The organism is Pseudomonas sp. G5(2012) (genome assembly GCF_000408945.1).
Classification (GTDB): Bacteria; Pseudomonadota; Gammaproteobacteria; order Pseudomonadales; family Pseudomonadaceae; genus Aquipseudomonas; species Aquipseudomonas umsongensis.
This window is the reverse complement of sequence record NZ_APIO01000034.1, coordinates 55,673-111,736: the sequence shown is the minus strand read 5'-3', so window position 1 is coordinate 111,736 and position 56,064 is coordinate 55,673. Positions and strand designations below refer to the sequence as shown.

Here is a 56,064-nt window from a genome sequence, read left to right as displayed (position 1 = left end):
GTTGACGTCGAGTTTCTTGACCACGTCGCCTTCGTAATAGGTGGCGGGCACCGGTTTGCCAGAGGCCATCAACTCATCGACGTAGCCCTTGAGTTCCTGGAGCGTGAAGCCTGAAAACACTTGGGCGACCCATGGATAGCAGACCATGTCGTCGAGTTCACAGAGGCGGTAGTAGTAACTGAACAGGCTTTCCTTGTGGTCGGCGGTGTCCTTGAACGGCATCAGTTTCAGGGAGGGGTCGAGTTTGTCGCGGGTGATCAGGCCTTTGTTTTCCATGAACGGCAGCAACGACTCTTCGAGGTCGTAGCGGTAACTGGTGTTGTCCATGTCGAACACCGCGTAGTTACCTTTGTTGGCATTGGCCGCGATCATCGCATCCAGTGCCTTGGCCTGATCGGCGGGCCAGTGTTTCAGATCCGTGGCGAACACCTGGCCGACGAGGCCAAGGCAAAGAGCTGCAGCCAGTAATTTCGGTGCGAACTTCATCCTCATATCTCCCTGATTGAAAGACATCGACGCTAACAAATACCTGTGACAGTCCTCATCCGTCAGCGACCGTCAACGTACCTTTCGCGCCAGTCACATTCTCAAAAGCGACATGCGCTTATTCCAAAAACGACACTTTCAAGACGTTTTTGATATTAAATCATTAGATTTCAAGCTGTTAGGCTTGCCGGTTCGCAACTGCCCCGGAAGGCAGTTCGCACCTGTCTAATGGGAGTTCCAATGAATCTGCCGCTGATTCTCAATCTGCTGGTGTTCCTCGCCCTGCTGCTGGGCCTGGCACAAACCCGCCACACAACATTTAGCCTGGCGAAAAAAGTCCTGCTTGCACTGGTGCTTGGCGTGGTGTTCGGTGTGGCGTTGCACACTGTCTACGGTGCCGGCAACCCGGTGTTGAAAGCCTCGATCGGCTGGTTCGATCTGGTGGGCAACGGCTACGTGCAACTGCTGCAAATGATCGTGATCCCGCTGGTGTTTGCTTCGATCCTCAGCGCCGTGGCCCGTCTGCACAATGCCTCGTCGTTGGGCAAAATCAGCTTCCTGACCATTGGCACGCTGCTGTTCACCACCGCCATCGCGGCGTTGATCGGTATCGGCCTGACCAACCTGTTCGGCCTGACCGCCGAGGGCCTGGTGGCCGGCACCCAGGAAATGGCGCGCCTGCAGACCATCCAGAGCGACTATGCCGGCAAGGTCGCCGACCTCAATGTGCCGCAGTTGCTGCTGTCGTTCATTCCGCAAAACCCGTTCGCCGACCTGGCGCGGGCCAAGCCGACGTCGATCATCAGCGTGGTGATCTTTGCCGCATTCCTCGGGGTTGCAGCGCTGCAACTGTTGAAGGATGACGTGGAAAAAGGTCGGAAAGTGATCAACGCCATCGACACCCTGCAAGCCTGGGTGATGCGTCTGGTGCGCCTGGTGATGAAGCTGACCCCATACGGTGTGTTGGCGCTGATGACCAAAGTGGTCGCTGGCTCCAACCTGCAAGACATCATCAAGCTCGGCAGTTTCGTGGTGGTGTCCTATATCGGCCTGGGCTTGATGTTTGTGGTGCATGGCGTGCTGGTGTCGGCCGCCGGGATCAACCCGTTGAGATTCTTCCGCAAGATCTGGCCGGTGCTGACGTTTGCTTTCACCAGCCGTTCGAGCGCTGCAACGATCCCGTTGAGCATCGAAGCGCAAACCAGCCGCCTGGGCATCCCGCAATCCATCGCCAGCTTCGCCGCCTCGTTCGGCGCGACCATTGGCCAGAACGGCTGCGCCGGCCTGTATCCGGCGATGTTGGCGGTGATGGTAGCGCCGACCGTTGGCATCAACCCGCTAGACCCGCTGTGGATCGCGACGCTGGTGGCGATTGTTACGTTGAGTTCGGCGGGTGTGGCTGGGGTTGGCGGGGGCGCGACGTTTGCCGCGTTGATCGTGCTGCCGGCGATGGGCTTGCCGGTGTCACTGGTGGCGCTGCTGATTTCGGTCGAGCCGTTGATTGATATGGGGCGCACGGCGTTGAACGTCAGCGGTTCGATCACGGCCGGGGCGATTACCAGCCAGGTGATGCAGCAGACGGATAAAGAATTGTTGGATGCGGATGAGCATTCTGAGTTGGCTCACGCTTAAGTCTTTCAGCGGCTGAGTGGGCCTCTTCGCGAGCAAGCCCGCTCCCACATTATTCCTGCGGTGTGCACAGCATTTGTGAACACCCGAGATCAAATGTGGGAGCGGGCTTGCTCGCGATGCTCTTAGGCTTTTTCCCAAACTTCGAAGTTGTATGCCGGCTTGTCATCCACAGCCGGGTTTTCGATGTTGGACACCAGCTTCCACTGCCCCGAATCAAACTCCGGAAACCACGCATCCCCTTCCGGGCTCAGTGCCACACGGGTCAAGTACAACCGATCTGCCTGCGCCAACCCCTGCGCATACAGCTGCGCCCCGCCGATCAGCATCAGCTCATCGACGCCCTGCTCTTTGGCCCACTCTTCAGCGCGAACCACGGCCGTCTCCAGTGAGGGGTAGACCTCCGCGCCTTCGAGTACCAGACCCGCCTGACGACTGACCACGATGTTCAAGCGACCTGGCAATGGGCGACCGAGGGAGTCCCAGGTCTTGCGCCCCATGATGATCGGCTTGCCCAGGGTGGTGGCCTTGAAGTATTTGAAGTCCCCCGGCAGGTGCCAGGGCATGCTGTTGTCGATGCCGATCACGCGGTTTTCACCGAGGGCTGCGATCAGGCTGAGGGGGAGTGATTTAGTCATGCCGGCGAGGATACCAGAGCCGCGCTTACCCGGATAAGCGCCACAGCGGTTATGCTCACAGTTCAATTAAGCGACGGGATGCCGCGTGACTGAACTGAATAATCTCTGGCTGACAGAAACCATCCGCCTGCGCGAAGAACACGCCGGCCCCCTGGAAGATCTGGAAGCCAATCGGCTGGCCCGCAGCGCCGGCGGCGATCTGCCGGCACGCATACAACGCCGCGCCCTGTGGCTGGCGGAACGCGATGGCTTGAGCGAGGCACTCAAACACTGGCTGCAGGGCGCTCGACTGGCGCTGATCGTATTGGCGGTGCTGGCCGTGGTCAGCGGCACCGGCTTGGCCTTTGCCGCGATGGGCGACGGCCTGCACCCGGTGAATGTGTTCTGGGCGCTGGGCAGTCTGCTCGGGATTAACCTGATCCTGCTGTTGAGCTGGGCCTTGGGCCTGGTGTTTGCTGGCGAACACGGCGCCAGCCTCGGCCGCTTGTGGTTGTGGCTAAGCGAAAAACTCGCCCGGGACGCCAAGGCCGCACAACTGGCGCCGGCCCTGCTGCTGTTGCTGCAACGCCAGAAACTCAATCGCTGGGCCATCGGTGTTGTGGTCAATGGCCTGTGGTTGTTGGCGATGCTCAGTGCTTTGGTGATTCTGCTGACGTTGATGGCAACCCGGCGCTACGGCTTCGTTTGGGAAACCACCATCCTCAGTGCCGACACATTCATTGCCATGACCCAGGCCCTGGGTGCGCTCCCAGCCTTGCTTGGTTTCAGTGTGCCGACTGAACAGATGATCCGCGCCAGTGGCGACGCCGCACTGAATATCGAAAGCGCCCGTCAGGCCTGGGCGGCTTGGCTGGTGGGCGTGCTGCTGGTCTACGGCGTCGTGCCGCGCCTGCTGCTTGCAGTGTTTTGCCTGTGGCGCTGGAAAACCGGCAAGTCTGCCTTACGCCTGGATTTGAACCTGCCCGGTTATGCGCAACTGCGCGAACGCCTGATGCCTACCAGTGAACGCCTGGGTGTCAGCGATGCCGCACCGGCTCAACTTCATCGAGTGGAAAGCGGCGTCAGCGAACAACAAAGCGATGGCGCGCTATTGGTCGCGATCGAACTGGACGACGACCGCCCGTGGCCGCCACAACTGCCCAAGAGCGTCAGCAATGCCGGCATCCTCGACAGCCGCGAATCGCGGCACAAACTCCTCGAACAACTGAGCCGCTTTCCGCCTGCTCGCCTGGCGATCGCTTGCGATCCACGGCGCTCGCCGGATCGCGGCAGCCTGGCACTGATTGCCGAACTGGCCCGCAGCGCCAGCGCGACCCGCATCTGGTTGCTGCAAGCGCCGCCGGGTAAAGCGCTGGATGCCGAACGCCTCGGCGATTGGCACGTGGCGCTGCAACAGCTTGAGCTGCCGTTCGCCGATTGCGCACCGATGAACTGGCTGGAGACGGGCCATGACTGACACCAGGAAGCAGCCTCTGAAACTCGCGGTCGTCGGCCACACCAACGTCGGTAAAACCTCATTGTTGCGCACCCTGACTCGCGATGTCGGTTTCGGCGAAGTGTCCCACCGTCCCAGCACCACGCGGCATGTCGAAGGTGCGAGGTTGTCGGTAGATGGCGAACCTTTGCTTGATCTCTATGACACGCCCGGACTGGAAGACGCCATCGCCCTGCTCGATTACCTCGAACGCCTGGAGCGCCCCGGCGAGCGGCTGGACGGCCCGGCACGGCTGGCACGTTTTCTTGAGGGCAGCGAAGCCCGGCAGCGCTTCGAACAGGAAGCCAAGGTGTTGCGCCAGTTGCTGGCGTCGGACGCCGGGCTCTATGTGATCGACGCCCGGGAACCGGTCCTTGCCAAATATCGCGATGAGCTGGAAGTGCTGGCCAGTTGTGGCAAACCGCTGCTGCCGGTGCTGAATTTTGTCAGCAGCACCAACCACCGCGAGCCGGCGTGGCGTGAAGCGCTGGCGCGTTTGGGTTTGCATGCGCTGGTGCGCTTCGACAGCGTCGCACCGCCGGAGGATGGCGAACGCCGGCTCTATGAAAGCCTCGCGCTGCTGTTGGAACATGCCCGTCCACAGCTTGAGCGGTTGATTGCCGATCAACAGGCACAACGCTTGGCGCGCCAGCAAAGTGCGGCGCGCTTGATTGCCGAATTGTTGATCGATTGCGCCGCCTGCCGGCGCAGCGTGGTCAGCGAGGCCGAACAGGAACAGCAAGCCATCAACGAATTGCGCAAAGCCGTTCGCCAGCGCGAACAACGCTGCGTCGAAGCCCTGCTCAAGCTCTATGCCTTCCGCCCACAGGACGCGGCGGCCAGCGACTTGCCGCTGCTTGATGGGCGCTGGGGCGACGACTTGTTCAACCCGGAAACCCTCAAGCAACTGGGCGTGCGGGTCGGCGGCGGGATCGCGGCCGGTGCAGCAGCCGGCGCCGGAGTCGACTTGCTGGTCGGCGGTATTACCCTCGGCGCGGCGGCTCTGGCCGGTGCGATTGCCGGCGGCGCCCTGCAAACCGTGCGCAGTTATGGCAGTCGGTTGCTGGGCAAGATCAAGGGCCAGCGTGAGCTGACGGTCGATGACAACGTGCTGCGGCTGTTGGCGCTGCGCCAACGGCAACTGCTGCAAGCGCTGGATGCCCGTGGGCATGCGGCGATGGACAGCATCCAGGTCGCCACGCCCCAGGACAAGACCTGGCGCGAGGGCACACTGCCGGAAGCGCTGAACAAGGCACGGGCGCACCCGCAGTGGTCGTCGCTCAATGCGCATCCAAAGTTGAATCAGGCGGAGCGTCAGGAGCAGATTGAGGAGTTGGCGCAGCAGCTTTGATGCGGTTGATCAGCGCCAGTTGAACTTCACATAGGTGGTGCTCAACACCATGACAAGCTGTTGGTCCACCGCATCCTGATTGCCGTCGTTATTCATGTCGTAATTGACCAGCCAGTCCAGCTTGCCGTCGTTATTGGTGTCGTAGGCCGAGGCGGTGTAAGCGATGCTTTGATCTGAAGGTTTGCCGACACCCTCATGAAAGTGCAGGCGTACGGTGTCTGGCGAGCCGTCCCTGGCAAAGTCCTCTGTAAATATCTTGAGATAACGCTCCCAGGTAGTTCCACGATTGAACCAATTGAGCCGCAGGAACGCGTCTGCAAACGATTTGAGTAACCGTTCGTCCTTAGTGTTTTCCTTACCGTCGTTATTCACATCGCCAACCTGAAAATCAACTTTGCCATCGGCAGTGATATCCAGTGCATATGCCTTGTGAACGAGCCGATCTTCGGCACCGTTAGTCTCTTCGAAGAAATGCAGGAGCACGGTGTCAGCCCTGCCGTTTGCGCTGCGGTCCTGGGCAGTGATTTTCAAATAACGCATGGGGATAGCTCAGATCAAAATAGGGTGATCAAGCTATCCCGTACCGCTGAAACCCTCTGCGCGAATAATCTCTACCTCGTGTAGGTTTTTTCAGCAGCACTTGTCGTTTCAAGCCACCTTGGGCAAAAGGCCCAGAGCCTTGCGCTTCAAAATATCGAGATCCAGAAGCGGTACGTTCATCTCCTTGGCCATCTCATCCCACTGCCGCATGCGCAAACTCACCGTGCACAGCGGGTCTTGTTCGAACGCCTCTGCCTCGGCAGCCGACATCACCCCACCCTGATACTCCAAGGTCCGGCGACTGGCTTCGCTCAAGCGCTCGTAGTACCCCGGCTCTTTCAGCGTCAGATACCGCTTGGCTTGCACGTGGTACTCCACCAGCCGCGCCATGCGCTCGCTGAAGCCGACGCTGCGCAAGTAATTGGCGCCCAGCCGTTCATGGCTGACCACGCCAAAGCCGCCCATATTCTCGGCGCCTTCGGCGCAGATGTGTCCGATGTCATGGAAAAAAGCGGCAAGCACCACTTCGTCATCGAAGCCCTCGGCCATCGCGCACTGCGCGGCCTGGGACATGTGCTCGATCTGCGACACCGGCTCGCCGATGTAGTCGGCATCGCCGAAGCGTTCGTAGAGGGCGAAAACCTTGGCGACTGCTTGTTCGTTGGGGCTCATCAGAAGTCTCGCGATGAAGTGGGATGAGTGCTGAATTGTAGACCGCCTTCGCGGGCAAGCCCGCTCCCACAGTGGACAAGGTGATGGACAAATTGTGTGCACACCAACGATCCCTGTGGGAGCGAGCCTGCTCGCGAAGATGCCCTTTCAGGCGGCGGAGATTTACTTGGCCGCCACCTTCTCGGACTTGCCGTCATAACGCTTGCGCCATTCGGTCAAAATCTCGTCGCGATTCTTCGAAGCCCAGGCAAAGTCGTTCTTGATCAAGCGCTGTTCATAGTCAGCTGGCAACTCGGTCTGCGGCTTGGCGATTCCCGGCTGTGCGAGTACGGCGAAGTTTTCTTTATAAAGCTCCATCGCCTCGGGGCTGGCCGAGAAGTCCGCGAGTTTCTTCGCGGCGTCTTCATGTTGGGTACCCTTGATCACGGCCGTGGCTTCGATCTCCCAGCCCAGGCCTTCCTTCGGCAGGATGATGTCCAGCGGCGCGCCCTGGCGCTTGAGCTGGACAGCCGGGTATTCAAAGGAAATACCGATCGGGAACTCCCCCGCCGCCGCCAGTTTGCAGGGCTTGGAACCGGAGTGAACGTACTGGCCGATGTTCTGGTGCAGGCCGTCCATGTAGGCCCAGCCCTGCTTCTCGCCGAAGGTTTGCAGCCAGGCGCTGACGTCAAGGAAACCGGTGCCGGAAGACGCCGGGTTGGGCATGACGATCTTGCCTTTGTACTCTGGCTTGGTCAGGTCTTGCCAGCTCACGGGCTTGCTCAGGCCCTGCTTTTCGGCTTCGACGGTGTTGAAGCAAATGGTCGCGGCCCACACGTCCATGCCGACCCAGGCTGGCGGGTTGGCGGCGTCGCGGTAGTTGCCGCCAATCTTGCCAAGGTCTTTGGGCGCGTAGCTTTGCAGCATGCCTTGCTGGTCGAGGATTGCCAGGCTCGATGCGGCCAAGCCCCATACGGCGTCAGCTTGTGGGCGGTCTTTTTCGGCGAGCAATTTGGCGGTGATGATGCCGGTGGAGTCGCGCACCCATTTGATCTCGACGTCCGGGTTGGCTTTTTCGAACGCCTGCTTGTAGGTCTTGAGTTGCTCGGCTTCGAGGGCGGTGTACACCGTCAACTCGGTTTTCGCCGCAAAGGCGTTCAGGCTGAAAGCGGTGAGGACAGCAGCGGCCAGGGCCATAGGCTTGAACATGATCTTTTCCTGTAGTTGAGTTGAGAGGGTGAATCAGTGACCAGGCGCGGTCTGCCGCCAGGCTTGCGAGCGACGCAGCAAACCGCGCGAAGCCCAGGCCAGCAGCAAGGACACACCCGCCGAGGTGAACAGAATCAGGGTCGACATCGCCGCCGCACCACCGACATTGCCGGCGTCGTCCATGTTCAGGACCGCGACCGCCGCGAGAATGGTGTCGGGGCTATAGAGGAAGATCGCTGCCGAGACGGTGGTCATGGCCGAGACGAACAGGTAGCGCACAATATCCAGCAGCGCCGGCAGGCAAATCGGCACGGTGACCCGCAAGTAATGCCGATAAAGCGGCGCCTTGAGTGACAGCGCGGCGGCTTCGAACTCGGCATCGAGTTGGCGCAGCGCGGTGGTGGCGGTCATTTGCGCAGTGGTCAAATAATGCGCAATGGTGCAGACAACCAGCAGGGTCATGGTCCCGTAGAGCACATGCAGCGGGTTGCCGGTGAGGTTGAAGAAGAAGACGTAACCCAAGCCCAGCACCAGTCCCGGCACCGCCATCGGTACGAAACTGAGCATGCGCAGGGTCAGGTTCAGCCCGCGCTGGCCCTTGGTTTTCTCCATCAAGTAGGCGCCGGTGAAGATCAACAGGCTGCCAATCAGCGCCGTGCATAACGCCATCTTCACGCTGTTGCCATAGGCCAGCCAGCCGCCACCCGCGGTGTCGTTGAACTGGTAGTGGTTGAGCGACAGCGACAGGTTGTACGGCCAGAATTTCACCAGCGATGAGAACACCGCCATGCCGAACACCATTAGCAACGCGGCGCAGATCAGCAGAACCACGACCAGGTAGCAGCCGTCGCGCAGCTTCGACGGTGCCGGTTTAAAGACTTGCGCCCGACCGCTCATGGAATCGCCATGACGCCGGCGCAACCAGGCATCGACCCCGAAACTGAACAGCGCCGGCAGCAACAGCACCATGCCGATCAACGCTCCGCGACCGAACTGTTGCTGGCCGACCACCGCCTTGTAGGCTTCCAGTGCCAGCACTTGATAGTCGCCTCCGACCACCACGGGTACACCGAAGTCAGTAATGGTCAGAGTGAACACCAGACAGAACGCAGCAAATACCGCCTGACGGGTCGCCGGCCAGGTGATGCTGCGAAAGGCTTTTGCCGGACTGGCGCCCATACTCGAGGCGGCATCGAACAGGCGCGCATCCGCCAGGGAAAGCGCTGACAGCAAAATCATCAAGGCGTGTGGGAAGGTGTAGATGACCTCACCCAGAACGATGCCCCAGAAGCCGTAGATGTTATCCGAGAGCAAGCCGCGTAATAGGCCCTGGTTGCCGAACAGATAAACCAGGGCAATCCCCGGCAGCATCGAAGGCGCCATCAGCGGCAATAATGAAATCCCCCGCCAGATGCCCTTGCCGGGAATCAGGGTGCGTTGCAGGGCGTAGGCAAACAGGTAGGCCAGTGGTACGACAATGGCGGCGACGCTGAGAGATACCTTCAGGCTGTTGCCCAGCAACCAATGGAAATTGGCACTGCTGATCAATTCTTGAGCAGCCAGCCAGCCTCCGCCCTGCCCGGCTTCGGCACTGAAGCCGCGCCAGAAGATGGCCAGCAACGGCATCAGTACCGCGACGCCAAGCAGCACCAGCAAAAGGACTTTGCCGCCGACCACGAACAGGCGGTCGCCCAGTTCGGCACGGGAATACTTCCGCACCTGCTTGTGCGTCAGCGACAGCGCGATGTTCGAATTCATCAGGCAAACACCTGCAGGCTCTGTGGCGGCAAGGCCACCATGATCTGCTGCGCGCCAAGACGCGGCATGGCTTCGGGTGCCAGCTCGGCCAACAGTGCGTGGCCAGGCAAATGGTCGAGCTCGAAGCTCATCCGACAGCGATTACCCAGGAAGGTGATTTCGCGAACCCTGGCCGGAAACAGGTTTTCTTCATGCACCGGCGGATTGACGTTGATCGCTTCCGGGCGACAGAACAAACGACCCGAGGCATTTTTTGCGCTGCCGTCGGCCAGGCGCAGGTTCATCCCGCCGACTTGGGCGTGGCTGTCGCTGTTGCGGCTGAAAGGCAGCCAGTTGCCCTGGCCGACGAACTCCGCCACGAACGGCGTGGCCGGACGGTTGTAGATTTCCTGCGGCGTGGCGTACTGCTCGACTTGGCCGTTGTTCATCACGGCAATGCGGTCGGCCATCAGCATGGCCTCGTCCTGGTTGTGGGTAACCATCAGGGTGGTGATGCCGAGGCTGCGCTGCAACTGACGCAGTTCGGTGCACAGGTGCTCACGGACGCGGGCATCGAGTGCCGACATCGGTTCGTCCAGCAGCAACAACGAAGGTGCCGGGGCCAAGGCGCGAGCCAGCGCTACGCGTTGCTGCTGTCCACCGGACAACTGGCCCGGGTACTTTTTCTCACTGCCGCTCAGGCCGACCAGTTCCAGCATCTGACCGACACGCTGACGCACCTGTTCGCGGCCACTGCCGGCCAGACCGTAGGCAATGTTCGCTTCGACGGTGAGATTGGGAAACAGTGCGTAGGACTGAAACAGAATGCCGTAGTCCCGCGCTTGGGGCGCCAGGTGGGAAACGTCGCGATCGCCCAGGTACAGCTCGCCGCTGTCCTGCTTTTCCAGCCCGGCGATGCAACGCAGCAAGGTGGTCTTGCCGCAGCCCGATGGGCCCAACAAACACACCAGCTCACCGGCCGCCACGTCGAGGGAAACGTTATCCAGCGCAGTAAACGCGCCAAAGCGCTTCTGTACACCGCGCACCTTCATCGGTGCGCCAGGGTTGGTCAGGGCAGTTGCGATCGAGTTGTTCATGGACGGACCTCATCTGGCAGATGGGGCCATCCTAGGGTTGTAATGCGTCCGTCATGTGGCAGTGAGGCAAAAACCGCCGATAGTGGTATTCAAGGATTTTGGTTGCCTGGACTGACCTCTTCGCGAGCAGGCTCGCTCCCACAGTTGACCGCACGCCCCTGTGGGAGCGAGCCTGCTCGCGAAGAGGTCGGCATAGACACCAGAGATTCAGGCAGGAGACATTTCCTGCGCCAATCCCAGAAACGCCGCTGGCAACCGCGCGTTTTTTCGCTCCTTGAGGCAGTACAGGTACTCCGGAATCTGCGGCGCATTCTCGATGGTCAGCACGCGCAGTTGCGGATCATGCGGCACTTCCTGGCGGGCAATAATGCTGATGCCGATATTGCGCAACACCGCCTCACGGATCGATTCGCGGCTGCCAATCTCCAGCAGCGGCCCGAAACCGACACCGGCGCTGGCGAGCAACTCTTCGGTCAAACGCCGGGTGGTCGAACCCGGTTCTCGCATCAACAATGTGTGCCCTGCCAATGCGCCCAGCGGCACGTGATCGTGGACCGCCAGTGGATGATTGCGATGCACCGCCAGCACCAGCGGATCGCTGCCCAGCACCCGTCGAATCAGCCGCGCATCCTCCAGCAACTGCGAAGATGCCGCAACATCCACCCGGTACTCCTCCAAAGCTTCGAGCACCTGCTGGGAGTTGCCGATTTCCACCGACACTTCCACCTGCGGCAGGCGTTCGCGGAAGGTTTTCACCAAGTCGAGGATGTAGTACGGCGCCGTAGCGGCGATGCGCAACATGCCCTGGACCTGCCCGCTGTTACGCAGGAAGAACTCGATGTCGGCTTCCTGTTGCAGCAGTCCCTTGACCATCGGCAACAGCCGCGCGCCCTCATCGCTGACGCTCAGGCGACGGCCGCCCCGGTAGAACAACTCAACTGAGTACTGGCTTTCCAGGTTGCGAATCTGGGTGGTCACCGTGGGTTGGCTCAAACCGAGCTTTTTCGCTGCCAGGGTGATGCTGCCCAGGCGGGCGACCATGTAAAACGCCTTCAGCTCGGCACTCAGCACAACTGTCCCTCATCGTTTATTTGCGCAGCAGGCGCAAGCCATTGAACACCACCAACAGGCTCACACCCATGTCAGCGAACACCGCCATCCACATGGTGGCGAGCCCGGCGAAGGTTACCCCAAGAAAGATCGCCTTGATGACCAATGCCAGGGCAATGTTCTGCTTGAGGATGCTCGAGGTTTGTCGCGACAGACGAATGAAAGTCGGAATTTTGCGCAGATCGTCGTCCATCAGGGCGACATCGGCGGTTTCGATTGCCGTGTCTGTGCCAGCGGCAGCCATGGCGAAACCAATTTCGGCGCGCGCCAGTGCGGGCGCATCGTTGATGCCGTCACCGACCATGCCAACGTTATGGCCCTGAGCATACAGTGCTTCGATGGCTTGCAATTTATCAGAGGGCAGCAGATCCCCTTGTGCCTGGTCGATGCCAACCTGCGCGGCAATCGCCTCGGCGGTGTAGAAATTGTCGCCGGTCAGCATCAGGGTCTTGATGCCCAGGTCATGTAGTTGCTGGATCGCTTCGCGACTGGACTCCTTCACTGTGTCGGCCACGGCAAACAGCGCCAATGGGCCGGATGAATCGAGTAGTAGCACTACGGATTTACCCTGTTTTTCCAGCGCGAACAGTGTCTGTTCCAGCTCCGGTGAGCACAGGTTCAGGTCTTCGACCAGCCGATGGTTGCCCAAGTGATAGGTTTGGCCGTTGATGTCACCGCGCACTCCACGCCCGGCCAGCGCCTCGAAGTTATCCACAATCAACAGCGGGTGTTGTTTATCCACAGCGGCATTGGCGATGGCCAACGACACCGGGTGATCCGATCGACCGGCCAGTGCTGCGGCAATTGCCGGCACCGAGGCATCGGCCTTGGGATCAAGCTCCAGATAATCAGTCTGCACCGGCTTGCCGTGGGTAATCGTGCCGGTCTTGTCCAGCGCCAGATAGTCGAGCTTGTAGCCACCCTCCAGATAAACACCGCCCTTCACCAGAATACCTTTGCGCGCCGCCGCCGCGAGGCCGCTGACGATGGTCACCGGCGTGGAAATCACCAAGGCACAAGGACAGGCGACAACCAGCAGGACCAGCGCGCGGTAGATCCAGTCAAACCAAAGCGCATTCATGAACAGCGGTGGAATCACCGCCACCGCCAGGGCCAGGACAAACACCGCCGGGGTGTAGATTTTCGAGAAGCGGTCAACGAAGCGCTGGGTCGGCGCCCGCGCGCCTTGAGCCTGTTCGACGGCGTGAATGATCCGCGCCAGCGTCGAATGGTTCGCTTCAGCAGTCACGGCATATTCCAGGGAACCGGCCTGATTGATGGTGCCTGCGAATACCTTGTCGCCAACGGTTTTCTCCACCGGCAGGCTTTCACCCGTGATCGGTGCCTGGTTGATGGTCGAACTGCCCGACACCACTTCACCGTCCAGGCCAATCCGCTCACCGGGGCGTACCCGCACCCGCGCGCCGAGTTCGATGGACTTGACGTTTTGCGCAATCCAGCGGCCATCGGCTTGCAACACCGTGGCCTGCTCCGGCGCCATCTGCATCAGGCCGCTGATTGCATTGCGCGCCCGGTCCAGCGACTTGGCTTCGATCAGCTCGGCCACGGTAAACAGGAACATCACCATCGCTGCTTCCGGCCATTGCCCGATCAGGATTGCACCGGTCACCGCAATGCTCATCAAGGCGTTGATGTTCAGGTTGAGGTTCTTCAGGGCAATCCAGCCCTTCTTGTAGGTTGCGAGGCCGCCACTGAGGATCGAGACCAGAGCGATGACCGCCACCACCCAGTTCGGTGCAGCACTGGTGAAGTGAATCACTTCGGCCACCAGCGCACCCAGACCCGATAACGCCAATGGCCACCAGGGCTTTTTCACCGGCGCCGGGGCGGGCGCTTCAACACCCTGCTCCAGCGGCTCGGCTTGCATGCCGAGGGACTTGATGGCGTCGATGATCGGTGCAGTGCCTGGCAAGTCGTGGGTTACGCCGAGCACACGGTTGATCAGGTTGAATTCCAGCTGCTGCACACCCGCCAGTTTGCCGAGTTTGTTCTGGATCAGCGTTTGCTCGGTCGGGCAATCCATGGCCTCGATGCGGAAGCTGCTAAGCCGCGAGTTGGCGGTCGGCGTTTCGTTCAACTTGATCAGCGACGGCGCCGCCACTTTGGCGGAACAGCAGGAATCCCCGGGGCCGCCATGCTCATGTTTGTGCGCAGGCTGAAATTTATGGCTGTGATCGTGATCAGCCTCGGGTTTGTGGGTGTGAAGGGAGTCGCTCATCGGGTCGCGTCCTTGAAGGTGCCTGTTGCCAAGTAAAGACCCTGTAGCCACTATAGGGTCAAGCACCTATTTGGAGATTGCCGTGATGAAGATTGGAGAGCTGGCCAAACTCACTGACTGCGCCGTGGAAACCATTCGCTACTACGAACGCGAGAACCTGCTGCCGGAGCCGGCCCGCAGCGACGGCAACTACCGGGTCTATACCCAGGCCCACGCTGAACGCCTGACCTTCATCCGCAACTGCCGCACCCTCGACATGACCCTTGAAGAAATTCGCAGCCTGCTGGCCTTTCGCGACAGTCCGCAGGATCAATGTGAAAGCGTGAATGCGCTGATCGACGAGCATATCCATCACGTCAAGGCGCGGATCGATGGTTTGCTGGCGTTGCAGACACAACTGCTCGACCTGCGCCAACGCTGTGGCGAAGGGCCGGATGTTGATCAATGCGGGATTTTGCAGAGGCTGGAAGTGAGTGGCGGGGTTGTGGCGACCGAGGTTGAGCATTCACATGTCGGCCGTAGCCACGGCCATTAGTAGTAGAGGATCGTTCCCATGCTCCGCGTGGGAATGCATCCCGTGACGCTCCGCGTCACAGTGGACGCGGAGCGTCCATGGCGGCATTCCCACGCAGAGCGTGGGAACGATCTGACGGCAGGCTTCAGACCGCCATTGGCGCGGTCATCGGCGCATGGTGTTCATAGCCTTCCAGCGAGAAATCACTCGGTTCCACCAGTTCCAGCCACTCCGGCTGGTAAACACCCGTCTTGGCAAACTCCGGTACGCGGTCGGAAATCACCAGCTTGGGCATCGGGAACGGCTCGCGCTTGAGCTGTTCGTTGAGCATGTCCAGGTGATTTTCGTAAACGTGGGCGTCGCCGATGAAATAGGTAAACCAGCGCGGCGTGTAGCCGGTCAGGCGACCGATCAGGCTTAGCAGCGCGGCGCCCTCGGTGAGGTTGAACGGCGTGCCCAGGCCCAAGTCGTTCGAACGGATGTAGAGGGTCAGGGAAATCTCCCTGGTCTCGACATTCGGGTGGAACTGGTACAGCAGATGGCACGGCGGCAGGGCCATTTCATCGAGTTGTGCGACGTTCCAGCCGTGAAACAGGATACGGCGGCTGCCCGGATCCTTGATGATGGTGTCGACGCACTGGCGAACCTGATCGATGGCCTTGTACAACACCACGTAGGCCTGGCCATCCTCTTCACCTTCGGCAATCTGGCGATAACCCTGCTTCAGGGTTTGCTCGATGGCGGCCGGGTTGCTGACCGGGATCTGCTTGTACGCCGGCCATTTACGCCATTGCACGCCGTAGATCTCGCCGAGGTCGTCTTCACCCTGGCGGAACGGGTTGGCGAGCCACTGGGCGTTTTCATTGGCGTTCTGGTCCCAGACCTTGCAGCCCAACGCACGGAATTGCGCGGCATTGTTCACGCCACGCAGAAAACCGCACATCTCGCCAATGGCCGATTTGAAGGCCATCTTGCGTGTGGTGATCGCCGGGAAACCTTCCTGCAGGTCGTAACGCAGCATGGCACCCGGGAAGCTGATGGTGTTCACGCCGGTGCGATTGGCCTGTTTGGTGCCGTTCTTGATGACGTGGGCGACCAGTTCGAGATATTGCTTCATGAATTACCTGTGTCCTTGAACCCGCAGCATCGCTGCGGGATTCGAATTTTATACAGCTGCCGCTGGAGTCGCCGGGGCGCGGTGATACGCCAGCCAGATCAGGAACAACCCGCCGACGATCATCGGCACGCAGAGCACCTGGCCCATGGTTAGCCAGTTCCAGGCCAGATAGCCCAGTTGCGCATCCGGTACGCGGACGAACTCGACGATGAAACGGAAGATGCCATAGAACAGCGCGAACATCCCCGATACCGCCATGGTCGGCCGCGGTTTGCGCGAAAACAGCCACAGGATCAGGAACAGCGCGACGCCTTCGAGCGCAAACTGATACAGCTGCGACGGGTGACGTGCCAATTGTGCCGGATCAGTCGGGAAGACCATCGCCCACGGCACATCGGTAGCCTTGCCCCACAACTCGGCATTGATGAAGTTGCCGATCCGCCCGGCACCCAGGCCGATCGGCACCATCGGCGCGACGAAGTCCATCAGCTGGAAAAACGACTTGTTGTTCTTTTTACCGAACCACAAGGCTGCCAACATCACGCCGATGAACCCGCCGTGGAACGACATCCCGCCCTTCCACACTTCAAAGATCAACAGCGGGTTGGCGATATAAGCACTCAAATCGTAGAACAGCACATAACCCAGGCGACCACCGACAATCACCCCCATCGACATCCAGAACACCATGTCGGAGAGCTTCTCCTTGGTCCAGGTCGAGTCGAAACGGTTCAGCCGGCGCGACGCCAGCAGCCAGGCGCCGCCGATGCCGATCAGGTACATCAACCCGTACCAGTGGATTTTCAGCGGACCGATGGCCAAGGCCACCGGGTCGATCTGCGGGTAAGGCAGCATTGCGACTCCTCATGAGTTCAAATCAATTCCCGGGCGACGCTGTCACCTCAGGATTAAGCCAGGATTGTGTCGTGCGTCAGAGCAGATGCTTCAGACTAGAAACTTCAGGCCAACGCCAAACAGCAAAGCGGCAAACAGTCTTTTCAGCAACCTTGGCGACAGATTGTGCGCCAGTCGCGCGCCGAAGCGGGCGAAGACCATGCTGGTCAGGGCAATGCCCAACAGCGCCGGCAAATAAATGAAACCGAGACTATGGGCCGGAAGCAACGGATCGTGCCAGCCCAGAATCATGAAAAATAATGCACTGGACAGCGCAATCGGCAGGCCGCAGGCAGAGGACGTGGCGACCGCTTGCTGCATCGGCACGCTGCGCCAGGTCAGGAACGGCACGGTCAGTGACCCGCCACCAATCCCGAAAATCGCAGAAGCCCAGCCAATTACGCTGCCGGCTACGGTCAGACCGAGTTTACCCGGCACCGTTCGACTGGCCTTGGGCTTGAGTTCCAACGCCAACTGCGCAGCAATGACCAAGGCAAACACGCCGATGATCTTTTGCAGGTTGGGCCCGGAGATCGCTTCTGCAGTCAGCGCGCCAAAACCCGCACCGATCAGAATGCCCAGGGTCATCCACGCAAAAATTGGCCAGCGTACCGCTCCACGGCGATGGTGCTCCCGAATGGCGTTGACCGAGGTAAAGATAATCGTCGCCAGCGAGGTGCCTACGGCCAGGTGCGTGAGGATCGACGGATCAAACCCCTGCGCCTTGAAGCTGAATACCAGCACCGGGACAATGATGATTCCGCCCCCCACGCCGAACAGCCCGGCCAGCACTCCGGCACAGGCGCCGAGCGCCAGATAGAGCAGAAATTCCATGCTTTTCCCCTCCCAACCCCAAAATCGGAGCGGCATGGTAACGGATGCATGGCCTCGGGCTCCACTGGATGGCGATGGATACCCGCACGATGACTGCGTAGAGTGGGGAAAAAACACACAAGGATCACCTTATGTGCCTGATTGTTTTTGCTTGGCGACCGGGCCACGCCCAACCGCTGATCGTGGCGGCTAACCGCGACGAATTTTATGCCCGCCCCAGCCTGCCACTGGCGCAATGGCCCGAGGCCCCCCAGGTGCACGCCGGGCGAGACCTGGAGGCGGGAGGAACCTGGCTCGGTCTCGGCGCCAACGGGCGCTTTGCGGCGCTGACCAACATCCGCGATCCGCATCGACCGCCAGGGCGCCGGTCTCGCGGTGAGTTAGTGGCGGGATTCCTCACCAAAGATGTGCCAATTGATGACTATTTAGCCGACGTTGTCGCCCGTTCGCCTGAATATGGCGGATTTAACTTACTGATCGGCAACGCTAATGAGTTGTGGCATTTCAATGCGCGGGAATCGGAAGCGGTGATGCTACCGCCGGGGATCTACGGCCTGTCGAACGCCGGGCTGGATACGCCGTGGCCGAAACTGCTCAGGGCCAAGGCAGCACTGGGCGAGGTACTGGATGATCCGCAACCGCAGTCTTTGCTGGCCTTGCTCAGCGATTCACAGCAAGCGCCGTTTGCAGACCTGCCAGACACCGGAGTGGGGTTGGCCACCGAGACGCTGCTGTCGAGTGTGTTTATTGCCAGCCAGAGTTATGGGACGCGGGCGAGTACGGCGTTGATTGTGCGGGCGGATGGCTCGCGGCATTTGGTCGAACGGAGTTTTGGGCCGTTTGGCGGGCATTTGGGGGAAGTCGAGATCAGGCTTGGTTAAATGTCGCCAGTACCGGCTCTTTCGCGAGCAGGCTCGCTCCCACATTTGATCTCCAACGCTCACTGCTCAGCGAAGATCCCTGTGGGAGCGAGCCTGCTCGCGAAGGGGGTGTCGCCAATTCAGAGAGGCTTGATCGCCGCCGGATTGATCATCCGTGCCAACCCCAGGTTCTTCAGCGCCAATTGCAGCGAGCTGTGGATAACTTGCGGGTTGTCGATGGTCATCAGTTCGGCGAGCAGCTGCTTGGCCTTGCTCAAGTTGATCTGGCGCAGCATCCACTTCACCTTCGGCAAGTTGGTGGCGTTCATCGACAAGCTGTCGAAACCCATCGCCATCAATAGCACCGCCGCCGCCGGGTCACCGGCCATCTCGCCGCAGATACTCACTGGCTTGCCTTCGGCATGGGCGTCACGCACTACGGTTTGCAGGGCTTGCAGCACCGCCGGGTGCAGGTAGTCGTATAGGTCGGCTACTCGCGGGTTGTTACGGTCCACGGCCAACAGATACTGGGTCAGGTCGTTGGAACCAACCGACAGGAAGTCCACCTGCCGCGCCAGCTCCTTGGTCTGGTACACCGCTGCCGGAATCTCGATCATCACGCCAATCGGTGGCATCGGCACGTCGCAACCTTCGTCGCGAACCTCGCCCCAGGCCCGGTGGATCAGGTGCAGGGCTTCTTCCAGCTCATGGGTACCGGAGATCATCGGCAGCAGAATCCGCAGGTTGTTCAAGCCTTCACTGGCCTTGAGCATGGCGCGGGTCTGCACCAGGAAGATTTCCGGGTGGTCGAGGGTGACACGAATGCCGCGCCAGCCGAGGAACGGGTTGTCTTCCTTGATCGGGAAGTACGACAGCGACTTGTCGCCGCCGATGTCCAAGGTACGCATGGTCACTGGCTGTGGGTGAAAAGCGGCCAGCTGTTCGCGGTAGATCGCCAGCTGTTCCTTTTCACTCGGGAAGCGCTGGTTGATCATGAATGGCACTTCGGTGCGGTACAGACCGACGCCTTCGGCGCCGCGCTTTTGCGCGCGCGCCACGTCCGCCAACAGGCCAGTGTTGACCCAGAGCGGCATGCGGTGGCCATCGACCGTGATGCACGGCAGATCGCGCAGCGCATCCAGCCCGAGGGCCAGTTGCTTTTCTTCTTCGACCACCTCGGCGAACTGCTTGCGCAGCACGTCGCTGGGGTTGGTGTAGACCTCGCCGCGGTGACCGTCGACGATCATGCCTATGCCGTCGACCTTGGAATACGGCAGGTCCACCAGGCCCATCACCGTTGGAATGCCCATGGCCCGGGCAAGGATCGCAACGTGGGAGTTACCGGAGCCAAGCACCGAAACCAGGCCCACCAGCTTGTTTTCCGGAACCTCGCCGAGCATGGCCGGCGTCAGCTCCTCGCTGACCAGGATGGTGTTGTCGGGATAGACCAGGGTTTGCTGGCGCTCTTCCTGCAAATAAGCGAGCAGGCGACGACCGAGGTCCTTGACGTCCGACGCACGCTCACGCAAGTAAGCGTCGTCCATCAATTCGAAGCGGTTGACGTGATCGGTGACCACTTGGCGCAACGCGCCCTGGGCCCACTGCCCGGTCTTGATCACGGTGGTCACTTCGCTGCCAAGCGCCGCATCGTCGAGCATCATCAGGTAGACGTCGAACAACGCGCGCTCTTCCGGGCGCAATTGCGTGGCGAGCTTGGCGGACAACGCACGCATGTCAGCGCGCACACCTTCGATGGCGGTCTTGAACAGACCCAGTTCCGCTTCGATGTCGGTGATGGTCTTGTCGGGCACCACGTCCAGGTCGGCCGGCGGCAGCATGACCACCGCCGTACCGACCGCCGCGCCGGGCGAGCCCGGCACGCCGATGAACTTGGCTTCCTGGATACCCTTGCCCTGCCGGCCCAGGCCACGGATCGAACCGGTGGCCTCGGCGTGGGCGATAACCCCGGCGAGTTGCGCGCTCATGGTCACGAGGAAGGCTTCTTCGCCTTCATCGAACTGGCGGCGCTCTTTTTGCTGGATAACCAACACACCGACGACACGGCGGTGGTGGATGATTGGCGCCCCGAGGAACGAAGCGTAGCGCTCTTCACCAGTTTCGGCGAAGTAGCGGTAGCGCGGGTGATCCGCGGCGTTTTCGAGGTTCAGGGGTTCTTCACGCGTGCCGACCAAACCCACCAGACCTTCATTGGGCGCCATGCTGACCTTGCCAATCGAGCGCTTGTTCAAGCCCTCGGTAGCCATCAACACAAAGCGGTTGGTCTCGGGATCAAGCAGGTAGACCGAGCAGACCTGGCTGCCCATGGCCTCTTTGACGCGCAACACAATAATCCCCAACGCCGCCTTGAGATCCTTGGCGGAGTTAACTTCCTGGACGATCTTGCGCAGCGTATTGAGCATGGCTCGGGGTCGAACTCCGTCGTCAGTCGCGCGCTAAAAGGCGCGGGGCAAGCTCTTTGAGGGCGCGTCGATACACCTCGCGCTTGAATGTCACCACCTGGCCCAACGGATACCAATAACTGACCCAGCGCCAGCCATCGAATTCCGGTTTACCGGTCAAATCCATCCGCACCCGCTGCTCATTGGAGATCAGGCGCAGGAGAAACCATTTCTGCTTCTGGCCGATGCACAGCGGTTGGCTGTGCGTCCTGACCAGACGTTGCGGCAAACGATAGCGCAACCAGCCCCGAGTGCAGGCGAGTATTTCAACATCTTCGCGCTCCAGGCCCACTTCTTCGTTCAGCTCGCGGTACAAGGCGTCTTCCGGCGTCTCCTGGGGGTTGATCCCGCCTTGAGGAAACTGCCAGGCATCTTGATTGATACGGCGAGCCCATAGCACCTGGCCGGCATCATTCGTGAGAATGATCCCGACATTAGGACGGAAACCATCGGGGTCGATCACGGCAACAACCTCGCAAACGCATGTCATCGCATTGTTCCACAAAGGTTGTTAAGGCAGCAACGCGCCGGCCTACGTTATGTGCACTCTTGTGAAAAGTCCGTATTCTGGACGCCTTTCTACAGACTTTTCAGCGAGTAACTGCAATGCGGCTGGCTTTATTCGACTTGGACAACACGCTTCTGGGCGGCGACAGTGACCATGCCTGGGGCGATTACCTTTGTGAACGCGGCTTCCTCGACGCCGTCGCCTACAAGGCCCGTAACGATGAGTTCTACCAGGACTACCTGGCTGGCAAGCTCGATAACGACGCCTACCTGAACTTCTGCCTGGAAGTGCTCGGCCGTACCGAGATGGCCACACTGGATCTATGGCACAGCGACTACATGCGCGACTGCATCGAACCGATCCTGCTGCCCAAGGCGATCGAGTTGCTGGCCCAACACCGCGATGCCGGCGACAAACTGGTGATCATCACCGCCACCAACCGCTTCGTGACCGGCCCGATTGCCGCGCGCCTGGGCGTCGAGACCCTGATCGCCACCGAATGCGAAATGCAGGACGGCCGGTACACCGGGCGCAGTACCGATGTACCGTGCTTCCGTGAAGGCAAGGTGACAAGGCTCAATCGCTGGCTGGAAGAAACCGGGCACAACCTCGAGGACAGCTACTTTTATAGCGACTCGATGAATGACCTGGCATTGCTGGAGCAGGTGGCGAACCCGGTGGCGGTCGATCCGGATCCGAACTTGCGCGCCGAGGCCGAGAAGCGGGGCTGGCCAGTAATCAGTCTGCGCGGCTGATATTGCCTTCGCGAGCAGGCTCGCTCCCACAGTGGATGTGTGAACGACACAATTCCCTTGTGGGAGCGAGCCTGCTCGCGAATGGGGCAACACGGTTTAAAGGGTTAAACCGGTTTGGCGCCCATTAACCCGGCAATCGCCACAAAGCAGACAAAACTGAACAACGCCAAGGCAAAGGTAAATCTGCCCACCCCACCCGGCGTCTTGCGCACCTTGTTCAGCCTTACCAACAACCAGAACCACGCCAGCGCCGCCACGGTGTAAAGCACACTGGAAGCCAGCAACCAGGTCTGCCCCAACGGCCAGCCCACCAAGTGCACCATCCACCAACCGGTAAACGGCATGCTCAGCAATGCCAGCCCCATCAACAGCCAGACGAACACCCGTGGCCGTTGCAGCGTACGGCTGCCCGCTGTCGCGTCGCCGTTACGCCGGGTTCGCCAGACCCAAATCCCCAGGCCCAGCGCACAGACCAGCAACACCACCGTCGCCACCGTGTGCGCCGCTTTCAGGGCCGTCAACGTTTCCATGGTTCGATTTCCTTAAGGGCCTGCCCATCAGCGTAGCCGCTCAGCCAAGAAACAACTGATAGGCCGGGTTGTCGGTTTCGTCCCAGAACGGGTAGCCAATTTCTTCCAGTGCTGCCGGCACCAGGTGACGCTCCTCATGGGGCACCTGCAGGCCCGCGACCACACGACCATCGGCCGCACCGTGGTTACGATAGTGGAACATGGAAATGTTCCAGCGCCCGCCGAGCTTGTTGAGGAAGTTGAACAGCGCGCCCGGACGCTCCGGGAATTCGAAGCGCAGGATCACTTCATCGACCACATGTGCCGCGCGACCGCCGACCATGTGGCGGATGTGCAACTTGGCCAGTTCGTTGTCGGTCAGGTCGACGACCGGAAAGCCCTGCTCGCCCAGGCTGGCGATCAGCGCGCGACGCGGGTCGGTTTCCGGATGAGTCTGCACCCCGACAAAGATGTGCGCTTCGCTGCCAGTGTTGTAGCGGTAGTTGAATTCGGTGATCTGGCGCTTGCCGATGGCTTCGCAGAACGCCTTGAAACTCCCCGGCTGTTCAGGGATGGTCACGGCGATGATGGCTTCACGGCCTTCGCCCAGTTCAGCGCGCTCGGCAACATGGCGCAGGCGGTCAAAATTGACGTTGGCCCCGGAGTCGATGGCCACGAAGGTCTGGCCGGTGACGCCGCGGGACTCGACGTACTTCTTGATCCCGGCCACGCCCAAGGCGCCGGCAGGTTCGGTGATCGAACGGGTATCGTCGTAGATGTCCTTGATCGCCGCACAGATTTCGTCGGTACTGACGGTGATGACTTCGTCGACGTAGTCTTTGCAGATATCAAAAGTGTGCTGGCCGATCTGGGCCACCGCGACGCCATCGGCGAAGATGCCCACGGTCGGCAATACCACACGCTCACCCGCCGCCATGGCGGCTTGCAGGCAATTGGAGTCGTCCGGCTCGACACCGATGACCTTGATGTCCGGCCGCAGATACTTCACGTACGCCGCGATACCGGCGATCAGGCCGCCGCCACCGACTGGAACGAAGATCGCATCCAGGGGCGCCGGGTGTTGGCGCAAGATTTCCATCGCCACTGTGCCCTGCCCGGCAATGGTGTGGGGATCGTCGTAGGGGTGAATGTAGACGTAGCCTTTTTCGTCGACCAGTTTCAACGAGTAGGCCAGGGCCTCCGGAAACGAATCGCCGTGCAGCACCACTTTGCCACCGCGCGAACGCACGCCTTCGACCTTGATCTCGGGCGTGGTCTTGGGCATGACGATGGTGGCTTTCACGCCCAGGACCTTGGCCGCCAGGGCCAGGCCTTGCGCGTGATTACCCGCCGAAGCGGTAACCACGCCGCGAGCGCGCTCTTCATCGCTCAGCTGCGTCAGCTTGTTGTAGGCGCCGCGAATCTTGAACGAGAACACGGGCTGCAAGTCTTCACGCTTGAGCAAAATCTCGTTGCCCAGCCGCTCGGAGAGCTGGCGAGCAGTCTGCAATGGGGTTTCTACGGCAACGTCATAAACGCGCGAGGTGAGGATCTTTTTGACGTACTGTTCAAGCATCGGAAAGCATCACTGAGCGGGTTGGGCAGGATCAAGGAGTCTAACCCGGCTTTTAGCCGCACGACCACCTGTTGTAGGAGCGAGCATGCTCGCGAGAAACCCAAAGGCGCTGCGGGGTGCCTGGTTTCACGCGTTATCGTTCACGGCTATCGCGAGCATGCTCGCTCCTACAGGGAACAGTCACGGACCGCCAATCGGACAATGACCTTCCCTGCCCCGAGGCCTATAATGCCAGCCTTTCGTTCTCTCTTCGGCACTTCGGAGCCCGCATGACCCAGGATCAACTCAAACAGGCAGTAGCCCAGGCCGCCGTCGACTTCATCCTCCCGAAACTCGACGACAAGAGCATCGTTGGGGTCGGCACCGGCTCCACCGCCAACTGCTTCATCGATGCCCTGGCCAAGCACAAGGGCGCGTTCGATGGCGCGGTCGCCAGCTCCGAAGCCACCGCCGCACGCCTCAAGGGCCACGGGATCCCGGTCTATGAGCTCAATACGGTCAGCGACCTGGAGTTCTACGTCGACGGCGCCGACGAGAGCGACGAGCACCTGAACCTGATCAAGGGCGGCGGCGCAGCCCTGACCCGTGAGAAAATCGTCGCGGCCGTGGCCAAGACCTTCATCTGCATCGCCGACGCCAGCAAACTGGTGCCCGTCCTCGGCGCCTTCCCGCTGCCCGTGGAAGTGATCCCGATGGCCCGCAGCCACGTGGCCCGCCAGCTGGTGAAACTCGGCGGTGATCCGGTCTACCGTGAAGGTGTAGTCACCGACAACGGCAACATCATCCTCGATGTGTTCAATCTGGAGATCACCAATCCGGTGGAACTGGAGTCGCAGATCAATGCGATCGTCGGCGTGGTCACCAACGGCTTGTTCGCGGCGCGCCCGGCGGATCTGTTGTTGCTGGGCACGAGCGAAGGTGTGAAAACCCTGCGCGCCGAGTAAAACATACGCCCCCTTGTGGGAGCGGGCTTGCTCGCGAATGCGGTGTGCCAGTCAACAGAGATGTCACTGACACACCGCATTCGCGAGCAAGCCCGCTCCCACAGTTGATTTGCGGTGTTTGTTAGTTCTGCGGTGGTTTCTTGAAGACGTAGAAAAGATTCGGTTCACTCACCAGGTACATCGTACCGTCGTCGTCCATGGCGATACCTTCCGCTTGCGGTACGGTCTTTTGCAGACCTTGCCGACCCTTGTTCAGTGACATGGTGCTCAGCGGTCGACCATCCACATCCAGCTCCAGAATCAGCCGCGACTCGTCGGACAGCGCCAGCAAGTGCCCGCTGCGCTCGTCGTATTGCAGGCTCGACAAATCCCGCACAAACATCCCGGCGTCGCGCTTGGGATTGTTGACCACATGTACCGCGTAGGACTTTTCCGGATTGAAATGCGGAAAGCCGTGCACTTCGTAGATCAGCATCGGGTCGCGCTCCTTGGCGACAAACAAGCGCTTGCCTACCGAATCGTAAGCCAAGCCTTCGAACCCCTTGTTGCCGCTCATGTGCACACCGAGGGTCATCTGTTCCGCGTCCGCAGCGTCGAGAAAGCTGGTGTCATGCTCCAGATGGATCTTGATCAGGCGCTGCTGGCGCTCGTCCGTGATCACGTAGGTGTCGGCGCTGATGAACTCGACAGCTTCAGGATCACCAAAACCGACCAACGCGATGCGCCGCAAGATCCTGCCGTCGAGCGACAGTTCGATCAATTCGGAGTTTTGATTGGTGACCGTGAACAGGCTTTTGCGCACCGGGTCGTAGGTCAAGGCTGAAACATCATCGTCCAGCCCTTCAATGACCTGCCCCTCCAGCACCACCCGATACTGATCCAGGCCGATGGACTGGGTGCTCATCGGCTGCCAGAGCGTGCGCAGGTTGAACCAGGTGCGCTCGAACAGGCGTAAATGCTGCCCGAACGCGATCAATACGCTCAGGGCAATCACCGACAGGAGCAACAGCAGAGGTTTGGGGCGGGCTAATCGGCGCATTCAGGCGGGCTCGGCTTCAGGACAGGCGGATGAAATATCACGCCTGCCTGAACTGAAGCTTAATGGCCATTGGCCTGATCCTACAACCAGAGGCGAAAAAGCCTACACGAAAAGTTGATTATTTCTGCTTTTCGAAACGGTAAAACAGGTTTGGCTCACTCACGATGTACATCGTGCCGGCCTCATCCATGGTCACGCCTTCAGCCCGTGGGATGGTTTTTTTCAAGCCGTTGAAGCCACCCAGCAAGGTCATGAAGCTGACCTGTTCGCCTTTCTCGTCCAGCTCCAGCAACAGGTGGGAGTCAGCGGACAACACCAGGGTGTGGCCCGTGCGCGGATCGATGGCAAGGGCAGACAGGTTGCGGATGTCCAGCTCGTCACTGGCCAGCTTTTGCTTGTCGCCGCTGAGCGTCGTGCCGTCGCCTTTCCAGGTGAACAGCGCGGGCGGACGCTCTTCGCCGAGCAGCATTTGCTGATTGCGCGCATCCCATACGACCGCCTCAAACGCCTTGTTCTGGTCTTTCGAAGGGCCAAGGTCGAACTTCGGGAAATCAGCGAAGTTCAGCTCGCGAGTGCCGGCATCGACCTTGACGAGGGAGATCTGGTGGTCACGCTCATCGACAATGGCCAGCATTCCATTGCCCAGCGCTGTTACCCCTTCAGGATTGCTCCAGCCTACCAAGGGCATTTTGCGCAGCACATCGCCTTGCAGCGACAACTCGACCAGGAACGGGTTCTTACCCATTACCGAAAACAGGGTTTTGGTCTGGGCATCGTAGGTGACGTCCGACGCCTCGTCCTTTTCCATGCCCGGAAGTGGCTTGGCGTCGATCACCGCATGATAGTCCGGCAGCCAGACGCTGCCCTGACGTTCGGCCGGGCTTTCAAAACGCTCCAGCACCCAGAGCACGCCGCGGTCATCCCAATGCATGGCAAACGCCAAACCGTAGGCAGCGGCGACCAGCAGCAACAGCCAGGAATACCAACGCAGGGCAAAGCGCGAGCGACGGGCAGGTTTGAGCGACGAGATTGGTTGAGTGGCCATCAGGGCATGCGTTCCAGAAATTCAGGCTAGGGGTAATAGCACAATTGGGCCCGGCTCAGATGCCGAAAGCCGTGGAAATTATCCAGACATCATGTGAAAAAAACGGGAAATGGCGGGATAGGAGCAGTCGCACACCCTAATGTAGGAGCGAGCATGCTCGCGATGGTCGCCAACGATAACGCTGGATACCAGGCATCCCGCGTCGATCTCGGGTACATCGCGAGCATGCTCGCTCCTACAAAGGGTTTGCGTTGCTTAGCGAACGCTGCTGGTGAAGCTGCTTGCGCCCGGCAGTTCCAGGACGATCTCGTCGCCGACATTCAGCGGACCCACGCCCACCGGTGTGCCAGTGAGGATCACGTCACCGGCCTGCAGCGAAAAGCAACCGGCCATGTGCTGGATCATCGGCACGATCGGGTTGAGCATCGCACTGCTGTTGCCATCCTGGCGCACTTCGCCGTTGATGGTCAGGCGGATGCCGATGTCGGTCAGGTCGGCGAAGGTGCTGCCGGAAACGAACGGGGCAATCACTGCTGCGCCGTCGAAGGACTTGGCGATTTCCCAGGGCAGGCCCTTGGATTTCAGCTCGGCCTGCTTGTCGCGCAGGGTCAGGTCCAGGGCCGGGGCGAAGCCGGAGATGGCGTCCAGCACTTCTTCAACGCTGGGCTTGGTCGACAACGGCTTGCCAATCAGTACGGCGATTTCCGCTTCGTAATGCACCGAGCCACGCTCGGTCGGAATGCTGAAACCGCCTTCCAGCGGCACCACACAACTGCCCGGCTTGATGAACAGCAGCGGCTCGGTCGGCACCGGGTTGTCCAGTTCCTTGGCGTGTTCGGCGTAGTTACGGCCGATGCACACCACTTTCCCCAGCGGGAAGTGAATACGCGTACCGTCGACATACTGGTGCTGATAGCTCATGGACCGACTCCTGGTTCGTAGCTCTTAAAGTCAAACAGCGAAAATCTTGCCCGGGTTCATGATCCCGTTCGGGTCGAACACCGCCTTGACCGCTTTCATGTACTCGATCTCAACCGGGGAGCGGCTGTAGGTCAGGTAATCACGCTTGGTCATGCCCACGCCGTGTTCGGCGGAAATCGAGCCGTTGTACTTCTCGACAGTTTCGAACACCCACTTGTTGACGGTTGCGCACTTGGCGAAGAACTCGTCCTTGCTCAAGTTATCCGGCTTGAGAATGTTCAAGTGCAGGTTGCCGTCGCCGATGTGACCAAACCAGACGATTTCGAAGTCTGGGTAGTGTTCGCCGACGATCGCGTCGATTTCCTTGAGGAATGCCGGCACTTTCGACACGGTCACCGAAATGTCGTTCTTGTACGGCGTCCAGTGGGAAATGGTTTCGGAAATGTATTCGCGCAGTTTCCACAGGTTCTGCAACTGGGTTTCGCTCTGGCTCATCACACCGTCCAGGACCCAGCCCTGCTCGACACAGTGCTCGAACGTTTCCAGGGCGTGGTTGGCCACTTCTTCGGTGGTCGCTTCGAATTCCAGCAGCGCGTAGAACGGGCAATTGGTTTCGAACGGAGCCGGCACATCACCACGGCCCATGACCTTGGCCAGGGCCTTGTCGGAGAAGAATTCGAAAGCGGTCAGGTCGAGCTTGCCCTGGAAGGCATGCAGCACCGGCATGATCGAGTCGAAATCGGCGGTGCCGAGGACCATGGCAGTAAGATTTTTCGGCGCGCGATCCAGGCGCATGGTCGCTTCCACCACGAAGCCCAGGGTGCCTTCGGCGCCGATGAAGAGCTGGCGCATGTCGTAGCCGGTGGCGTTCTTGATCAGGTCTCGGTTCAGCTCCAGCACGTCGCCCTTGCCGGTGACGACTTTCATGCCGGCCACCCAGTTACGGGTCATGCCGTAGCGAATCACCTTGATCCCGCCGGCATTGGTGCCGATATTGCCGCCAATCTGGCTCGAACCTGCCGAAGCGAAGTCCACCGGGTAGTACAGGCCCTTTTCTTCGGCCACGTTCTGCAGATGTTCGGTGACCACGCCCGGCTGGCAAACGGCAGTGCGGTCGGTGAGGTTCACGTCGAGGATCTGGTTCATGTAGTCGAAGGACACGACCACTTCGCCATTGGCTGCCACTGCGGCGGCGGAAAGGCCGGTGCGGCCACCGGAAGGCACCAGCGCCACCTTGTGTTTGTTGGCCCACAGGACGATGGCCTGGACCTGTTCGGTGGTCTTGGGGAACACGATGGCGGTCGGAGCCGGAGCGAAATGCTTGGTCCAATCCTTACCGTAAGCATTCAGGGAGTCGGCATCGGTCAGCACCTTGCCAGGCTCAACCAGGGTCTTCAGCTCATCAATCAGGGCAGGATTGGTCATCGACAGAACTCTCGAACAATTCATGGTCATCCTGAGAACGCTTCACGTCGCAGGAATGAGTGTTTAGCGGGGTGCATATGCTAGCATACCGACCCCGCAGCATAGTGCCCAACGGCTGTTCTGCGGTGACGGCTTTCTTGCCGTGCGGGTCAGCTCCGGGCTGCTCCCTTCCCTGCCATTTTTCTCCGGGATACAGGTTTACGCAGATGAGCAAGACTTCTCTCGATAAGAGCAAGATCAAGTTCCTTCTTCTCGAAGGCGTCCACCAATCGGCTGTCGACGTCCTCAAGGCGGCGGGCTACACCAGCATCGAGTACCTCACAGGTTCTCTGCCGGAAGCCCAGCTCAAGGAAAAGATCGCTGATGCTCACTTCATCGGCATTCGCTCGCGCACTCAACTGACCGAAGAGATCTTCGATCACGCGAAGAAGCTCGTAGCTGTAGGGTGTTTCTGCATCGGCACCAACCAGGTCGACCTGAGCGCTGCCCGCGAACGCGGTATCGCGGTGTTCAACGCGCCGTACTCCAACACCCGCTCCGTTGCCGAGCTGGTGCTGGCCGAAGCGATCCTGTTGCTGCGCGGTATCCCTGAGAAGAACGCTTCCTGCCACCGTGGTGGCTGGATCAAGAGTGCGGCCAACTCCTTCGAGATCCGCGGCAAGAAGCTGGGCATCGTCGGTTACGGCTCGATCGGTACTCAACTGTCGGTCCTGGCCGAAGGCCTGGGGATGCAGGTGTACTTCTATGACACCGTGACCAAGCTGCCACTGGGTAACGCCACCCAGGTCGGCAACCTGCACGAACTGCTGGGCATGTCCGACATCGTGACCCTGCACGTACCGGAAACCGCTGCCACCCAGTGGATGATCGGCGAGAAGGAAATCCGCGCCATCAAGAAGGGCGGCATCCTGATCAACGCCGCGCGCGGCACCGTGGTCGAGCTGGACGCCCTGGCGGACGCGATCAAGGACAAGCACCTGATCGGCGCGGCCATCGACGTGTTCCCGGTGGAGCCACGCTCCAACGACGAAGAGTTCGAAAGCCCGCTGCGTGGCCTGGACAACGTGATCCTGACGCCGCACATCGGTGGTTCCACCGCCGAAGCGCAGGCCAACATCGGCCTGGAAGTGGCAGAAAAACTGGTCAAGTACAGCGACAACGGTACTTCGGTATCGTCCGTGAACTTCCCGGAAGTAGCCCTGCCGGCTCACCCTGGCAAGCATCGCCTGCTGCACATCCACGAGAACATCCCGGGCGTGATGAGCGAGATCAACAAGGTCTTCGCCGAAAACGGCATCAACATTTCCGGTCAGTTCCTGCAGACCAACGAGAAAGTCGGCTACGTGGTGATCGACGTAGATGCCGAGTACTCGGACCTGGCGCAACAGAAACTGCAACACGTCAACGGCACCATTCGTAGCCGCGTTCTGTTCTAAGAGCAGCGTGCGGCATTAAAAAGGGAGCCCCTGCGAAGGGGCTCCCTTTTTTTATTTGACGTTTACAGTGATCTTCTCGGAGACGATCGGTGGGTCGAACGGCATGTGACCGCTGTCGCCCAACTCCAGCTGCAAGGTATGCTTGCCCGGCGGCAGCGTTACTTCAGCCTGGGTCTGCGCCTTGCCGAAGTGCAGGTGGTTGGCATCGTTCGGGATCGGCTGGCCAGCCGCCGGCAGTTTGTCCACGTCAATCAGCAGGTGATGGTGGCCCGTGTTTTTGGTGGCATCGCCAGCTGGCGCCAACGCGATGTTCTCGACAGCGAACTTCACCACGAACGTCTGCGGGACCGTGGCATCATCTTTGGGAGAAACAATGGACACTTCAGCACCTTTCGGGGCTGGCGTTGCTGCACTGGCCAACACTGAAACACCCATCAGCAGACCAGCCAGTGCAGCACGTGACATAAAGGTTTTCATTCTCTTCTCCAGTTTTTACGTAAAATTCGCGTGACCATCACAACTTCATGGTCAATCGTTGTCGAAAGGCACTCGACAACCATAGCAAAGCGAGCCTGATCCAGAGCGTCGCGATAATGATTTCAAAGGAGTGACCATGCGTTTTCTGCCTGGCCTGATCTGCCTGCTACCCCTTTTGAGCCCGTTGGCTCATGCCGAACTGATTGACGACGTGAACGATCGCGGTGAATTGCGCATTGCCCTTGAGGCTAATACCCCCCCCTTCAGTTTCAAGGAGGATGGCAATCTAAAGGGCTTCGAAGTCGAGTTGGGCCAACTGCTGGCCAACGAACTGGAGGTTCGCGCCGACTTTGTCGTGACAGATGCCAGTGATTTGCTGGCCGGCGTGGAAAGTGGCAAATACGACATCGCCATCAACCACATTGCACAGACCCCGGCGCTTTCGGATCGTTTCGATTTCACCGAGCCTTACATCAAGGCCAATGCGCAATTGATCGCGCAGAAAGAAGAGCCACGCTCGATATTGCTGGTGCAGTCGTTGACAGAGGCAAAACCGAAAGTGGCCCAGGCAGTGAGCTTGTCGATTCCATTCCAGAAGGGTAACCCGGCGTTCCACGCCAGCCTGGAAAGCGCGCTGCAACGGATCAAGGCGGATGGGCGACTGGAGGCGCTGGAGAAGAAGTGGCTGGGGCCGGATACCGGTGTGGCACCGAACCCCTGAGTCGCAAGCCCAACCTGTGTGGTTTTGTGTGGGTCGTTAATCGAGTGCTGCCAGTGCCTGAGCCGCATTCGCGAGCTCCAGTTCACTGAAGACCCGCACCCCATGGCGCCTGAGCAGCGCCGCCGTGACCCCTTCGCCCGTGACTTTCACTCCACTGAACGTCCCGTCATAGGTCAGCAGATTGCCGCACGACGGGCTATTGGCCTTGAGCACGGCAATGCGTATGTCGTGTTGTTGCACCAGTTCAAGGGCTTGATAAGCCCCTGACAGAAACTGCGCACTGACATCCTCGCCTTCCGTGGTGATCACCGCGGCCTGGCCATCGAGTACTTCGCCGCCCTGCCCACCGGGAATTTCCGCCGCCGCCCGTGGCGTCGGCAGGCCACCGGCAACTTCCGGACACAACGGCACCACCCGACCTTCGTCGATCCACCGCTGCAACTGATCGAAGGGCCCGCTGGCCCCGCCGTCATAACGTACGCGGTGCCCCAGCAGGCAGCGGCTTACCAGTATCTTTTGCATGATCAGAACGGCTCATTGCCTCGACGCCGGAACCAGCCGGTCAACGACAGGCGCTCACGGCTCGCAGGCAGGACTTCATGGGGGACCTCCCCCGACAGGAATACCACCAGGCATCCACCGATGGGTACTACATCGTATTGCGCACCTTCTTCCAGGTACATGCGCAACTGACCACCCTGCTCAGGCAGCCAGGCATCGTTGAGGTAGACCACCGCCGACACCATGCGCCGGTCGTCGTCACGGAACCGGTCGACATGCTTGAGGTAGAAAGCGCCAGGCGGGTACATCGCGAAATGACTCTCAAAGTCCTCCAACCCCAGGAACAGGCCACGGTTGAGCGCCTCGCGCAGGCTGTCCATCAACGCCAGATAGCTGTCGCAGACCTCGGCCTGGCCGGGCTCGATCCACTGGATATGATCGCCGCGAATCCCCTCGCGAATCTCCGACGACGGCCCTCGACCCACGGCAGCCGGGGCCAACTCACCTTCGGCCGCACGTTTACGGCACTCAGCCGCCAAGGCTCGGGTCAGATCCTGAGGCAGGAAAATATTCTGCTGCGACCAACCGTGGGTAGCCAGGTCGTCGACGATTTGTAACAGCAGTGGGTGATCAGAAGGTATTTGCATGGCGCGCATAGTATTCCTGCGCCTGAAAATCCGACAGAGCCATGCAGCGGGTTGATACGAATTCTCGACAAGACTGGATGCCACACGGAGAATAGTCGCCTGCTGACAGGAGTCCCTATGCGCCGTTTGCTTTTCTCCCTGCTGATGCTCTGTGTTATGCCCGCCTGGGCAGACGGCCACGCCCAACTGTACAAGGTCGCCGGCTGGCCAGAACAACGCGCGCATTTCAACGACGCCCTCACGGCCGCGCAACAGCGCTACCAAAGCAGCCTGCCACCGGCGGTTTTCCAGGCGCTGGTCGACAACAGCAATCAGCGTTTCGCACCCAAGGCCGTGGACCAGCGTGCCGAAGCACAGCTGCGCAAGAGCCTCGCCGATCCGAAGCCGGCGCTGGCGTTCTTTCAATCGCCGCTGGGCAAGAAAATCGTCGCCGCCGAATTGCTCGCAACCCGCCGCGATCAACTGGCGAAAAATGCCAAGGGCCTGCCCAAGATGCAGGCCAGCGACAGCCGGCTGCTGATCATCGGCCACCTGGCCCAGGCCCTGCCTGCTCGCGAGGCCGGCGCGGAAGTCAGCCTGGCGATTGCCGGTGTTGCGGCCGACAGTCTCAGTTCGATGATCCCCGGCCTGCTCGGCGCCGGCCAGACCCAAAGCATGCTGAATGGGCAGCGCCAGCGCTTGATGGAACAGATCGGCAACGACCTGAACAACACGCTGCTGTACGTCTACCGCGACCTGTCGGATGAGGAGCTCGAAGAATTCGCCACATTTGCCGAATCAGCTGAAGGCAAAGCCTATTACCAGGCGGCGCTGGCGGCGATTCGGGCCGGGTTGGCGGTGGGGCAAAGCACTTCGAATCTGACCCAATAGTTTTCAGCGTCCGCTAGACCGCTTTCGCGAGCAGGCTCGCTCCCACAGTGGATCGAGCTTTCAGATAGACGCGGTCTAATGTGGGAGCGAGCCTGCTCGCGAAGAGGCCGGCAGGGTCACTAAAGATTCCGGCCCTTGATCCGCTTGGTCAAAAACCCGAAATACTCCCCGCGCAGCACCAACGTTTCATTCGCCAGATGATGCCGTGCCTCAGGCAGCATCAATACCTGCGGCCGATCGAACTTGCCCCGCAGCACCTCAAGGTTGTGCTGCCAATCCACCGTCATGTCCGCTTGCCCCTGCACTATCAACGGTCGCCTGGTACTTGCCGGCGCCGCTTCGACACGCTTGATCCAGCGCGCCAACGCCCCGACCCATGCCGTCGGCAATCGCAGCGGCTGCAGCGGATCGGCTTGCAAGAACGGCAAGAACTCAGGGTCGTTGGAGTTCTCGCTGAAGCGCCGGGCAATGGCTTTGACGAAAGGCCTGAGCAGGTAATAGCTCAGTTGCGACCAGCCCCACGCCCGTGGCCGCACCAGCGGCGCCAACAGGATCACCTGGCCCTGGGCCGGACTGCCCGCCCCCGCGTTGAGCACATGATCGATCACGATGGCGCCACCAGTGCTCTGGCCACATAGATGCCAGGGTTGTGGCAGCTCGAGCGATCGGGCCTCGGCAAACAAGCCTTGCAGGGTGTCCTGATACTCGGCGAAGTCCTTGATGCTCGCCCGCTCGCCACTGGAAAGCCCATGGCCCGGCAAGTCGCAGGCAATCACCGCGAAGCCTTGCTCCAGCGCCCATTCGATCACATGCCGATAGAGGCCGGTGTGGTCGTAGAACCCGTGAAAGACAAACAGCGTCGCCTTCACCTGCTCTGGCCACCAGACCTGGCTGACCACTTCGTAACCATCGACCTGAAAACAACCGAGGGCGCTGCGAACCTTACGCGAGGAAAAATCCAGTCCATAAAACCGTTGATAAGCCTGGGCCTCCGCTGACAACGGCTGCCCTTGCGCCAGCGGCCGCAGGCTGGCACGCAGATGATCGGGATCGAAGGTCACTGACATGGGCATTCCAGAGCGCGAAGCGGACTTTATAGACCTGCGATATTCATCTGTCGCGGCAAGCATGGCAAGCTAACCGACCCACAAGGAGTGACACCATGCGCTCGCACTATCGCGCCACCCTGCTCGCCAGCTTGCTCGCCCTCGTGTGCGCCGGGGTGCTGTGGGCGGCCTACGATTGGTTTCAGGGGCGCTATCTGCGGGCATTCAGCGAGCACACGGCGATATTCTCCGGTGATCCGCTACGCCTGCCCGACCATCTCGCCGGCCCCGGCGCCATCCGACTCGTGCATTTCTGGGACCCGGCCTGCCCGTGCAACGTGGGCAATCAACAGCACCTGACCGAACTGGTCGAGCGCTATGTCCCGCACGGTGTGGAGTTCTATGCAGTGCAAAGGCCTGGCAGCCACGGCCAACTACCCGCCACGCTCAGCAGCCTGGAAACCATCGACGTCCTGCCGGGCTCCGAACAGATTCCCGCCAGCCCCGCCGTGGCGATCTGGGATCGCAATGGCAGGCTGGCGTACTTCGGGCCCTACAGTGAAGGCCTGACCTGCAATTCCAGCAACAGCTTTATCGAGCCGATCCTGCAGGCGCTGAACGAAGGCCGCGAAGTGAGTGCCACGCACACACTGGCCGTGGGGTGTTACTGCCCGTGGCCCGTCGTCCCGACGAGTTAACGCAGGCAGCAAACGAGAATCCCTCCTACGGGCGATGGGCCAAACCGGCTTGTCGTGTTAAACAGTCTCGCCAGGGAATTGCTGTCGCACATAACAATAAGGAGTCACCATGAAACGTAGCCTGACCGCGCTCGGTTTGCTGATCGTCGCGCTCGCCGTCGGCGCCGGTTGGTACGTCTACAGCAAGCAGCCATCACGCCAGGGCATGGTGGAGCTGCAGCACCTGCAAGGTTCGGTCACCGTGCGCTATGACGAGCGCGGTATCCCGCACATCCGTGCCGACAACGAAACCGACCTGTACCGCGCCCTCGGCTATGTCCATGCCCAGGATCGGTTGTTCCAGATGGAGGTTTTGCGTCGCCTTGCCCGGGGCGAACTGGCCGAGGTGCTCGGACCGAAACTGCTCGACACCGACAAGTTGATGCGCAGCCTGCGCATTCGCGAACGCGCCGAAACCTATCTGGCGAACATGGACAAGCAATCGCCCGCCTTCCTTGCCCTGCAGGCTTACCTGGACGGCATCAACCAGTACCAGGACGGTCACGCCAAACCCGTCGAGTTCGATGTGCTGGGCATAACCAAGCGCCCGTTCACGGCGCAGGACACCATCAGCATCGCCGGCTACATGGCCTACAGTTTTGCTGCGGCGTTTCGCACCGAACCGCTGCTGACCTACGTGCGTGATCAATTGGGTGCCGGCTATCTGAGCGTCTTCGATCTCGACTGGCAGGCCAAGGGCGTGTTGGCGCCCCGACCCAGCGCGGCCCCGTCGCCCCTCGCCAGCACCGACTGGAAAGACCTCAACGCCCTCGCCCGCCTGAGCGAACAGGCCCTGGCCGACAATGGCTTGCCGCAGTTCGAGGGCAGCAATGCGTGGGCGGTTGCCGGCAACCGCACCAAAAGCGGCAAGCCGCTGCTGGCCGGAGACCCCCACATCCGTTTTTCCGCACCGTCGGTATGGTACGAAGCGCAGCTCTCGGCACCGGGCTTCGAGCTCTATGGCCATTACCAGGCCTTGATGCCGTTCGCTTCACTGGGCATGAACCGGGACTTCGGCTGGAGCATCACCATGTTCCAGAACGACGATCTCGACCTGATTGCCGAAAAGGTCAATCCGGACAATCCGAATCAGGTCTGGTATCGCGGCAAGTGGGTGGACATGGTCAGCAGCGAACAACAGATCGCGGTCAAGGGCCAGGCGCCGGTCACCCTGACGCTGCGCCAGTCACCCCATGGCCCGATCGTCAACGACGCGCTGGGCAAGAGCGTCGGCAAAACGCCGATCGCCATGTGGTGGGGCTTTCTCGAAAGCCAGAACCCGATCATCGAAGGCTTCTACCAACTCAACCGTGCTGACACCCTGGCCAAGGCCCGTGGCGCTGCCGCCAAGGTCCAGGCTCCCGGCCTGAACATCGTCTGGGCCAATGCCAAGGGTGATATCGGCTGGTGGGCTGCAGCGCAATTGCCCAAGCGCCCGGCCGGGGTACTGCCGTGGTTTATCCTCGATGGCAGTAGCAGCGATGCCGACAAGGACGGCTTCTATCCGTTCAGCGCCAACCCGCAGGAAGAGAACCCGGCACGGGGCTATATCGTCTCGGCCAACTTCCAGCCGCTGTCGCCGACGGGAATGGAGATCCCCGGTTATTACAACCTCGCCGATCGAGGCCAGCAGCTCAATCGCCAGCTCAGCGACAAGAACGTCAAGTGGGATCTGGACAGTAGCCAGAAGCTGCAACTGGGCACCACCACCGCCTACGGCACGCGCCTGCTGGCGCCACTGATACCGACCCTGCGCGAAGTGGTCAGCGACCCTGCAGAGCTCAAGCTGGTGGAGCAACTGGCCCAGTGGCAAGGCGACTATCCGCTGGAGTCCACCAGCGCGACGCTGTTCAACCAGTTCCTGTTCAACCTGGCTGACGCGGCGATGCATGACGAACTGGGCAATGACTTCTTCGAAACGCTGCTCTCGACCCGGGTGATCGATGCCGCCCTGCCGCGCCTGGCAGCGACGGCGGATTCACCGTGGTGGGACAACCGTAATACCCTCGGCAAGGAAACCCGCGCCGACACCGTCAAGGTCGCGTGGCTTGCCAGCATCGCCCACCTCAAGGCCACCCTGGGTGCCGATTCCTCGCAATGGCAATGGGGCAAGGCGCACACGCTGACCCATGGCCACCCGCTGGGGCAGCAAAAGCCATTGGACCGGATCTTCAATATCGGTCCGTTCGCGGCTCCGGGCACCCATGAAGTGCCGAACAACCTGTCGGCCAAGATCGGCCCGGCACCGTGGCCGGTGACGTACGGCCCATCGACCCGGCGCCTGATCGACTTCGCCGATCCGGCGCACAGTTTGACGGTCAACCCGGTCGGCCAGAGTGGCGTGCCGTTCGACAAACACTTTGACGATCAGGCTGAGGCGTATATCGAGGGGATTTACTTTCAGGCGCATCTCAATGATGAAGAGGTGACGGCGAATACGCGCAGTACGTTAAAGTTGCTGCCAGCGCGGTCCGGGCAATAGATTTTCATTGGTCGGGCTGACGTCTTCGCGAGCAGGCTCGCTCCCACATTAGAGGACACTCGGTCACCTGTGGGAGCGAGCCTGCTCGCGAAGAGGTCCTCAAGAATAAATGGCTCAAACCATCGCCGAAAAATTCTGCCTGAACTGCTGGGGCGTCACCACCAGCCTGCGGTTGAACACGCTGCGCATGTGTTGAGCATCGCGGAAACCGCACTGGTAAGCCACGGTCTTGAGCGGCGCGCGGGTGCTTTCCAGCATCACCCACGCCGGGCGTGCCGCAACACCTGCGGCCGACCGTGGCGCTGGTGACCGCTGGCGTTGAAATGGATGTGCTGGGCATGGACTACGCAGCGTTTCCACCGTGCAGCGTGAAGCGGTGGTGCATGCGCATCCACGGGGCGAAGGGTTCAAGGAGTGCATCATCTGCGCCTTTGCCGACGGCTTGCGCCATCGTCCGCAGACCACGTTCGGCAATGTGAAGACCGATGTCTTGATAGATCAGGAACCGGGGTTCAAGCCGATGAATTTTGTCGAAGTCATTCGCCAATCCCCTTGGGTTGCCTAAAGCAAATGTGGGAGCGGGCTTGCTCGCGAAGAGGGAGTGTCAGTCCACATATTCGTGACTGACACTCCGCTTTCGCGAGCAAGCCCGCTCCCACATTAGATTTGGGTTGGTCACAGGATTGTGGTCAACCCGATTTAAGACTCACGCCGCTTCCGGCTGCGCGCGACGCACGTCCGGTTGCTTCCACGAATCGGCAGCGCTTTCTTCGATGGCTTGCTGGATCGCACGCTTGCGCGCTTCTTCGGCGCGACGGCTGAAGAACCAGACCAGGAACGTCATCAGCGACACTGCCAGCAGGATCAGGCTGGCCACGGCGTTGATCTCGGGCTTCACGCCCAGGCGCACCGCCGAGAACACTTCCATCGGCAAGGTCGTGGAACCCGGGCCCGACACGAAGCTCGCCAACACCAGGTCATCCAGCGACAGGGCAAACGACATCATGCCGCCGGCGCCCAGGGATGGCGCGATCATCGGGATGGTGATCAGGAAGAACACCTTCCATGGCCGCGCACCGAGGTCCATGGCCGCTTCTTCGATGGACAGGTCCAGTTCACGCAAGCGCGCCGACACCACCACCGCCACATACGCCGCACAGAACGTGGTGTGGGCGATCCAGATCGTCACGATGCCACGCTCCTGCGGCCAGCCGATCATCTGTGCCATGGCCACGAACAGCAGCAACAGCGACAGACCGGTGATCACTTCCGGCATCACCAGCGGCGCGGTGACCAGGCCGCCGAACAGCGTACGGCCCTTGAAGTGGGTGATGCGGGTCAGGACGAACGCGGCCAGCGTTCCCAGTGCGACTGCCGCCACCGCCGTGTAGCAGGCGATTTCCAGCGAACGCACCACCGAGCCCATCAGTTGGGTGTTGTCCATCAGGCCGACGTACCACTTGATCGACCAGCCGCCCCACACCGTCACCAGCTTCGAGGCGTTGAAGGAGTAGATCACCAGGATCAGCATCGGCAGATAGATGAACAACAGACCCAGTACCAGCATCAGGCTGGAGAAACGGAAGCGTTTCATTCTTTACCCTCCATTTCCTTGGCCTGACTGCGGTTGAACAGGATGATCGGCACAATCAGGATCGCCAGCATCACCACTGCCAGGGCGGATGCCACCGGCCAGTCACGGTTGTTGAAGAACTCTTGCCAGAGCACTTTACCGATCATCAGGGTCTCCGGACCGCCAAGCAGTTCCGGGATCACGAACTCGCCCACCACCGGGATGAACACCAGCATGCAGCCGGCGATGATGCCGTTTTTCGACAGCGGCACGGTGATCTTCCAGAAGCTGTTGAAGGTGCTCGAACCGAGGTCCGACGCGGCTTCCAGCAGGCTGGTGTCGTGTTTCACCAGGTTGGCGTACAGCGGCAGGATCATGAACGGCAGGTACGAATACACCACACCGATGTACACGGCGAGGTTGGTGTTGAGGATCTGCAGCGGCTCACTGATCCAGCCCATGGTCATCAGGAAACCGTTGAGCAGGCCGTTGTTGCTGAGGATGCCCATCCACGCATAGACGCGGATCAGGATCGCGGTCCAGGTCGGCATCATGATCAGCAGAACCAGCACCGTTTGCAGCTCTTTGCGGGCACTGGCGATGGCGTAGGCCATCGGGTAGCCGATCAGCAGGCAGAGGATGGTGCTGAAGAGTGCCATCTTCAACGAGCCGAGGTAAGCGGCGATGTACAACTCGTCGTCGCCGAGCATCACGTAGTTGCCCAGGTTCAGCAGCACCTGCAGTTTCTGTTCGGCGTAGCTGTAGATCTCGGTGTACGGCGGGATGGCCACGTCGGCTTCGGCGAAGCTGATCTTCAGGACGATGAAGAACGGCAACATGAAGAACAGGAACAGCCAGATGAAGGGAACCCCGATGACCAGCTGGCGGCCACCGGGAATTATTCGATTGAGGCGGCGTTTGAATTTGCGCATGTTCATGAGCGAAGTACCACGCCGCTATCGTCTTCCCAATACACGTACACCTGGTCACCCCAGGTTGGTCGCTGGCCACGGCGCTCGGCGTTGGCGACGAACGACTGGACGATCTTGCCGCTCGGCAGTTCGACGTAGAACACCGAGTGACCACCGAGATAGGCGATGTCGTGCACTTTGCCGCTGGACCAGTTGTATTCACAGGTCGGCATGGTCGGGGTCACGAGCAGCTTTTCCGGACGGATCGCATAGGTCACGGATTTGTCCTGCACCGAGGTGCTGATGCCGTGGCCCACGTAGATCTTCCGGTCGAGGTCCTTGCAGGTGATGATCGCGTGGCCCTCGGCGTCGTCGATCACTTCACCGTCGAAGATGTTGACGTTGCCGATGAATTCGCAGACCAGGCGGCTGGTCGGGGTTTCGTAGATGTCGATCGGGCTGCCGATCTGGGCGATCCAGCCCAGGTGCATGATCGCGATGCGCTCGGCCATGGTCATGGCCTCTTCCTGGTCGTGGGTCACCATCACGCAGGTCACGCCAACGCGCTCGATGATCTCGACCAGCTCCAGCTGCATTTGCGAACGCAGTTTTTTATCCAGCGCGCCCATCGGTTCGTCGAGCAGCAGCAGCTTTGGACGCTTGGCCAGCGAACGGGCCAGGGCCACACGCTGGCGCTGGCCACCGGACAACTGATGCGGCTTGCGCTTGGCGTACTGGGTCATCTGAACCAGCTTGAGCATATCGGCCACGCGCGCATCGATCTCAGCGGCGGGCAGTTTGTCCTGCTTGAGGCCGAAGGCGATGTTCTGCGCCACGGTCATGTGCGGGAACAGGGCGTAAGACTGGAACATCATGTTGATCGGCCGCTCGTACGGCGGCATGTCAGTGATGTCCACGCCGTCGAGGAAGATCCGCCCTTCAGTCGGTCGTTCGAAGCCGGCGAGCATGCGCAGCAGGGTGGATTTGCCCGATCCCGAACCGCCGAGCAGGGCGAAAATCTCGCCTTTCTTGATTTCCAGGGACACGTCGTCCACGGCAATCGTCTCGTCGAACTTCTTCGTGACCCGGTCGATTTTGACCAGCACCTGTTTAGGTGTCTGGTCGCCCTCGAGGGCTTTCTTATAGGCGCCGGAGGCAACTGCCATTTACGAAACTCCCAACAAAAAGAGTGCAGTTCGCTCAAGGTGAGCCAACCTTGGATAGTTTGAGCCTTGAAGCTATTTACCCGACTTGACCTTGGTCCAGCTGCGGGTCATCAAACGTTGTATGTTTGGTGGTAACTCGATGGACACGTAGGTCTTGTCGAGTACCGCTTGCGGTGGATAAACCGCTTCGTCGGTGCGAATGGACTGTTCCATCAGTTTGTCCGACCCGGGGTTAGGGTTGGCGTAGCCGACGTAATCACTGACCTGGGCAATCACCTCAGGTTTCAGCAAATAGTTGATGAACGCGTGCGCTTCCTTGACGTTGGCCGAATCCTTCGGAATCGCCAGCATGTCGAACCACAGCGCACCGCCTTCCTTGGGAATCGAATAGGCGATGTCCACGCCCTTCTTCGCTTCGGCCGCGCGGTTGCGGGCCTGGAACATGTCACCGGAGAAACCGATGGCCACGCAGATATCGCCGTTGGCCAGGTCCGCGATGTATTTGGAGGAGTGGAAGTAAGTCACGTAAGGCCGAACCGCCAGCAACTTGGCTTCGGCTTTTTTGTAGTCTTCGGGGTTGGTGCTATTAGCATCCAGGCCCATGTAGTTGAGGACCGTCGGCATCATTTCATCGGCGGAATCGAGGAACGCCACGCCGCAGCTTTGCAGCTTCTTGATGTTCTCCGGCTCAAAGACCGCCGCCCAGGAATCGATCTTGTCGACGCCCAGCGCAGCCTTGACCTTTTCGGGGTTGTAACCGATGCCGTTGGTACCCCACAGGTACGGCACGGCGTACAGGTTACCCGGATCGTTTTGCTCCAGGCGCTTGAGCAGCACCGGATCGAGGTTCGAATAGTTCGGCAACTTCGATTTGTCGAGCTTCTGGAAAGCACCGGCCTTGATCTGTTTGCCGAGGAAGTGGTTGGACGGCACGACCACGTCATAACCGGTACGCCCGGCCAGCAACTTGCCTTCCAGGGTTTCGTTGGAATCGAATACGTCATAAACCGGTTTGATACCGGTCTCTTTCTGGAAGTCGGCCAGGGTGGTCTCGCCGATGTAATCCGACCAGTTATAAATATGCACGGTGCCGGCAGCCTGAACATTGACGACAAGCGTCAACCCGGCAGCGACCAGCATGGCATTGCGCAACAAAGAAAAAATAGGCAAGTGGAGGTCCTCTAAAATGAGTTGGGCTCAAGTTGCCCCGCGTTACATGACAGCCATGGCTGCCTTACAACAAAACCGGCGCGCAACTTACCCTCGAAAAACCGTTCCAGCAAAACTTTCTGTCATTTAATTGATCCTGTTGTTGCCGCCGCGCAGGTGGCAACAACAGGTTGTTGCATCAAACCGGCTTATTTACCGGATTTGATCTTGGTCCAGCTGCGAGTCAGGATCCGCTGGGTCGCGGCCGGCAAGTCGGCAATCGCGTACAGCTTGGCCAGCACGTCCGCTGGCGGGTAGATGCCTGGGTCGGCGGTGATTTCTTTATCAACCAATGGCGTGGCGGCCGCGTTACCGTTCGGGAAACGCACGGCGTTGGTGATTTCAGCCATGATTTCCGGCTTCTGCAGGAAGGTCATGAACTTGTAGGCGCCTTCGACGTTTTCGGCATCTTTAGGGATGGCGACCATGTCGTAGAAGCTGCCAGCACCTTCTTTTGGAATGTTGTAGCTGACTTTCACTTTGTCACCGGCTTCGGCGGCACGCGCCTTGGCCTGGTAGATGTCGCCCGAGTAACCCACGGCCACGCAGATGTTGCCGTTGGCCAGGTCGGAGATGTACTTGGACGAGTGGAAGTAGCCTACCGAAGGACGGATTTTCAGGAACAGTGCTTCGGCTTCGGCCAGTTGTTTCTTGTCCTGGCTGTCGGTTGGATAGCCCAGGTAATGCAACGCCACCGGAATCATCTCGGTAGGCGAATCGAGGAAACTGATACCGCACGACTTCAACTTGGCGGCGTTTTCCGGTTTGAACAGCAGATCCCAGGAATTGGTCGGCGCATCGGCGCCCAGTGCAGCCTTGACCTTCTCGGCGTTGAAGCCGATGCCGATCGAACCCCACATGTAAGGGAAGGCGTGCTCGTTACCCGGGTCGCTCACCGATACCGCCTTGAGCAAGTCGGTGTTCAGGTTTTTCCAGTTTGGCAGCTTGGACTTGTCCAGCTTCTGGTAGACGCCAGCCTTGATCTGCTTGGCCAGGAAGTTGTTCGACGGTACGACGATGTCATAACCGGACTTGCCTGCCAGCAACTTGGCTTCGAGGGTTTCATTACTGTCGAAGACGTCGTAGACCACTTTGATCCCAGACTCGTCTTCAAACTTCTTGATCGTGTCCGGAGCGATGTAGTCGGACCAGTTATAGACGTGCAACACCTTGTCGTCCGCCTGGACCGCACCCGCCATAATGCCCATCAGGGACATGGCGAGGAGAGTCTTGCCAGCAAGCTTTTTTCCTAATGCCTTCATGCGTAATGCTCCAAATTTTTCTTTTTTGAACCACTTTGTTCAGCGGCCGAACCCGGACAACTGGAACCGCGGCTAGTCTGGCAAGATCCGAGGCGGTCTTTCAAGGAAAGGCCAACGTTTCTGACAGCCCTGAGCGAAAGTTTCATGACTCCCGCTCAGAGCCTAGCACTTAGGCCTGCAACGCACTCAGGGTCAGGTCAAGGCACTTGCGTGCCTTGGTCACCAACTCATCGATTTCCGCAGGCGAGATCACCAGCGGTGGCGCGATGATCATGGTGTCCCCCACGGCACGCATGATCAGCCCGTTATCGAAGCAGAACTGCCGGCAGATCATGCCGACGCCCTTGCCTTCATAACGCTTGCGAGTAGCTTTGTCCTGAACCAGTTCGATTGCCCCCAACAGGCCTACCCCACGAACTTCGCCCACCAATGGGTGATCGTTCAGTTCGCGCAGACGTTTCTGCAAATACGGTGCCGTTTCTGCCTTGACGCGCTCGACAATTTTTTCGTCGCGCAGGATACGGATGTTTTCCAGGCCTACAGCCGCCGCCACCGGGTGCCCGGAGTAGGTGAAACCGTGGTTGAAATCGCCGCCTTCGTTGAGCACTTCGACCACTTCATCGCGCACGATCAGGCCACCCATGGGGATATAGCCGGAGGTCAGGCCTTTGGCGATGGTCATCATGTCCGGCTTGAGGTCGTAGAAGTCGCTGCCGAACCACTCACCGGTACGGCCGAAGCCGCAGATCACTTCGTCGGCCACGAACAGGATGTCGTACTTGGCGAGGATTTCCTTGATGCGCGGCCAGTAGGTGTCTGGCGGAATGATCACGCCGCCGGCGCCCTGGATTGGCTCGGCAATAAATGCACCGACGTTGTCCACGCCGACTTCCAGAATCTTCTCTTCCAACTGATTGGCAGCCCAGATCCCGAACTCTTCCGGGGTCATGTCGCCGCCTTCGGCGAACCAGTATGGCTGGGCGATGTGGACGATGCCCGGAATCGGCAAGTCGCCCTGTTCGTGCATGTAGGTCATGCCTCCCAGGCTGGCGCCGGCCACGGTGGAACCGTGATAGCCGTTCTTGCGGCTGATGATGACTTTCTTCTTCGGCTGGCCCTTGATCGCCCAGTAGTGACGAACCATGCGCAGCATGGTGTCGTTGCCTTCAGAGCCGGAACCGGTGAAGAACACATGGTTCATGCCTTCTGGCGCGACATCGGCGATGGCCTTAGCCAGCTCCAGCACCGGCGGGTGAGCGGTCTGGAAGAACAGGTTGTAGTAGGGCAGCTCGCGCATCTGCTTGCTGGCGGCGTCCGCCAGTTCATCGCGACCGTAACCAATGGCTACGCACCACAGACCGGCCATGCCGTCGAGGATCTTGTTGCCTTCGCTGTCCCACAGGTAGACGCCCTTGGCGTTGGTGATGATCCGCGGGCCTTTCTCTTTCAGCTGCTTGAAGTTGCTGAACGGGGCCAGGTGGTGATCGCTGCTCAGGGTTTGCCATTCACGGGTTTGCGGGTTGTTGCTGGTCATACCAATCTCCTAAAAATTCCAGGTGAGAGCGCCACCCGACAACGGCGGCGCACGGCGCGTCAGACGGCAAAAAGCAGGAATTCCCGTTCCCACGAACTGATCACGCGCTTGAAGTTTTCATGCTCGGCCCGCTTGACCGCGACGTAGCCAGTGATGAAAGTTTTGCCCAGGTAGCGCTCGATGGTTGCGCTGTTTTCCATACGCTCGAGCGCGTCTTCGATGGTCAGTGGCAGGCGCAGGTTGCGGCGCTCATAACCACGACCCACCACCGGTGCGCTCGGGTTCAGGCCTTCGACCATGCCGATGTAGCCACACAGCAGGCTCGCGGCAATGGCCAGGTACGGGTTGGCATCGGCACCCGGCAGGCGGTTTTCCACACGCCGGTTTTGCGGCCCGGCATCCGGTACACGCAGGCCCACGGTGCGGTTCTCTTCGCCCCATTCCACGTTTACCGGTGCCGAGGTGTCCGGCAGGAAGCGGCGGAACGAGTTGACGTTGGGGGCGAACAGCGGCAGCAACTCGGGAATCAGTTTCTGCAGGCCACCGATGTGCTGCAGGAACAGCTCGCTCATGGTCCCGTCTTCATTGGAGAAGATGTTCTTGCCGGTCTCGATGTCGATGATGCTCTGGTGCAAGTGCATGGCACTGCCCGGCTCGCCGGTCATCGGCTTGGCCATGAAGGTAGCTGCCACGTCGTGCTTGAGGGCGGCTTCGCGCATGGTGCGCTTGAACACCAGGATCTGGTCGGCCAGGGACAGGGCATCGCCATGACGGAAGTTGATTTCCATCTGCGCCGTGCCGTCTTCGTGGATCAGCGTGTCGAGGTCCAGTTCCTGCAATTCGCACCAGTCATAGACGTCCTCGAACAATGGATCGAATTCGTTCGCCGCCTCGATGGAGAACGACTGGCGACCGATTTCCGGACGCCCGGAGCGGCCGATCGGCGGCTGCAACGGATAATCCGGGTCGTCGCTGCGCTTGGTCAGGTAGAACTCCATTTCCGGCGCCACGATCGGCTGCCAGCCTTTGTCGGCATAGAGTTTCAGGACCTTCTTGAGCACGTTGCGCGGCGACAGCTCAATCGGGTTGCCCTGCTTGTCATAGGTATCGTGGATGACGATGGCGGTCGGTTCGATGGCCCATGGCACCGGAAACACCGCGTTCTGGTCGGGACGGCAGATCATGTCGATGTCGGCCGGGTCGAGCAGCTCGTAATAGATGTCGTCTTCGACGTAATCGCCGGTCACGGTCTGCAGCAGCACACTTTCTGGCAGACGCATGCCTTTTTCGGCGATGAATTTGTTGGTCGGCGAAATCTTGCCCCGGGTAATCCCGGTCAAGTCGGCGATCATGCATTCGACTTCTGTGATCTTGTGGTCTTTCAACCAATCGGTGAGCTGGTCGAGGTTGTTACTCATAAATGCCTCTAGGCTTTGAGTTTCCTGACGCTTGAGGTCAGGCGATAGTTGACGCATCGGCGTCGCGTTGAAATGCAAGTTTGCGCCAGGCTATCGTGCTTGTGTGTACTTCTGCACATACCAGGCGTGCAGAATCACGAGCGGTGCCCTGCACAAAGGCCGAGCCGCTATTGTGAATCGGTTCTATATTGAATGGAGTAACCGTAATGGGTGTGCCGTCGAGACCGTCCAGAATATCGGACAGAGACGGTTGATCCGCCAGGGACGGGAAGATCACCGACAGGCCAGGAGCCGGTGCGGCCTTGGCGCTGACGCAGATGTCGCCACTGATGTGATAAGCATTCAGACCGGTCTGCGAAGAGCAGGCGGTGACGCCGATTATCGGCAGGCGATACATGAAGCACCCCGGTATTATTGCTGTTATGGGTTTGATTCGAGCTTAGCCTTGTTCATTTTTTTACACAACACCCCCGTAAAAAATACAACACGGCCCGCTCAAGCCTGCGGGCGTCAAACGGCCACGGGGGATGAAAACGCCCCAAAGAGCCTCAAAAAAGCCATGCGAGCGCTTTTTTAGGGCAAAAAAGGCCTCGCTTGACTTCGGCATGCCGTTCGGGTTGACTGGAATCCGAAAAGATCAATGATTGATATTTTTAACAACAAAGGTGTTGCATCATGTCGGTACCCCCGCGTGCCGTTCAGCTTAACGAAGCGAACGCGTTCCTTAAGGAACATCCTGAGGTTCTGTACGTTGACCTTCTGATTGCGGATATGAATGGTGTGGTGCGCGGCAAGCGCATCGAACGCACCAGCCTCCACAAGGTTTACGAGAAAGGCATCAACCTGCCGGCCTCCCTATTTGCTCTGGATATCAATGGCTCTACGGTGGAAAGCACCGGCCTGGGCCTGGACATCGGTGATGCTGACCGAATCTGCTATCCAATCCCCGATACCCTGTGCAACGAGCCATGGCAGAAGCGCCCGACCGCGCAACTGCTGATGACCATGCACGAACTCGAAGGCGAGCCATTCTTCGCCGACCCGCGCGAAGTGCTGGCCAACGTCGTGCGCAAGTTCGACGAAATGGGCCTGACCATCTGCGCCGCGTTCGAACTGGAGTTCTACCTGATCGACCAGGAGAACGTGAACGGCCGTCCGCAACCGCCTCGCTCGCCGGTTTCCGGTAAACGCCCGCACTCGACACAGGTCTACCTGATCGACGACCTCGACGAATACGTCGACTGTCTCCAGGACATTCTGGAAGGCGCCAAAGAGCAAGGCATCCCTGCCGACGCCATCGTCAAGGAAAGTGCCCCGGCGCAGTTCGAAGTGAACCTGCACCACGTGGCCGACCCGATCAAGGCCTGCGACTACGCAGTGCTGCTCAAGCGCCTGATCAAGAACATCGCCTACGACCATGAAATGGACACCACCTTCATGGCCAAGCCTTACCCGGGCCAGGCGGGCAACGGTCTGCACGTGCACATTTCGATTCTCGACAAAGACGGCAAGAATATTTTTGCCAGTGAGGATCCCGAGCAGAACGCCGCGCTGCGTCACGCGATCGGCGGTGTGCTCGAGACCCTACCGGCGCAGATGGCTTTCCTCTGCCCGAACGTCAACTCCTACCGTCGTTTCGGCGCGCAGTTCTATGTGCCGAACTCGCCGTGCTGGGGCCTGGACAACCGCACCGTAGCGATTCGCGTACCGACCGGCTCCGCCGATGCCGTACGTATCGAACACCGCGTGGCCGGTGCCGATGCCAACCCGTACCTGCTGATGGCTTCGGTCCTGGCAGGCGTGCACCACGGCCTGGTCAACAAGATCGAGCCAGGTGCCCCGGTGGAAGGCAACAGCTACGAGCAGAACGAGCAGAGCCTGCCAAACAACTTGCGTGATGCGTTGCGCGAGCTGGACGACAGCGAAGTCATGGCCAAGTACATCGATCCGAAATACATCGATATCTTCGTGGCCTGTAAAGAGAGCGAGCTGGAGGAGTTCGAACACTCCATCTCCGACCTCGAGTACAACTGGTACCTGCATACCGTGTAAGTGGTTGCAGTGAACAAGAAGCGCCGCCGGCCTCACAGCCAGCGGCGTTTTTTTATGGCCGCCTGCGGCGGTTCGCGAGCAGGCTCGCTCCCACAGTAAATTTCAGTGAACATCATTTTCGTGAACACAGGCAATCCTTGTGGGAGCGACCTGCTCGCGAAGGCGTCCAGGCAGACAACATCAAACCCTGCTCGTACAATGCCCCCTGCCCCGCAGGAGACTCCAATGACGCGCACCGCCACCGTTCGCAAACCCCGTGCACGCAGCCAGGCCCGGATCGATTCGATACTCGATGCCGCCCGCACGCTGCTGGCCGCCGAGGGCGTGGCCAGTCTGTCGATCTACAGTGTCGCCGAACGCGCACAAATCCCGCCCTCCTCCGTCTACCACTTCTTCGCCAGCGTCCCGTCCCTGCTGGAGGCGCTGACGGCCGACGTCCACGCGGCCTTCCGCGCCTGCCTGCAGGCACCTATCGACCATGACGCTTTAAGTGGTTGGCGTGACCTGTCGCGACTGGTCGAGCAACGGATGCTTGAGATCTACAGCGAAGACGCCGCGGCCCGCCAATTGATTCTGGCCCAGCACGGCCTGACCGAAGTCACCCAGGCCGACCGCCAGCACGACATTGAGTTGGGCGACCTGATGCACAAGTTGTTCGATCACCATTTCGAGCTGCCAAGGTTGCCGGACGATGTCGATGTGTTTGCCTTGGCCATGGAGCTCGGGGACCGGGTTTATGCGCGCTCGGTGCAGCAGCACGGGCAGATCACGCCGCGCATGGCTGAGGAAGGGATGCGGGTGTTCGATGCGTATCTGGGGCTGTACTTGCCGCCGTACCTGCCCAAGCGCTCCGCACGCTGATCGTTCCCACGCTCTGCGTGGGAATGCAGCCCGGGACGCTCTGCGTCCCCAAAGGCCGAACGCGGAGCGTCCGTTGAGGCATTCCCACGCAGAGCGTGGGAACGATCACACGTACGACTCACAATTTGGCGATCGACACCTCGGTGGATTTCACGAACGCGATCACTTCGCTGCCCACCGCCAGTTCCAGCTCTTTCACCGAACGCGTGGTGATCACCGAGGTGACGATGCCGGAAGCGGTCTGCACATCGATTTCCGACAGCACGTCACCGAGTACGATTTCCTTGATGGAGCCTTTGAACTGGTTGCGAACGTTGATGGCCTTGATAGTCATGATGTTGATTCCTGTCGTTGATTGAGGCTTGAGTTATTGAGCCCAACGCAACTGCGTAGGCAAGGGTGAAACAGGTTCCGGCTCCGGTGGTTGCCCCGGCAGTGACAGCACGCGGTTGAGCACTTCGGTTTCCAGCGCCGCCAGCCGATGGGAGCCGCGGACCCGAGGGCGCGGCAGTTCCACGTGCAGGTCGAGGCCGACCTCACCGTCTTCGATCAGGATCACCCGATCGGCGATCGCCACCGCTTCGCTGACGTCGTGGGTGACCAGCAACACCGTAAAGCCGTGTTGTTGCCAGAGCCGCTCGATCATCTGCTGCATTTCAATTCGGGTCAGCGCATCCAGCGCACCCAACGGCTCGTCGAGCAACAGCAGGCGCGGTTGATGGATCAGTGCGCGAGCCAGCGCCACACGTTGCTTCTGCCCTCCGGACAACGCCGCCGGCCACTCGTTGGCGCGATCCGCCAGGCCGACCGCTTCCAGGGCTTTCAGCGCTTGCGGACGCCAGTTGCCCTTGAGGCCGAGGCCAACGTTGTCGATGATCTTTTTCCACGGCAGCAGACGCGCTTCCTGGAACATCAGCCGGGTGTCTTCCCGCGCCTCGCTCAGCGGAGCGGTGCCGGCGAGCAATTCACCAGCCGTAGGTTTGTCGAGGCCAGCAAGCAAGCGCAGCAGGGTACTTTTGCCACAGCCGCTACGGCCGACCACTGCTACGAATTGACCGGCCGGAACGTGCAGGTCGATCTCACGCAGCACCTGCCGCGAGCCGAAGGTTTTTTGCAGCTTGCGCACCGCCAGCGGGATTCCGCGCAGCAGGCGTGGAGGTTGTTGGGCAGTCATGCAGCACCTCCCTTGACGACCTGATAGGCCGGATGCCAGCGCAGCCATACGCGTTCAAGTCCACGGGCCGCGAGGTCGGCCAGTTTGCCGAGCACCGCGTATAGCAGAATCGCCAGCACCACCACGTCGGTCTGCAGGAACTCCCGGGCGTTCATCGCCAGGTAGCCAATGCCGGAGCTGGCGGAGATGGTTTCGGCGACGATCAGCGTCAGCCACATGAAGCCCAGGGCAAAGCGCACACCGACCAGGATCGAAGGCAAGGCCCCCGGCAGAATCACTTGGCGAAACAGGCTGAAACCCGACAGACCGTAGCTGCGCGACATTTCCACCAACGCCGGGTCGACGTTGCGGATGCCGTGATAGGTGTTGAGGTAGATCGGGAACAAGGTGCCCAGGGCCACCAGGAAAATCTTCGCCGACTCGTCGATGCCGAACCACAGGATCACCAAGGGAATCAGCGCCAGGTGCGGCACGTTGCGGATCATCTGCACCGAGCTGTCGAGCAGGCGCTCGCCCCATTTCGACAGGCCGGTGATAAAGCCCAGGGTCAGGCCGATGCCGCCGCCAATGGCGAAACCCAGCGCCGCGCGCCAACCGCTGATAGCCAGGTGCGTCCAGATTTCACCACTGCTGACCAGGCTCACCCCGGCTTCGATCACGGCAATGGGCGCCGGCAGAATCCGCGTCGACAACCAGCCCGCCGACACCGACAACTGCCACACCGCTAACAGCAAGACCGGTAATGCCCATGGCGCAAGGCTGTGAATGACTTTCTTCATGGTGCGCCTCAGCTCTGGGACGCAGCTTTAGGGAGAATGTCGTTAGCAACCATCTCGCCAAACGGGCTGACGTAACCGGCGCTTTTCGGCAACTCGGGACGCTCGATATCCAAGTGCGAGAACAGCAGTTCGGCAACGCGATACGACTCTTCCAGGTGTGGATAACCGGAAAAGATAAAGGTATCGATACCCAGGTCCGCGTACTCCTTTACACGGGCAGCCACGGTTGGACCATCACCCACCAGCGCCGTGCCGGCACCGCCGCGCACCAGGCCGACACCGGCCCACAGGTTGGGACTGACTTCCAGGTTATCGCGACTGCCGCCGTGCAGAGCCGCCATACGTTGCTGGCCAACCGAGTCGAAACGCGCCAGCGAAGCCTGGGCACGTGCGATGGTGTCGTCGTCCAGGTGCGAGATCAGTCGGTCCGCCGCTTGCCACGCCTGGGCATTGGTTTCGCGCACGATCACATGCAGGCGAATACCGAAGCGCACAGTGCGCCCGAGCTTGGCGGCCTTGGCGCGCACCTGGGCGATTTTTTCGGCAACGGCGGCCGGCGGCTCGCCCCAGGTCAGGACCATTTCGACCTGCTCTGCCGCCAAATCCTGGGTCGCTTCCGACGAACCGCCGAAGTACAGCGGCGGACGCGGTTGCTGGATCGGAGGATAGAGCAGCTTGGCGCCCTTCACGCTGATGTGCTGACCGTCGTAATCGACGGTTTCGCCTTCCAGCACCCGACGCCAGATGCGGGTGAACTCCACCGAGGCCTGATAGCGCTCTTCGTGGGTCAGGAACAGACCGTCGCCGGCCAACTCTTCCGGATCACCGCCTGTCACCAGGTTGAACAGCGCACGCCCACCGGACAAACGATCCAGGGTCGCCGCCTGACGCGCCGCCACCGTCGGGGAAATGATCCCGGGGCGCAGCGCGACGAGGAATTTCAAACGCTGGGTCACTGGAATCAGCGACGCGGCCACCAGCCACGAGTCTTCGCAGGAACGACCGGTGGGAATCAGCACGCCGCCAAAACCCAGGCGATCCGCCGCTTGCGCGACTTGTTGCAGGTAACCGTGGTCGACGGCGCGAGCGCCTTCGGCGGTGCCAAGGTAATGGCCGTCGCCGTGGGTAGGCAGGAACCAGAAGATGTTGAGGCTCATTGGAGTGGTCTCCTTAAGGAATCGATTACTGTGCTTTGGCAACGGCTGCCGGCGGCGTCCAGATCACGTCTTTGATGCTCAAAGGCTTGGGAATCAGCTTGAGCTGGTAGAAGCTGTCGGCGATTTTCTGTTGGGCGGCGACCACTTCCGGGGTCAGGAACAGCGCGCCGTAGCCCTGGCGTTTCACGGACGTCAGGGTGATGTCCGCTGGCAGGCCAAGCAGTGGCGAAACCTGTTGGGTCACATCGTCCGGATTGGCCTTGGACCATTCACCGACTGCGCGCACTTCTTCCACGAGGGTCTTGATCACCTCAGGGTTTTTCTGCGCATAGGGCTTGGTGGCGAGGTAGAACTGGTGGTTATCGACGATGCCTTGGCCATCGCGCAGGGTATGGGCCTGCAGCTGCTGTTCGGCGGCGGCCTGGTATGGGTCCCAGATGACCCAGGCATCGACACTGCCACGCTCGAACGCGGCGCGGGCATCAGCCGGCGGCAGGAATACGGTCTGGATATCGCTGTACTTGAGGCCGGCGTCTTCCAGGGCGCGGACCAGCAAGTAATGCACATTGGAGCCTTTGTTCAGGACGACTTTCTTACCCTTGAGGTCCTTCACCGATTTGATCGGCGAGTCCTTCGGCACCAGGATCGCTTCACTGTGCGGCGCTGGCGGTTCGTAGGCGACGTAGAGCAGATCCGCGCCCGCGGCCTGGGCGAACACTGGCGGGGTTTCGCCAGTAACGCCGAAGTCGATGGAGCCGACGTTCAGGCCTTCGAGCAGTTGCGGACCACCGGGGAACTCAGTCCATTGCACGTCCACGCCTTGGGCGGCAAGGCGTTTTTCCAGAGTCCCCTTGGCTTTGAGCAGCACCAGGGTGCCATATTTCTGGTAACCGATACGAAGCGTCTCGGCCTGAGCTTGAGTAATGGCGCCGAAGGTGACAGCCGCAGCAAACAGAGCGACCAGACCACGACGCAAAATGACAGGGCGCATGGCGCTCTCCTTTTTGCAGTTGGGTTTTTGGCTGCACCTGCTTGCCCGTTAGCGGGCGAGTAAGGCCAGTACATCAATTTGGAATGGGGCTTATGTTCAGTGGAGCTCAGATGCTCCAGCGAGCACTCAACAAACGATCATTCAATAGCTGCGGGTCGAGCGGCTTGGGCCGTCGCGCCATGGCGCTGAAAAACAACTCCAGCGACTCGTTCAATCTTTGCTCCAGCTCCGGCGCCAACTGTGCCTGCGCACTGCCTTCGCCGTAAGCGATCTGGCTGTCGACGGCGAAAATCCCCTGGAGCAGCTCCTGGGCCTTCAATGCCGACAATACCGGCTTGAGTGCGTAATCCACCGCCAGCATGTGGGCAATGCTGCCCCCGGTTGCCATGGGCAGCACCACTTTATGCGCCAGGGCGCGCTCGGGCAGCAGATCCAGCACGGTTTTCAACGCACCTGAGAAAGAAGCCTTGTACACCGGCGTGGCAATCAGCAGGCCATCGGCGTTTTCAATCTGTTGAAGCAGGTTGATCACCTTCGGACTGTCGAAGCGTGCATGCAGCAAGTCTTCGGCCGGGAAGTCCCGCACCTGATAGCTCACCACTTCCACACCCTGCCCTTGCAACCAACGCTGGGAGCGCTCCAGCAACACCCCGGAACGGGAGCGCTGGCTGGGGCTGCCACCGAGTGAGACGACCAACATTCAGACGATTCCTTGAGCGGCGTTGCGATTCGCGGTTTGCGATCTCGCTTGGATAGAGTGACCTTAACAGGTGATTTATATATCTATAAATCATATTTATTCATTTGGTTATTCGTTTTGGCGATATAACTTCAGTTTCTTCCTGACAAAAAAAAAGGCCGTCGAAACGGCCTGAAAACCCCCTGCTTTGTGTTCTTGATCGTTCCCACGCTCTGCGTGGGAATGCAGCCCGGGACGCTCCGCGTCCCCTCGAAAGCCGAACGCAGAGCGTCCGTTGAGGCGTTCCTTTGCTGCGCGTGGGAACGCGCAGACTTCAGCGATTCGGCTGCGGTGTCAGGCGCAAGTACGGCTTAATGGCTCGATAGCCTTTGGGAAAGCGCTGCCTGATTTCATCTTCATCCTTGAGCGATGGCACGATCACCACCTCATCACCGTCCTGCCAGTTGGCCGGGGTGGCCACCTTGAAGTTGTCGGTCAGTTGCAGCGAGTCGATCACCCGCAGGATTTCATGGAAGTTGCGACCGGTGCTCGCCGGGTAGGTGATGGTCAACCGTACCTTTTTGTTCGGGTCGATCACGAACAGCGAGCGCACCGTCAAGGTGTCGTTGGCGTTCGGATGGATCAAGTCGTACAGGTCCGAAACCTTGCGGTCGGCGTCGTCGAGAATCGGGAAGTTGACCACGGTGCCCTGGGTTTCGTTGATGTCTTCGATCCACCTGTGGTGCGATTCCACCGGGTCGACGGACAGCGCGATGGCCTTGACCCCACGCTTGGCGAATTCGTCTTTCAACTTCGCCGT

Annotated in this window: 53 protein-coding genes and 2 pseudogenes (2 of these 55 only partly in view); 15 read left to right on the top strand and 40 right to left on the bottom strand. The window is 60.1% G+C overall.

The window, feature by feature from the left end; all coding sequences use genetic code 11:
* Window positions 1–486, bottom strand: partial view of a haloacid dehalogenase-like hydrolase gene (locus PG5_RS11740; RefSeq protein WP_020797342.1) — the start only. The gene continues 570 nt to the left of window position 1, outside the view; only the first 486 of its 1,056 coding nucleotides appear in the window; the start codon lies at window positions 484–486; the stop codon falls past the left edge of the window.
* A gap of 240 nt (window positions 487–726) precedes the next feature.
* Between PG5_RS11740 and PG5_RS11735 the strand changes: the two genes are divergently transcribed.
* Window positions 727–2,118 (top strand): L-cystine transporter, encoded by a 1,392-nt coding sequence (locus tag PG5_RS11735; protein WP_020797341.1) that lies wholly within the window; start codon window positions 727–729, stop codon window positions 2,116–2,118.
* A gap of 122 nt (window positions 2,119–2,240) precedes the next feature.
* On the opposite strand, the gene PG5_RS11730 is transcribed toward PG5_RS11735, so the two are convergent.
* A complete protein-coding gene (locus tag PG5_RS11730) occupies window positions 2,241–2,753 on the bottom strand; it encodes a dihydrofolate reductase (protein ID WP_020797340.1) in 513 nt (170 codons plus the stop codon).
* 85 nt (window positions 2,754–2,838) lie between these two features.
* Between PG5_RS11730 and PG5_RS11725 the strand changes: the two genes are divergently transcribed.
* Both PG5_RS11725 and PG5_RS11720 read left to right on the top strand, forming a co-directional pair.
* The gene (locus PG5_RS11725; protein WP_020797339.1) at window positions 2,839–4,209 is read left to right on the top strand and encodes a DUF2868 domain-containing protein; all 1,371 of its coding nucleotides are present in this window, start codon (window positions 2,839–2,841) and stop codon (window positions 4,207–4,209) included.
* Window positions 4,202–5,578, top strand: coding sequence for a GTPase/DUF3482 domain-containing protein (locus tag PG5_RS11720; RefSeq protein ID WP_020797338.1), 1,377 nt, complete (start codon window positions 4,202–4,204; stop codon window positions 5,576–5,578). The genes PG5_RS11725 and PG5_RS11720 overlap by 8 nt, the downstream gene beginning before the upstream one ends.
* A 9-nt stretch (window positions 5,579–5,587) precedes the next feature.
* Here the strand turns inward: PG5_RS11720 and PG5_RS11715 are convergent, their stop codons facing one another.
* The 7 genes from PG5_RS11715 to PG5_RS11685 form a co-directional block, all read right to left on the bottom strand.
* Window positions 5,588–6,118, bottom strand: coding sequence for a hypothetical protein (locus PG5_RS11715; RefSeq protein WP_020797337.1), 531 nt, complete (start codon window positions 6,116–6,118; stop codon window positions 5,588–5,590).
* A gap of 108 nt (window positions 6,119–6,226) precedes the next feature.
* On the bottom strand, window positions 6,227–6,790 hold the full coding sequence (locus PG5_RS11710; RefSeq protein ID WP_020797336.1) for a phosphonate degradation HD-domain oxygenase: 564 nt from the start codon (window positions 6,788–6,790) through the stop codon (window positions 6,227–6,229).
* Window positions 6,791–6,952: 162 nt separating this feature from the next.
* Entirely contained in the window at window positions 6,953–7,978 is a 1,026-nt protein-coding gene (locus PG5_RS11705) for a putative 2-aminoethylphosphonate ABC transporter substrate-binding protein (RefSeq protein ID WP_020797335.1), read from the bottom strand.
* Between the two features lie 33 nt (window positions 7,979–8,011).
* Entirely contained in the window at window positions 8,012–9,736 is a 1,725-nt protein-coding gene (locus tag PG5_RS11700; RefSeq protein WP_020797334.1) for a putative 2-aminoethylphosphonate ABC transporter permease subunit, read from the bottom strand.
* Window positions 9,736–10,812: a putative 2-aminoethylphosphonate ABC transporter ATP-binding protein gene (locus tag PG5_RS11695; RefSeq protein ID WP_020797333.1), complete on the bottom strand. Its 1,077-nt coding sequence runs from the start codon at window positions 10,810–10,812 to the stop codon at window positions 9,736–9,738. Before PG5_RS11695 ends, PG5_RS11700 begins: the two co-directional genes overlap by 1 nt.
* Window positions 10,813–11,019: 207 nt before the next feature.
* Window positions 11,020–11,883: a LysR family transcriptional regulator gene (locus PG5_RS11690; RefSeq protein ID WP_020797332.1), complete on the bottom strand. Its 864-nt coding sequence runs from the start codon at window positions 11,881–11,883 to the stop codon at window positions 11,020–11,022.
* 16 nt (window positions 11,884–11,899) lie between these two features.
* Complete coding sequence (locus PG5_RS11685) at window positions 11,900–14,161, bottom strand: heavy metal translocating P-type ATPase (RefSeq protein WP_020797331.1); 2,262 nt, start codon at window positions 14,159–14,161, stop codon at window positions 11,900–11,902.
* Window positions 14,162–14,246: 85 nt separating this feature from the next.
* Here PG5_RS11685 and cadR point away from each other — a divergent pair, with 85 nt between their 5' ends.
* Window positions 14,247–14,696, top strand: coding sequence for a Cd(II)/Pb(II)-responsive transcriptional regulator (gene cadR, locus PG5_RS11680; RefSeq protein WP_020797330.1), 450 nt, complete (start codon window positions 14,247–14,249; stop codon window positions 14,694–14,696).
* A gap of 124 nt (window positions 14,697–14,820) precedes the next feature.
* On the opposite strand, the gene PG5_RS11675 is transcribed toward cadR, so the two are convergent.
* The 3 genes from PG5_RS11675 to PG5_RS11665 form a co-directional block, all read right to left on the bottom strand.
* Window positions 14,821–15,792 (bottom strand): thymidylate synthase, encoded by a 972-nt coding sequence (locus PG5_RS11675; RefSeq protein ID WP_020797329.1) that lies wholly within the window; start codon window positions 15,790–15,792, stop codon window positions 14,821–14,823.
* Window positions 15,793–15,840: 48 nt separating this feature from the next.
* Window positions 15,841–16,647, bottom strand: a complete 807-nt coding sequence (lgt, locus tag PG5_RS11670) for a prolipoprotein diacylglyceryl transferase (protein WP_020797328.1) — start codon at window positions 16,645–16,647, stop codon at window positions 15,841–15,843.
* A gap of 90 nt (window positions 16,648–16,737) precedes the next feature.
* Window positions 16,738–17,520, bottom strand: a complete 783-nt coding sequence (locus tag PG5_RS11665) for a sulfite exporter TauE/SafE family protein (RefSeq protein ID WP_020797327.1) — start codon at window positions 17,518–17,520, stop codon at window positions 16,738–16,740.
* Between the two features lie 131 nt (window positions 17,521–17,651).
* On the opposite strand from PG5_RS11665, the gene PG5_RS11660 reads away from it, so the two are divergent.
* Window positions 17,652–18,401: an NRDE family protein gene (locus tag PG5_RS11660; protein ID WP_020797326.1), complete on the top strand. Its 750-nt coding sequence runs from the start codon at window positions 17,652–17,654 to the stop codon at window positions 18,399–18,401.
* A 119-nt stretch (window positions 18,402–18,520) separates the two neighbouring features.
* On the opposite strand, the gene ptsP is transcribed toward PG5_RS11660, so the two are convergent.
* Together ptsP and PG5_RS11650 are read right to left on the bottom strand one after the other, a co-directional pair.
* Window positions 18,521–20,800: a phosphoenolpyruvate--protein phosphotransferase gene (gene ptsP, locus PG5_RS11655; protein WP_020797325.1), complete on the bottom strand. Its 2,280-nt coding sequence runs from the start codon at window positions 20,798–20,800 to the stop codon at window positions 18,521–18,523.
* A 22-nt stretch (window positions 20,801–20,822) separates the two neighbouring features.
* Window positions 20,823–21,302, bottom strand: a complete 480-nt coding sequence (locus tag PG5_RS11650) for an RNA pyrophosphohydrolase (protein WP_007897732.1) — start codon at window positions 21,300–21,302, stop codon at window positions 20,823–20,825.
* A 143-nt stretch (window positions 21,303–21,445) separates the two neighbouring features.
* Between PG5_RS11650 and PG5_RS11645 the strand changes: the two genes are divergently transcribed.
* On the top strand, window positions 21,446–22,102 hold the full coding sequence (locus tag PG5_RS11645; protein WP_020797324.1) for an HAD family phosphatase: 657 nt from the start codon (window positions 21,446–21,448) through the stop codon (window positions 22,100–22,102).
* A 104-nt stretch (window positions 22,103–22,206) separates the two neighbouring features.
* Here PG5_RS11645 and PG5_RS11640 read toward each other — a convergent pair whose 3' ends face one another.
* Entirely contained in the window at window positions 22,207–22,632 is a 426-nt protein-coding gene (locus PG5_RS11640; protein WP_020797323.1) for a DUF2269 domain-containing protein, read from the bottom strand.
* A 40-nt stretch (window positions 22,633–22,672) separates the two neighbouring features.
* Window positions 22,673–24,187: a threonine ammonia-lyase, biosynthetic gene (gene ilvA / locus PG5_RS11635; protein WP_020797322.1), complete on the bottom strand. Its 1,515-nt coding sequence runs from the start codon at window positions 24,185–24,187 to the stop codon at window positions 22,673–22,675.
* A 269-nt stretch (window positions 24,188–24,456) separates the two neighbouring features.
* Here ilvA and rpiA point away from each other — a divergent pair, with 269 nt between their 5' ends.
* Window positions 24,457–25,131, top strand: coding sequence for a ribose-5-phosphate isomerase RpiA (rpiA, locus tag PG5_RS11630; protein WP_020797320.1), 675 nt, complete (start codon window positions 24,457–24,459; stop codon window positions 25,129–25,131).
* A gap of 121 nt (window positions 25,132–25,252) precedes the next feature.
* Here rpiA and PG5_RS11625 read toward each other — a convergent pair whose 3' ends face one another.
* The 4 genes from PG5_RS11625 to PG5_RS11610 form a co-directional block, all read right to left on the bottom strand.
* Window positions 25,253–26,170 carry an SdiA-regulated domain-containing protein gene (locus PG5_RS11625; RefSeq protein WP_020797319.1) on the bottom strand — a complete coding sequence of 306 codons (918 nt, stop codon included), beginning with the start codon at window positions 26,168–26,170 and terminating at the stop codon, window positions 25,253–25,255.
* Between the two features lie 118 nt (window positions 26,171–26,288).
* The gene (locus tag PG5_RS11620; RefSeq protein ID WP_020797318.1) at window positions 26,289–27,215 is read right to left on the bottom strand and encodes an SdiA-regulated domain-containing protein; all 927 of its coding nucleotides are present in this window, start codon (window positions 27,213–27,215) and stop codon (window positions 26,289–26,291) included.
* 255 nt (window positions 27,216–27,470) lie between these two features.
* Window positions 27,471–28,136 (bottom strand): fumarylacetoacetate hydrolase family protein, encoded by a 666-nt coding sequence (locus PG5_RS11615; protein WP_020797317.1) that lies wholly within the window; start codon window positions 28,134–28,136, stop codon window positions 27,471–27,473.
* Window positions 28,137–28,166: 30 nt separating this feature from the next.
* Window positions 28,167–29,561, bottom strand: coding sequence for an FAD-binding oxidoreductase (locus PG5_RS11610; protein ID WP_020797316.1), 1,395 nt, complete (start codon window positions 29,559–29,561; stop codon window positions 28,167–28,169).
* A 206-nt stretch (window positions 29,562–29,767) separates the two neighbouring features.
* Here PG5_RS11610 and serA point away from each other — a divergent pair, with 206 nt between their 5' ends.
* Window positions 29,768–30,997, top strand: coding sequence for a phosphoglycerate dehydrogenase (gene serA, locus PG5_RS11605; protein ID WP_020797315.1), 1,230 nt, complete (start codon window positions 29,768–29,770; stop codon window positions 30,995–30,997).
* 51 nt (window positions 30,998–31,048) lie between these two features.
* Here the strand turns inward: serA and PG5_RS11600 are convergent, their stop codons facing one another.
* Window positions 31,049–31,474 (bottom strand): DUF4399 domain-containing protein, encoded by a 426-nt coding sequence (locus PG5_RS11600; protein WP_020797314.1) that lies wholly within the window; start codon window positions 31,472–31,474, stop codon window positions 31,049–31,051.
* Between the two features lie 136 nt (window positions 31,475–31,610).
* Between PG5_RS11600 and PG5_RS11595 the strand changes: the two genes are divergently transcribed.
* On the top strand, window positions 31,611–32,195 hold the full coding sequence (locus PG5_RS11595; RefSeq protein ID WP_020797313.1) for a transporter substrate-binding domain-containing protein: 585 nt from the start codon (window positions 31,611–31,613) through the stop codon (window positions 32,193–32,195).
* Between the two features lie 36 nt (window positions 32,196–32,231).
* Here the strand turns inward: PG5_RS11595 and PG5_RS11590 are convergent, their stop codons facing one another.
* Together PG5_RS11590 and PG5_RS11585 are read right to left on the bottom strand one after the other, a co-directional pair.
* Window positions 32,232–32,717: a DUF523 domain-containing protein gene (locus tag PG5_RS11590; protein WP_020797312.1), complete on the bottom strand. Its 486-nt coding sequence runs from the start codon at window positions 32,715–32,717 to the stop codon at window positions 32,232–32,234.
* A 2-nt stretch (window positions 32,718–32,719) separates the two neighbouring features.
* Window positions 32,720–33,352, bottom strand: a complete 633-nt coding sequence (locus PG5_RS11585) for a 2OG-Fe(II) oxygenase (RefSeq protein WP_020797311.1) — start codon at window positions 33,350–33,352, stop codon at window positions 32,720–32,722.
* Window positions 33,353–33,460: 108 nt separating this feature from the next.
* Between PG5_RS11585 and PG5_RS11580 the strand changes: the two genes are divergently transcribed.
* The gene (locus tag PG5_RS11580; protein ID WP_020797310.1) at window positions 33,461–34,213 is read left to right on the top strand and encodes a DUF2059 domain-containing protein; all 753 of its coding nucleotides are present in this window, start codon (window positions 33,461–33,463) and stop codon (window positions 34,211–34,213) included.
* 119 nt (window positions 34,214–34,332) lie between these two features.
* Here the strand turns inward: PG5_RS11580 and PG5_RS11575 are convergent, their stop codons facing one another.
* Window positions 34,333–35,280: an alpha/beta hydrolase gene (locus tag PG5_RS11575; protein WP_020797309.1), complete on the bottom strand. Its 948-nt coding sequence runs from the start codon at window positions 35,278–35,280 to the stop codon at window positions 34,333–34,335.
* A gap of 95 nt (window positions 35,281–35,375) precedes the next feature.
* Here PG5_RS11575 and PG5_RS11570 point away from each other — a divergent pair, with 95 nt between their 5' ends.
* Both PG5_RS11570 and PG5_RS11565 read left to right on the top strand, forming a co-directional pair.
* Window positions 35,376–35,957, top strand: coding sequence for a DUF6436 domain-containing protein (locus tag PG5_RS11570; protein ID WP_020797308.1), 582 nt, complete (start codon window positions 35,376–35,378; stop codon window positions 35,955–35,957).
* A gap of 109 nt (window positions 35,958–36,066) precedes the next feature.
* Complete coding sequence (locus PG5_RS11565) at window positions 36,067–38,478, top strand: penicillin acylase family protein (RefSeq protein ID WP_020797307.1); 2,412 nt, start codon at window positions 36,067–36,069, stop codon at window positions 38,476–38,478.
* 114 nt (window positions 38,479–38,592) lie between these two features.
* On the opposite strand, the pseudogene PG5_RS34155 reads toward PG5_RS11565, so the two are convergent.
* Window positions 38,593–38,745: pseudogene (locus PG5_RS34155) on the bottom strand (helix-turn-helix domain-containing protein); the annotation flags it as partial.
* On the opposite strand from PG5_RS34155, the pseudogene PG5_RS11560 reads away from it, so the two are divergent.
* Window positions 38,742–39,043: pseudogene (locus tag PG5_RS11560) on the top strand (phosphohydrolase); the annotation flags it as partial. The pseudogenes PG5_RS34155 and PG5_RS11560 overlap by 4 nt on opposite strands.
* Before the next feature lie 141 nt (window positions 39,044–39,184).
* Here the strand turns inward: PG5_RS11560 and PG5_RS11555 are convergent.
* The 8 genes from PG5_RS11555 to PG5_RS11520 all read right to left on the bottom strand — a co-directional run bounded on the left by PG5_RS11555 (window position 39,185) and on the right by PG5_RS11520 (window position 47,948).
* Window positions 39,185–40,072, bottom strand: coding sequence for an ABC transporter permease subunit (locus PG5_RS11555; protein WP_020797304.1), 888 nt, complete (start codon window positions 40,070–40,072; stop codon window positions 39,185–39,187).
* Entirely contained in the window at window positions 40,069–40,950 is an 882-nt protein-coding gene (locus PG5_RS11550) for an ABC transporter permease subunit (protein WP_231989931.1), read from the bottom strand. The genes PG5_RS11555 and PG5_RS11550 overlap by 4 nt, the downstream gene beginning before the upstream one ends.
* A 35-nt stretch (window positions 40,951–40,985) precedes the next feature.
* Window positions 40,986–42,128, bottom strand: coding sequence for an ABC transporter ATP-binding protein (locus PG5_RS11545; RefSeq protein ID WP_020797302.1), 1,143 nt, complete (start codon window positions 42,126–42,128; stop codon window positions 40,986–40,988).
* Window positions 42,129–42,200: 72 nt separating this feature from the next.
* Complete coding sequence (locus PG5_RS11540) at window positions 42,201–43,298, bottom strand: polyamine ABC transporter substrate-binding protein (RefSeq protein WP_020797301.1); 1,098 nt, start codon at window positions 43,296–43,298, stop codon at window positions 42,201–42,203.
* A gap of 188 nt (window positions 43,299–43,486) precedes the next feature.
* On the bottom strand, window positions 43,487–44,599 hold the full coding sequence (locus PG5_RS11535) for a polyamine ABC transporter substrate-binding protein (protein ID WP_020797300.1): 1,113 nt from the start codon (window positions 44,597–44,599) through the stop codon (window positions 43,487–43,489).
* Window positions 44,600–44,768: 169 nt separating this feature from the next.
* Window positions 44,769–46,133, bottom strand: a complete 1,365-nt coding sequence (locus PG5_RS11530) for an aspartate aminotransferase family protein (RefSeq protein WP_020797299.1) — start codon at window positions 46,131–46,133, stop codon at window positions 44,769–44,771.
* A gap of 59 nt (window positions 46,134–46,192) precedes the next feature.
* Window positions 46,193–47,551: a glutamine synthetase family protein gene (locus tag PG5_RS11525; protein WP_008064954.1), complete on the bottom strand. Its 1,359-nt coding sequence runs from the start codon at window positions 47,549–47,551 to the stop codon at window positions 46,193–46,195.
* Window positions 47,552–47,588: 37 nt separating this feature from the next.
* Window positions 47,589–47,948 (bottom strand): gamma-glutamyl-gamma-aminobutyrate hydrolase family protein, encoded by a 360-nt coding sequence (locus tag PG5_RS11520; RefSeq protein ID WP_020797297.1) that lies wholly within the window; start codon window positions 47,946–47,948, stop codon window positions 47,589–47,591.
* A 278-nt stretch (window positions 47,949–48,226) separates the two neighbouring features.
* Here PG5_RS11520 and PG5_RS11515 point away from each other — a divergent pair, with 278 nt between their 5' ends.
* Together PG5_RS11515 and PG5_RS11510 are read left to right on the top strand one after the other, a co-directional pair.
* Window positions 48,227–49,603, top strand: a complete 1,377-nt coding sequence (locus PG5_RS11515; RefSeq protein ID WP_015097275.1) for a glutamine synthetase family protein — start codon at window positions 48,227–48,229, stop codon at window positions 49,601–49,603.
* Between the two features lie 225 nt (window positions 49,604–49,828).
* Window positions 49,829–50,464, top strand: coding sequence for a TetR/AcrR family transcriptional regulator (locus PG5_RS11510; protein WP_020797296.1), 636 nt, complete (start codon window positions 49,829–49,831; stop codon window positions 50,462–50,464).
* 118 nt (window positions 50,465–50,582) lie between these two features.
* On the opposite strand, the gene PG5_RS11505 is transcribed toward PG5_RS11510, so the two are convergent.
* The 7 genes from PG5_RS11505 to PG5_RS11475 all read right to left on the bottom strand — a co-directional run.
* Window positions 50,583–50,798, bottom strand: coding sequence for a molybdopterin-binding protein (locus PG5_RS11505; protein WP_007967989.1), 216 nt, complete (start codon window positions 50,796–50,798; stop codon window positions 50,583–50,585).
* A gap of 33 nt (window positions 50,799–50,831) precedes the next feature.
* Window positions 50,832–51,638, bottom strand: a complete 807-nt coding sequence (gene ssuB, locus PG5_RS11500) for an aliphatic sulfonates ABC transporter ATP-binding protein (protein WP_020797295.1) — start codon at window positions 51,636–51,638, stop codon at window positions 50,832–50,834.
* The gene (gene ssuC / locus PG5_RS11495) at window positions 51,635–52,417 is read right to left on the bottom strand and encodes an aliphatic sulfonate ABC transporter permease SsuC (protein WP_020797294.1); all 783 of its coding nucleotides are present in this window, start codon (window positions 52,415–52,417) and stop codon (window positions 51,635–51,637) included. Before ssuC ends, ssuB begins: the two co-directional genes overlap by 4 nt.
* An 8-nt stretch (window positions 52,418–52,425) precedes the next feature.
* Window positions 52,426–53,574 carry an FMNH2-dependent alkanesulfonate monooxygenase gene (gene ssuD / locus PG5_RS11490; protein ID WP_020797293.1) on the bottom strand — a complete coding sequence of 383 codons (1,149 nt, stop codon included), beginning with the start codon at window positions 53,572–53,574 and terminating at the stop codon, window positions 52,426–52,428.
* Between the two features lie 25 nt (window positions 53,575–53,599).
* A complete protein-coding gene (locus PG5_RS11485; RefSeq protein ID WP_020797292.1) occupies window positions 53,600–54,565 on the bottom strand; it encodes a sulfonate ABC transporter substrate-binding protein in 966 nt (321 codons plus the stop codon).
* A gap of 106 nt (window positions 54,566–54,671) precedes the next feature.
* Window positions 54,672–55,265, bottom strand: coding sequence for an NADPH-dependent FMN reductase (gene ssuE, locus PG5_RS11480; protein WP_008064947.1), 594 nt, complete (start codon window positions 55,263–55,265; stop codon window positions 54,672–54,674).
* Between the two features lie 313 nt (window positions 55,266–55,578).
* A protein-coding gene (locus PG5_RS11475; protein WP_020797291.1) for a peroxiredoxin crosses the window boundary here: on the bottom strand, window positions 55,579–56,064 show its 3' portion. Its footprint extends 153 nt past the window's final position; only the last 486 of its 639 coding nucleotides appear in the window; its start codon lies beyond the right edge, outside the window — the gene reads right to left on this strand; its stop codon occupies window positions 55,579–55,581.

What these genes read in the sequence shown, in the direction of transcription:
- PG5_RS11555 (WP_020797304.1), bottom strand. Translation starts at nt 40,072, where the DNA reads ATGAAACGCTTCCGTTTCTCCAGCCTGATGCTGGTACTGGGTCTGTTG.
- PG5_RS11575 (WP_020797309.1), bottom strand. Translation starts at nt 35,280, where the DNA reads ATGTCAGTGACCTTCGATCCCGATCATCTGCGTGCCAGCCTGCGGCCG.
- PG5_RS11720 (WP_020797338.1), top strand. Translation starts at nt 4,202, where the DNA reads ATGACTGACACCAGGAAGCAGCCTCTGAAACTCGCGGTCGTCGGCCAC.
- ssuD (WP_020797293.1), bottom strand. Translation starts at nt 53,574, where the DNA reads ATGAGCCTCAACATCTTCTGGTTCCTGCCTACCCACGGCGACGGCCAT.
- PG5_RS11715 (WP_020797337.1), bottom strand. Translation starts at nt 6,118, where the DNA reads ATGCGTTATTTGAAAATCACTGCCCAGGACCGCAGCGCAAACGGCAGG.
- ssuB (WP_020797295.1), bottom strand. Translation starts at nt 51,638, where the DNA reads ATGACTGCCCAACAACCTCCACGCCTGCTGCGCGGAATCCCGCTGGCG.
- rpiA (WP_020797320.1), top strand. Translation starts at nt 24,457, where the DNA reads ATGACCCAGGATCAACTCAAACAGGCAGTAGCCCAGGCCGCCGTCGAC.
- PG5_RS11510 (WP_020797296.1), top strand. Translation starts at nt 49,829, where the DNA reads ATGACGCGCACCGCCACCGTTCGCAAACCCCGTGCACGCAGCCAGGCC.
- PG5_RS11545 (WP_020797302.1), bottom strand. Translation starts at nt 42,128, where the DNA reads ATGGCAGTTGCCTCCGGCGCCTATAAGAAAGCCCTCGAGGGCGACCAG.
- cadR (WP_020797330.1), top strand. Translation starts at nt 14,247, where the DNA reads ATGAAGATTGGAGAGCTGGCCAAACTCACTGACTGCGCCGTGGAAACC.
- PG5_RS11615 (WP_020797317.1), bottom strand. Translation starts at nt 28,136, where the DNA reads ATGAGCTATCAGCACCAGTATGTCGACGGTACGCGTATTCACTTCCCG.
- PG5_RS11600 (WP_020797314.1), bottom strand. Translation starts at nt 31,474, where the DNA reads ATGAAAACCTTTATGTCACGTGCTGCACTGGCTGGTCTGCTGATGGGT.
- PG5_RS11700 (WP_020797334.1), bottom strand. Translation starts at nt 9,736, where the DNA reads ATGAATTCGAACATCGCGCTGTCGCTGACGCACAAGCAGGTGCGGAAG.
- PG5_RS11525 (WP_008064954.1), bottom strand. Translation starts at nt 47,551, where the DNA reads ATGAGTAACAACCTCGACCAGCTCACCGATTGGTTGAAAGACCACAAG.
- PG5_RS11645 (WP_020797324.1), top strand. Translation starts at nt 21,446, where the DNA reads ATGCGGCTGGCTTTATTCGACTTGGACAACACGCTTCTGGGCGGCGAC.
- PG5_RS11710 (WP_020797336.1), bottom strand. Translation starts at nt 6,790, where the DNA reads ATGAGCCCCAACGAACAAGCAGTCGCCAAGGTTTTCGCCCTCTACGAA.
- PG5_RS11665 (WP_020797327.1), bottom strand. Translation starts at nt 17,520, where the DNA reads ATGGAATTTCTGCTCTATCTGGCGCTCGGCGCCTGTGCCGGAGTGCTG.
- PG5_RS11705 (WP_020797335.1), bottom strand. Translation starts at nt 7,978, where the DNA reads ATGTTCAAGCCTATGGCCCTGGCCGCTGCTGTCCTCACCGCTTTCAGC.
- ssuC (WP_020797294.1), bottom strand. Translation starts at nt 52,417, where the DNA reads ATGAAGAAAGTCATTCACAGCCTTGCGCCATGGGCATTACCGGTCTTG.
- ptsP (WP_020797325.1), bottom strand. Translation starts at nt 20,800, where the DNA reads ATGCTCAATACGCTGCGCAAGATCGTCCAGGAAGTTAACTCCGCCAAG.
- PG5_RS11580 (WP_020797310.1), top strand. Translation starts at nt 33,461, where the DNA reads ATGCGCCGTTTGCTTTTCTCCCTGCTGATGCTCTGTGTTATGCCCGCC.
- PG5_RS11530 (WP_020797299.1), bottom strand. Translation starts at nt 46,133, where the DNA reads ATGACCAGCAACAACCCGCAAACCCGTGAATGGCAAACCCTGAGCAGC.
- PG5_RS11610 (WP_020797316.1), bottom strand. Translation starts at nt 29,561, where the DNA reads ATGACCAATCCTGCCCTGATTGATGAGCTGAAGACCCTGGTTGAGCCT.
- serA (WP_020797315.1), top strand. Translation starts at nt 29,768, where the DNA reads ATGAGCAAGACTTCTCTCGATAAGAGCAAGATCAAGTTCCTTCTTCTC.
- PG5_RS11520 (WP_020797297.1), bottom strand. Translation starts at nt 47,948, where the DNA reads ATGTATCGCCTGCCGATAATCGGCGTCACCGCCTGCTCTTCGCAGACC.
- PG5_RS11685 (WP_020797331.1), bottom strand. Translation starts at nt 14,161, where the DNA reads ATGAGCGACTCCCTTCACACCCACAAACCCGAGGCTGATCACGATCAC.
- PG5_RS11595 (WP_020797313.1), top strand. Translation starts at nt 31,611, where the DNA reads ATGCGTTTTCTGCCTGGCCTGATCTGCCTGCTACCCCTTTTGAGCCCG.
- PG5_RS11620 (WP_020797318.1), bottom strand. Translation starts at nt 27,215, where the DNA reads ATGGCCACTCAACCAATCTCGTCGCTCAAACCTGCCCGTCGCTCGCGC.
- PG5_RS11565 (WP_020797307.1), top strand. Translation starts at nt 36,067, where the DNA reads ATGAAACGTAGCCTGACCGCGCTCGGTTTGCTGATCGTCGCGCTCGCC.
- lgt (WP_020797328.1), bottom strand. Translation starts at nt 16,647, where the DNA reads ATGCTGCCTTACCCGCAGATCGACCCGGTGGCCTTGGCCATCGGTCCG.
- PG5_RS11640 (WP_020797323.1), bottom strand. Translation starts at nt 22,632, where the DNA reads ATGGAAACGTTGACGGCCCTGAAAGCGGCGCACACGGTGGCGACGGTG.
- PG5_RS11570 (WP_020797308.1), top strand. Translation starts at nt 35,376, where the DNA reads ATGCGCTCGCACTATCGCGCCACCCTGCTCGCCAGCTTGCTCGCCCTC.
- PG5_RS11515 (WP_015097275.1), top strand. Translation starts at nt 48,227, where the DNA reads ATGTCGGTACCCCCGCGTGCCGTTCAGCTTAACGAAGCGAACGCGTTC.
- PG5_RS11695 (WP_020797333.1), bottom strand. Translation starts at nt 10,812, where the DNA reads ATGAACAACTCGATCGCAACTGCCCTGACCAACCCTGGCGCACCGATG.
- PG5_RS11505 (WP_007967989.1), bottom strand. Translation starts at nt 50,798, where the DNA reads ATGACTATCAAGGCCATCAACGTTCGCAACCAGTTCAAAGGCTCCATC.
- PG5_RS11585 (WP_020797311.1), bottom strand. Translation starts at nt 33,352, where the DNA reads ATGCGCGCCATGCAAATACCTTCTGATCACCCACTGCTGTTACAAATC.
- PG5_RS11535 (WP_020797300.1), bottom strand. Translation starts at nt 44,599, where the DNA reads ATGAAGGCATTAGGAAAAAAGCTTGCTGGCAAGACTCTCCTCGCCATG.
- PG5_RS11625 (WP_020797319.1), bottom strand. Translation starts at nt 26,170, where the DNA reads ATGCGCCGATTAGCCCGCCCCAAACCTCTGCTGTTGCTCCTGTCGGTG.
- PG5_RS11735 (WP_020797341.1), top strand. Translation starts at nt 727, where the DNA reads ATGAATCTGCCGCTGATTCTCAATCTGCTGGTGTTCCTCGCCCTGCTG.
- PG5_RS11660 (WP_020797326.1), top strand. Translation starts at nt 17,652, where the DNA reads ATGTGCCTGATTGTTTTTGCTTGGCGACCGGGCCACGCCCAACCGCTG.
- ilvA (WP_020797322.1), bottom strand. Translation starts at nt 24,187, where the DNA reads ATGCTTGAACAGTACGTCAAAAAGATCCTCACCTCGCGCGTTTATGAC.
- PG5_RS11730 (WP_020797340.1), bottom strand. Translation starts at nt 2,753, where the DNA reads ATGACTAAATCACTCCCCCTCAGCCTGATCGCAGCCCTCGGTGAAAAC.
- PG5_RS11675 (WP_020797329.1), bottom strand. Translation starts at nt 15,792, where the DNA reads ATGAAGCAATATCTCGAACTGGTCGCCCACGTCATCAAGAACGGCACC.
- PG5_RS11590 (WP_020797312.1), bottom strand. Translation starts at nt 32,717, where the DNA reads ATGCAAAAGATACTGGTAAGCCGCTGCCTGCTGGGGCACCGCGTACGT.
- PG5_RS11485 (WP_020797292.1), bottom strand. Translation starts at nt 54,565, where the DNA reads ATGCGCCCTGTCATTTTGCGTCGTGGTCTGGTCGCTCTGTTTGCTGCG.
- ssuE (WP_008064947.1), bottom strand. Translation starts at nt 55,265, where the DNA reads ATGTTGGTCGTCTCACTCGGTGGCAGCCCCAGCCAGCGCTCCCGTTCC.